The sequence below is a fragment of the Streptomyces sp. NPDC056835 genome, from assembly GCF_042789485.1.
In the GTDB taxonomy this organism is placed as follows: domain Bacteria; phylum Actinomycetota; class Actinomycetes; order Streptomycetales; family Streptomycetaceae; genus Streptomyces.
In genome coordinates this window covers 55,136-111,909 of sequence record NZ_JBHUBB010000024.1, presented here as the reverse complement: position 1 = coordinate 111,909, position 56,774 = coordinate 55,136, and the positions used below count along the sequence as shown (strand labels likewise).

The 56,774-nt window shown below is 70.1% G+C and carries 50 protein-coding genes, 1 tRNA gene, 1 pseudogene and 1 riboswitch (2 of these 53 running past the window's edge); of the genes and pseudogenes, 26 read left to right on the top strand and 26 right to left on the bottom strand.

Annotation, left to right across the window (positions count from 1 at the left end):
- The 4 genes from groL to thrC all read right to left on the bottom strand — a co-directional run.
- Positions 1-616, bottom strand: partial view of a chaperonin GroEL gene (gene groL / locus ACFRMN_RS25990; protein ID WP_383023273.1) — the 5' end (the start) only. 1,010 nt of this gene lie to the left of the window's left edge; only the first 616 of its 1,626 coding nucleotides appear in the window; it begins with the start codon at positions 614-616; the stop codon falls past the left edge of the window.
- Positions 617-1,018: 402 nt separating this feature from the next.
- The gene (locus ACFRMN_RS25985; RefSeq protein WP_005315736.1) at positions 1,019-1,222 is read right to left on the bottom strand and encodes a cold-shock protein; all 204 of its coding nucleotides are present in this window, start codon (positions 1,220-1,222) and stop codon (positions 1,019-1,021) included.
- A gap of 368 nt (positions 1,223-1,590) precedes the next feature.
- The gene (locus ACFRMN_RS25980) at positions 1,591-1,866 is read right to left on the bottom strand and encodes a ubiquitin-like small modifier protein 1 (protein ID WP_383023271.1); all 276 of its coding nucleotides are present in this window, start codon (positions 1,864-1,866) and stop codon (positions 1,591-1,593) included.
- 53 nt (positions 1,867-1,919) lie between these two features.
- Positions 1,920-3,227: a threonine synthase gene (gene thrC, locus ACFRMN_RS25975; RefSeq protein ID WP_383023270.1), complete on the bottom strand. Its 1,308-nt coding sequence runs from the start codon at positions 3,225-3,227 to the stop codon at positions 1,920-1,922.
- A 17-nt stretch (positions 3,228-3,244) separates the two neighbouring features.
- Positions 3,245-3,374: riboswitch (SAM riboswitch) on the bottom strand.
- A 178-nt stretch (positions 3,375-3,552) separates the two neighbouring features.
- Here thrC and ACFRMN_RS25970 point away from each other — a divergent pair.
- From ACFRMN_RS25970 to ACFRMN_RS25960, 3 genes are all read left to right on the top strand, one after another.
- Complete coding sequence (locus tag ACFRMN_RS25970; protein ID WP_383023268.1) at positions 3,553-4,584, top strand: glucosyl-3-phosphoglycerate synthase; 1,032 nt, start codon at positions 3,553-3,555, stop codon at positions 4,582-4,584.
- Positions 4,585-4,640: 56 nt separating this feature from the next.
- Positions 4,641-4,799: a hypothetical protein gene (locus tag ACFRMN_RS25965; RefSeq protein WP_383023266.1), complete on the top strand. Its 159-nt coding sequence runs from the start codon at positions 4,641-4,643 to the stop codon at positions 4,797-4,799.
- A 155-nt stretch (positions 4,800-4,954) separates the two neighbouring features.
- Entirely contained in the window at positions 4,955-6,394 is a 1,440-nt protein-coding gene (locus ACFRMN_RS25960; RefSeq protein WP_383023265.1) for a trehalose-6-phosphate synthase, read from the top strand.
- A gap of 62 nt (positions 6,395-6,456) precedes the next feature.
- On the opposite strand, the gene otsB is transcribed toward ACFRMN_RS25960, so the two are convergent.
- From otsB to ACFRMN_RS25945, 3 genes are all read right to left on the bottom strand, one after another.
- The gene (gene otsB, locus ACFRMN_RS25955; protein ID WP_383023263.1) at positions 6,457-7,299 is read right to left on the bottom strand and encodes a trehalose-phosphatase; all 843 of its coding nucleotides are present in this window, start codon (positions 7,297-7,299) and stop codon (positions 6,457-6,459) included.
- Between the two features lie 79 nt (positions 7,300-7,378).
- Entirely contained in the window at positions 7,379-7,684 is a 306-nt protein-coding gene (locus ACFRMN_RS25950) for a DUF3263 domain-containing protein (RefSeq protein ID WP_383023262.1), read from the bottom strand.
- A gap of 11 nt (positions 7,685-7,695) precedes the next feature.
- Entirely contained in the window at positions 7,696-8,943 is a 1,248-nt protein-coding gene (locus ACFRMN_RS25945) for an ABC transporter substrate-binding protein (protein ID WP_383023344.1), read from the bottom strand.
- Positions 8,944-9,221: 278 nt separating this feature from the next.
- On the opposite strand from ACFRMN_RS25945, the pseudogene ACFRMN_RS25940 reads away from it, so the two are divergent.
- From ACFRMN_RS25940 to ACFRMN_RS25925, 4 genes and pseudogenes are all read left to right on the top strand, one after another.
- Positions 9,222-10,136: pseudogene (locus ACFRMN_RS25940) on the top strand (ROK family protein); the annotation flags it as partial.
- Between the two features lie 209 nt (positions 10,137-10,345).
- On the top strand, positions 10,346-11,530 hold the full coding sequence (gene nagA, locus ACFRMN_RS25935) for an N-acetylglucosamine-6-phosphate deacetylase (protein WP_383023260.1): 1,185 nt from the start codon (positions 10,346-10,348) through the stop codon (positions 11,528-11,530).
- Between the two features lie 197 nt (positions 11,531-11,727).
- Positions 11,728-12,690, top strand: coding sequence for a 1-phosphofructokinase family hexose kinase (locus tag ACFRMN_RS25930; protein ID WP_383023259.1), 963 nt, complete (start codon positions 11,728-11,730; stop codon positions 12,688-12,690).
- Positions 12,691-12,827: 137 nt separating this feature from the next.
- Positions 12,828-13,697 (top strand): ketose-bisphosphate aldolase, encoded by an 870-nt coding sequence (locus ACFRMN_RS25925; protein WP_383023257.1) that lies wholly within the window; start codon positions 12,828-12,830, stop codon positions 13,695-13,697.
- Between the two features lie 3 nt (positions 13,698-13,700).
- On the opposite strand, the gene ACFRMN_RS25920 is transcribed toward ACFRMN_RS25925, so the two are convergent.
- Both ACFRMN_RS25920 and cdgB read right to left on the bottom strand, forming a co-directional pair.
- Positions 13,701-14,750, bottom strand: coding sequence for a CBM35 domain-containing protein (locus ACFRMN_RS25920; protein WP_383023256.1), 1,050 nt, complete (start codon positions 14,748-14,750; stop codon positions 13,701-13,703).
- 222 nt (positions 14,751-14,972) lie between these two features.
- Positions 14,973-16,694 carry a diguanylate cyclase CdgB gene (gene cdgB, locus ACFRMN_RS25915; protein ID WP_383023254.1) on the bottom strand — a complete coding sequence of 574 codons (1,722 nt, stop codon included), beginning with the start codon at positions 16,692-16,694 and terminating at the stop codon, positions 14,973-14,975.
- A 489-nt stretch (positions 16,695-17,183) separates the two neighbouring features.
- On the opposite strand from cdgB, the gene ACFRMN_RS25910 reads away from it, so the two are divergent.
- Positions 17,184-17,696 carry a flavin reductase family protein gene (locus ACFRMN_RS25910; RefSeq protein ID WP_383023342.1) on the top strand — a complete coding sequence of 171 codons (513 nt, stop codon included), beginning with the start codon at positions 17,184-17,186 and terminating at the stop codon, positions 17,694-17,696.
- 70 nt (positions 17,697-17,766) lie between these two features.
- Here ACFRMN_RS25910 and arfB read toward each other — a convergent pair whose 3' ends face one another.
- The gene (arfB, locus tag ACFRMN_RS25905; protein WP_383023252.1) at positions 17,767-18,198 is read right to left on the bottom strand and encodes an alternative ribosome rescue aminoacyl-tRNA hydrolase ArfB; all 432 of its coding nucleotides are present in this window, start codon (positions 18,196-18,198) and stop codon (positions 17,767-17,769) included.
- Between the two features lie 222 nt (positions 18,199-18,420).
- On the opposite strand from arfB, the gene ACFRMN_RS25900 reads away from it, so the two are divergent.
- A complete protein-coding gene (locus ACFRMN_RS25900) occupies positions 18,421-18,996 on the top strand; it encodes a TerD family protein (protein WP_249952186.1) in 576 nt (191 codons plus the stop codon).
- Positions 18,997-19,165: 169 nt separating this feature from the next.
- On the opposite strand, the gene ACFRMN_RS25895 is transcribed toward ACFRMN_RS25900, so the two are convergent.
- Positions 19,166-20,569 carry a M1 family metallopeptidase gene (locus tag ACFRMN_RS25895; protein ID WP_383023250.1) on the bottom strand — a complete coding sequence of 468 codons (1,404 nt, stop codon included), beginning with the start codon at positions 20,567-20,569 and terminating at the stop codon, positions 19,166-19,168.
- Between the two features lie 153 nt (positions 20,570-20,722).
- Between ACFRMN_RS25895 and ACFRMN_RS25890 the strand changes: the two genes are divergently transcribed.
- Positions 20,723-21,220, top strand: coding sequence for a hypothetical protein (locus ACFRMN_RS25890; protein ID WP_129767122.1), 498 nt, complete (start codon positions 20,723-20,725; stop codon positions 21,218-21,220).
- A gap of 289 nt (positions 21,221-21,509) precedes the next feature.
- Here the strand turns inward: ACFRMN_RS25890 and ACFRMN_RS25885 are convergent, their stop codons facing one another.
- Positions 21,510-22,211, bottom strand: a complete 702-nt coding sequence (locus ACFRMN_RS25885; protein WP_383023248.1) for a pentapeptide repeat-containing protein — start codon at positions 22,209-22,211, stop codon at positions 21,510-21,512.
- Between the two features lie 100 nt (positions 22,212-22,311).
- Between ACFRMN_RS25885 and ACFRMN_RS25880 the strand changes: the two genes are divergently transcribed.
- The 3 genes from ACFRMN_RS25880 to ACFRMN_RS25870 all read left to right on the top strand — a co-directional run bounded on the left by ACFRMN_RS25880 (position 22,312) and on the right by ACFRMN_RS25870 (position 26,457).
- Positions 22,312-23,493 carry an FAD-dependent oxidoreductase gene (locus tag ACFRMN_RS25880; protein WP_383023246.1) on the top strand — a complete coding sequence of 394 codons (1,182 nt, stop codon included), beginning with the start codon at positions 22,312-22,314 and terminating at the stop codon, positions 23,491-23,493.
- Between the two features lie 79 nt (positions 23,494-23,572).
- Complete coding sequence (locus tag ACFRMN_RS25875; RefSeq protein ID WP_383023245.1) at positions 23,573-24,583, top strand: zinc-binding dehydrogenase; 1,011 nt, start codon at positions 23,573-23,575, stop codon at positions 24,581-24,583.
- Between the two features lie 266 nt (positions 24,584-24,849).
- Positions 24,850-26,457: a DHA2 family efflux MFS transporter permease subunit gene (locus ACFRMN_RS25870; protein WP_383023243.1), complete on the top strand. Its 1,608-nt coding sequence runs from the start codon at positions 24,850-24,852 to the stop codon at positions 26,455-26,457.
- Positions 26,458-26,525: 68 nt separating this feature from the next.
- Here ACFRMN_RS25870 and ACFRMN_RS25865 read toward each other — a convergent pair whose 3' ends face one another.
- Complete coding sequence (locus ACFRMN_RS25865) at positions 26,526-27,005, bottom strand: GNAT family N-acetyltransferase (RefSeq protein WP_383023242.1); 480 nt, start codon at positions 27,003-27,005, stop codon at positions 26,526-26,528.
- Between the two features lie 100 nt (positions 27,006-27,105).
- Positions 27,106-28,032, bottom strand: coding sequence for an aminoglycoside phosphotransferase family protein (locus ACFRMN_RS25860; protein WP_383023240.1), 927 nt, complete (start codon positions 28,030-28,032; stop codon positions 27,106-27,108).
- Here ACFRMN_RS25860 and ACFRMN_RS25855 point away from each other — a divergent pair.
- The 7 genes from ACFRMN_RS25855 to ACFRMN_RS25825 all read left to right on the top strand — a co-directional run bounded on the left by ACFRMN_RS25855 (position 28,031) and on the right by ACFRMN_RS25825 (position 38,217).
- Complete coding sequence (locus ACFRMN_RS25855) at positions 28,031-28,708, top strand: rhomboid-like protein (protein WP_383023238.1); 678 nt, start codon at positions 28,031-28,033, stop codon at positions 28,706-28,708. The genes ACFRMN_RS25860 and ACFRMN_RS25855 overlap by 2 nt on opposite strands.
- Entirely contained in the window at positions 28,705-30,279 is a 1,575-nt protein-coding gene (locus ACFRMN_RS25850; RefSeq protein WP_383023236.1) for an NAD(P)/FAD-dependent oxidoreductase, read from the top strand. The genes ACFRMN_RS25855 and ACFRMN_RS25850 overlap by 4 nt, the downstream gene beginning before the upstream one ends.
- 263 nt (positions 30,280-30,542) lie before the next feature.
- On the top strand, positions 30,543-31,253 hold the full coding sequence (locus ACFRMN_RS25845; RefSeq protein WP_383023339.1) for an ABC transporter ATP-binding protein: 711 nt from the start codon (positions 30,543-30,545) through the stop codon (positions 31,251-31,253).
- Positions 31,254-31,259: 6 nt separating this feature from the next.
- Positions 31,260-31,718: a hypothetical protein gene (locus tag ACFRMN_RS25840; protein WP_383023235.1), complete on the top strand. Its 459-nt coding sequence runs from the start codon at positions 31,260-31,262 to the stop codon at positions 31,716-31,718.
- Positions 31,715-33,331, top strand: coding sequence for an ABC transporter permease (locus ACFRMN_RS25835; RefSeq protein WP_383023233.1), 1,617 nt, complete (start codon positions 31,715-31,717; stop codon positions 33,329-33,331). Before ACFRMN_RS25840 ends, ACFRMN_RS25835 begins: the two co-directional genes overlap by 4 nt.
- A 321-nt stretch (positions 33,332-33,652) precedes the next feature.
- Positions 33,653-33,979, top strand: a complete 327-nt coding sequence (locus tag ACFRMN_RS25830) for a CU044_2847 family protein (RefSeq protein WP_383023232.1) — start codon at positions 33,653-33,655, stop codon at positions 33,977-33,979.
- Positions 33,980-34,989: 1,010 nt separating this feature from the next.
- Positions 34,990-38,217 (top strand): WD40 repeat domain-containing protein, encoded by a 3,228-nt coding sequence (locus ACFRMN_RS25825; RefSeq protein ID WP_383023231.1) that lies wholly within the window; start codon positions 34,990-34,992, stop codon positions 38,215-38,217.
- Between the two features lie 370 nt (positions 38,218-38,587).
- Here ACFRMN_RS25825 and ACFRMN_RS25820 read toward each other — a convergent pair.
- Positions 38,588-38,661: transfer RNA gene (locus ACFRMN_RS25820), tRNA-Thr, on the bottom strand.
- Between the two features lie 204 nt (positions 38,662-38,865).
- Between ACFRMN_RS25820 and ACFRMN_RS25815 the strand changes: the two genes are divergently transcribed.
- The 3 genes from ACFRMN_RS25815 to ACFRMN_RS25805 all read left to right on the top strand — a co-directional run bounded on the left by ACFRMN_RS25815 (position 38,866) and on the right by ACFRMN_RS25805 (position 41,640).
- Positions 38,866-39,990: an ABC transporter ATP-binding protein gene (locus ACFRMN_RS25815; RefSeq protein ID WP_383023230.1), complete on the top strand. Its 1,125-nt coding sequence runs from the start codon at positions 38,866-38,868 to the stop codon at positions 39,988-39,990.
- Positions 39,991-40,375: 385 nt separating this feature from the next.
- Positions 40,376-40,798 carry a hypothetical protein gene (locus ACFRMN_RS25810; protein WP_382876658.1) on the top strand — a complete coding sequence of 141 codons (423 nt, stop codon included), beginning with the start codon at positions 40,376-40,378 and terminating at the stop codon, positions 40,796-40,798.
- Between the two features lie 38 nt (positions 40,799-40,836).
- Positions 40,837-41,640, top strand: coding sequence for an NDP-sugar synthase (locus tag ACFRMN_RS25805; RefSeq protein WP_383023228.1), 804 nt, complete (start codon positions 40,837-40,839; stop codon positions 41,638-41,640).
- 181 nt (positions 41,641-41,821) lie between these two features.
- On the opposite strand, the gene ACFRMN_RS25800 is transcribed toward ACFRMN_RS25805, so the two are convergent.
- From ACFRMN_RS25800 to ACFRMN_RS25770, 7 genes are all read right to left on the bottom strand, one after another.
- Complete coding sequence (locus ACFRMN_RS25800) at positions 41,822-43,663, bottom strand: DoxX family protein (RefSeq protein WP_383023226.1); 1,842 nt, start codon at positions 43,661-43,663, stop codon at positions 41,822-41,824.
- Between the two features lie 129 nt (positions 43,664-43,792).
- Positions 43,793-44,743: a 23S rRNA (guanosine(2251)-2'-O)-methyltransferase RlmB gene (gene rlmB, locus ACFRMN_RS25795; protein WP_383023225.1), complete on the bottom strand. Its 951-nt coding sequence runs from the start codon at positions 44,741-44,743 to the stop codon at positions 43,793-43,795.
- A 139-nt stretch (positions 44,744-44,882) separates the two neighbouring features.
- Positions 44,883-46,283, bottom strand: a complete 1,401-nt coding sequence (cysS, locus tag ACFRMN_RS25790) for a cysteine--tRNA ligase (protein WP_383023223.1) — start codon at positions 46,281-46,283, stop codon at positions 44,883-44,885.
- Between the two features lie 88 nt (positions 46,284-46,371).
- Positions 46,372-46,776 (bottom strand): PPOX class F420-dependent oxidoreductase, encoded by a 405-nt coding sequence (locus ACFRMN_RS25785; RefSeq protein WP_383023221.1) that lies wholly within the window; start codon positions 46,774-46,776, stop codon positions 46,372-46,374.
- A 163-nt stretch (positions 46,777-46,939) separates the two neighbouring features.
- Entirely contained in the window at positions 46,940-47,449 is a 510-nt protein-coding gene (ispF, locus tag ACFRMN_RS25780) for a 2-C-methyl-D-erythritol 2,4-cyclodiphosphate synthase (protein WP_383023219.1), read from the bottom strand.
- Complete coding sequence (gene ispD / locus ACFRMN_RS25775; protein ID WP_383023218.1) at positions 47,439-48,185, bottom strand: 2-C-methyl-D-erythritol 4-phosphate cytidylyltransferase; 747 nt, start codon at positions 48,183-48,185, stop codon at positions 47,439-47,441. The genes ispF and ispD overlap by 11 nt, the downstream gene beginning before the upstream one ends.
- 320 nt (positions 48,186-48,505) lie before the next feature.
- A complete protein-coding gene (locus tag ACFRMN_RS25770; protein WP_003953493.1) occupies positions 48,506-48,988 on the bottom strand; it encodes a CarD family transcriptional regulator in 483 nt (160 codons plus the stop codon).
- Positions 48,989-49,680: 692 nt separating this feature from the next.
- Here ACFRMN_RS25770 and ACFRMN_RS25765 point away from each other — a divergent pair.
- Positions 49,681-50,388, top strand: coding sequence for a DUF461 domain-containing protein (locus ACFRMN_RS25765; protein ID WP_383023216.1), 708 nt, complete (start codon positions 49,681-49,683; stop codon positions 50,386-50,388).
- A gap of 87 nt (positions 50,389-50,475) precedes the next feature.
- Here the strand turns inward: ACFRMN_RS25765 and ACFRMN_RS25760 are convergent, their stop codons facing one another.
- Both ACFRMN_RS25760 and ACFRMN_RS25755 read right to left on the bottom strand, forming a co-directional pair.
- Positions 50,476-51,156: a response regulator transcription factor gene (locus ACFRMN_RS25760; protein WP_030353388.1), complete on the bottom strand. Its 681-nt coding sequence runs from the start codon at positions 51,154-51,156 to the stop codon at positions 50,476-50,478.
- Entirely contained in the window at positions 51,153-52,415 is a 1,263-nt protein-coding gene (locus ACFRMN_RS25755; RefSeq protein ID WP_383023214.1) for a sensor histidine kinase, read from the bottom strand. The genes ACFRMN_RS25760 and ACFRMN_RS25755 overlap by 4 nt, the downstream gene beginning before the upstream one ends.
- Positions 52,416-52,621: 206 nt before the next feature.
- On the opposite strand from ACFRMN_RS25755, the gene phoU reads away from it, so the two are divergent.
- On the top strand, positions 52,622-53,302 hold the full coding sequence (gene phoU, locus ACFRMN_RS25750) for a phosphate signaling complex protein PhoU (protein WP_030353390.1): 681 nt from the start codon (positions 52,622-52,624) through the stop codon (positions 53,300-53,302).
- Between the two features lie 490 nt (positions 53,303-53,792).
- On the opposite strand, the gene ACFRMN_RS25745 is transcribed toward phoU, so the two are convergent.
- The gene (locus ACFRMN_RS25745; protein WP_383023213.1) at positions 53,793-54,554 is read right to left on the bottom strand and encodes a phosphoglyceromutase; all 762 of its coding nucleotides are present in this window, start codon (positions 54,552-54,554) and stop codon (positions 53,793-53,795) included.
- A gap of 155 nt (positions 54,555-54,709) precedes the next feature.
- On the opposite strand from ACFRMN_RS25745, the gene ACFRMN_RS25740 reads away from it, so the two are divergent.
- Entirely contained in the window at positions 54,710-55,993 is a 1,284-nt protein-coding gene (locus ACFRMN_RS25740; protein WP_383023211.1) for an MDR family MFS transporter, read from the top strand.
- Positions 55,994-56,100: 107 nt separating this feature from the next.
- Here the strand turns inward: ACFRMN_RS25740 and ACFRMN_RS25735 are convergent, their stop codons facing one another.
- Positions 56,101-56,774 carry the 3' end of a glycosyl hydrolase family 28-related protein gene (locus ACFRMN_RS25735; RefSeq protein WP_383023336.1) on the bottom strand. It continues 1,015 nt past the right edge of the window, so 674 of the gene's 1,689 nt are visible here — the last part of the coding sequence; its start codon lies off the right edge, out of view — the gene reads right to left on this strand; it ends in the stop codon at positions 56,101-56,103.

Below are 56,774 nucleotides of genomic sequence, written 5' to 3'. Positions count from 1 at the left end.
CGTCGGTGGCGAAGTACGCCGAGATGTAGCCCTTGTCGAAGCGCATGCCCTCGGTGAGCTCAAGCTCAAGGCCGAAGGTCTGCGACTCCTCGACGGTGATGACGCCTTCCTTGCCGACCTTGTCCATCGCCTCGGCGATGAGCTCGCCGATCTGGGTGTCGGCGGCGGAGATGGAGGCGGTCGAAGCGATCTGCTCCTTGGTCTCCACGTCCTTGGCCTGCTCAAGCAGGGCGCCCGAGACGGCCTCGACGGCCTTCTCGATACCGCGCTTGAGGGCCATCGGGTTGGCGCCGGCGGCCACGTTGCGCAGGCCCTCGCGGACCAGGGCCTGGGCGAGCACCGTGGCGGTGGTCGTACCGTCACCGGCGACGTCGTCCGTCTTCTTGGCGACTTCCTTGACCAGCTCGGCGCCGATCTTCTCGTACGGGTCCTCCAGCTCGATCTCCTTGGCGATGGACACACCATCGTTGGTGATCGTGGGGGCGCCCCACTTCTTCTCAAGGACGACGTTTCGGCCCTTGGGGCCAAGGGTGACCTTGACGGCGTCGGCGAGCTGGTTCATACCGCGCTCAAGACCGCGCCGTGCCTCCTCGTCGAACGCGATGATCTTGGCCATGTGAAGTGGTCCTCCCGGACGGATGGGGTCTCCCCTGCTCGACGCAGTTGAGAGCTTGGGGAAGGATTGCTCACGGACCGTGCTGGCGCCCGCGACGGACGGCCTGAGAGCCGTGCGGTTCCTTGCTCCACCGGCTCTTCGGGCCTCACCGACCCGGTCCTTAAGTTGTCACTCTCACTTGCAGAGTGCTAACGCCAATGATTAGCACTCGACCCCCGAGAGTGCAAGCTCCTCCAGTGCGCAGCGGCCCCTCCGGCCCCCCTCCGACCCCCTCCGGAACGCATGCCTCCGGAACGCCCGAAGGGTCCGCATCCCCTGTTCGGGGGTGCGGACCCTTCGGCGTGAGCGTGAGCGTGAGCGTGAGTACGTACGTCAGTGCGTCGGTGGCCGATCGCGCCGGGATCAGACGGCGAGCTTGACCATGTCCGCCTGCGGACCCTTCTGGCCCTGCGAGATCTCGAACTCCACTCGCTGACCTTCTTCAAGGGTGCGGTAACCGTCCATCTGGATCGCGCTGTAGTGGACGAATACATCCGCACCACCGTCTACCGCGATGAAGCCGTAGCCCTTCTCCGCGTTGAACCACTTGACGGTGCCCTGAGCCATGCCTAACTCCCCTATTACTGGCCCTTGCACGGGGCCACACTTCGCGTCGGAACGCGTCGACCGCGGCTGAATGTATCTGCCCAACTGCCCTCTGCAACAGGTCAATCGGACGAGAATTCTGGGCATGGCTGAACACGCATAGCGTTGAATTCCCTGCGTTCCAGGGCAAGTCGGGCCGGGCAAAGCGCACCTACGGCGCATACGGCACTCCGACTTCGACCCCATGTTGTCGCGTTCTCGCATGCGTTCGGCAGGGGCGACAGCGCGGCGTTCCCATACTGTACCGCGCTCAACCATGTAGAACGGCCCCCTCCGCTTCTCTTACGGAGGGGGCCGTACCAGTCACAGAGCGGAGGAAATCCGGGGAATCAGCCCCCGGCGACGGCGGGGATGATCGAGACGCCGGCGCCCGCCGGGGTGGCGGTCTCCAGGCCCTGCTCGAAGCGGACGTCGTCGTCGTTCACGTACACGTTCACGAAGCGGCGCAGCTTGCCCTGGTCGTCCAGGACGCGGGCGGCGATGCCCGGGTGGCTGGCCTCCAGGGACTCGATCACCTCGGAGAGGGTCGCCCCCTCGGCGGCGACCTCGGCCTTGCCGCCGGTGTATGTGCGGAGAATGGTGGGGATGCGGACGTTGACGCTCATGGTGGTGTTCTGCCTTCCGTCTTCCGAAACGTCGGAAACGTCGTGTGTGGTCGTCAGCTGCCGGCCAGGCCGGCGTCGCGGAACGCGTCCAGGCTCGGGCGGATGGTCGCCGTCGGGCCGGTCGTCGGGGCGACGGCGTCGAGCGTCTTGAGACCGTCACCGGTGTTCAGGACGACGGTGGTCAGCGCCGGGTCGAGGACACCGGCCTCGATCAGCTTCTTCGTCACGCCGACGGTCACACCCCCGGCCGTCTCCGCGAAGATGCCCTCGGTGCGCGCCAGCAGCTTGATCGCGTCGACGATCTGTTCGTCGGTGACGTCCTCGACGGCTCCGCCGGTGCGGCGGGCGATGTCCAGGACGTACGGGCCGTCGGCCGGGTTGCCGATCGCCAGGGACTTGGCGATGGTGTCCGGCTTCTGCGGCCGTACGACGTCGAGTCCGGCCTTGAAGGCGGTGGACACCGGCGAGCAGCCCTCGGCCTGGGCGCCGAAGATCTTGTAGGGCCTGTCCTCGACCAGGCCGAGCTTGATCAGCTCCTGGAGACCCTTGTCGATCTTCGTGAGCTGCGAGCCCGAGGCGATCGGGATGACGATCTGGTCGGGCAGGCGCCAGCCGAGCTGCTCGCAGATCTCGTACGCCAGCGTCTTGGAGCCCTCGCCGTAGTACGGGCGCAGGTTGACGTTGACGAAGCCCCAGCCCTCGCCCAGCGGGTCGCCGATCAGCTCGGAACAGAACCGGTTGACGTCGTCGTAGTTGCCCTCGATGCCGACGAGTTCACCGCCGTAGACCGCCGCCATGACGACCTTGCCCTGCTCCAGGTCGTGCGGGATGAACACGCAGGAGCGGAAGCCGGCGCGGGCGGCGGCGGCGCCGACGGCGCCGGCCAGGTTGCCCGTGGAGGAGCAGGAGAGCGTGGTGAATCCGAAGGCGCGGGCGGCTTCGACGGCGATGGCGACGACGCGGTCCTTGAAGGAGTGCGTGGGGTTGCCCGAGTCGTCCTTGATGTGCAGGGAGCCGGTGATGCCCAGTTCACGGGCGAGGTTGTCGGCCTTGACGAGCTTGGTGAAGCCGGGGTTGATGTTGGGCTTCGTGGCCACATCGGCGGGGACGGGCAGCAGCGGCGCGTAGCGCCAGATGTTGTCCGGGCCCTCGGCGATGCGCTTCTTCAGCTCTTCGGGGGTGCCGCTCGGCAGGTCGTACGCCACTTCGAGCGGCCCGAAACAGCTGGCACAGGCGAAAATGGGGCCGAGGTCGAAACGCTCTCCGCATTCGCGGCACGAGAGCGCGGCGGCGGGTCCGAGATCGACCGGGCTGACATCGGCGTCGGAGTCGGCGTTCTGTACGGCGGTCTGCACAGCCATGGAGGCGAGGCCCTTTCTCCTCATCTTCCTCGCGACGTACTTCGCCACGAGACGGAATTGGCACCTTCCCCACCGTGACCTCGAATGGTCGGCGGGAGGGTTGCCGGGACTTCAACGGGCCGTTCCCTCAGTCCCTCTGGATGAGCGCTATGGCGCCGGACCCGGGGTCCGACGCGTTTATTCACGTAACGACCCCCGGCATGCGGTGGTCATTCGTGTTGTTCAAGACTGTAACCGACGGAGCGCACGGTTGAGATAGTCGTCCGCACCGCGAGATGGATCACGTTCATGGCACACGTACGCACACGCACAGGGAGTACCGACCGTGCTGGAAGAGGTGGAGCACTGGCTGACCAGGCGTTCCTGGTCCGTGGCCGACCGCCCGCTCGACCGGTTGACGGTGGCGAAAGCCGCGCGCGGCTCGACGGTGAGTGTGGTCCTTCCGGCGCTGAACGAGGAGGAGACGGTCGGCGAGATCGTCTCCGTGATCCGGCGCGAACTGATGGAGCGGGTGCGGCTCGTCGATGAACTGGTGGTGGTCGATTCCGGTTCCACCGACCGTACGGCCGCGGTCGCCGCGGCGGCGGGCGCGCGCGTGGAGCACCGGGACGCGATACTGCCGCGGCTGCCGGCGCTGCCCGGGAAGGGCGAGGTGCTGTGGCGGTCGCTGCTGGTGACGAGCGGCGACATCGTCTGCTTCGTGGACGCCGACCTGAAGCGGTTTTCGGCCGATTTCGTGTCCGGGGTCGTGGGGCCGCTGCTGACCGATCAGGACGTGCAGTTCGTGAAGGCGATGTACGACCGTCCACTGCACCAGCCCGCGGCGGGACGAGCTCCCGGCAAGAACGGCCAGAACGGTCTGGGCAGCCTGGGTGGCCAGGGCGGCCTGGGCGGCCTGGGCGGCCAGAACGGTCAGGGCGGGCGCGTGACCGAGCTGGTGGCCAGGCCGCTGCTCAATCTGCACTGGCCCCGGCTGGCCGGTTTCGTCCAGCCGCTGGGCGGCGAGTACGCGGCGCGGCGCTCGCTGCTTGAGCGGCTGCCGTTCCCCGTCGGGTACGGCGTGGAGCTGGGGCTGCTCGTGGACGCGCTGCACATGGCGGGTCTCGACGCGCTGGGGCAGGTCGACGTCGGGGTACGGATCCACCGCCACCAGGACGAGCGGGCGCTGGGGCGGATGGCCGCGGCGATCTACCGTACGGCGCAGTTGCGGCTGTCCCGGGCGCACTTGGTACGGCCTGAGCTGACGCAGTTCGAGCGCGGCGAGAACGGTTTCGTACCGCGTACGCACGCGGTGGACACGGAGGAACGGCCGCCGGTCCGGGAGATCGCGGAGTACACGGCCGGACGCGCGGCGTAACCGAATGCGATCATGTGAATTATCTACATTGCCCGCTTATGGGCATGAATCATGTGGTGGCTGGAGCACTGACCGGGCCTCTGACCGCTGTGCACGCGCTTCCGGCCGCGGCGGGAAGCGCCGCGGAGCGGCTGTGGCTGCTGGGCGGGGTGGTGCTGGCGTTGAGCGGCGCCGGGGTGGTCGCGCTGGCCGCTCTGCGCGGCCGGCGGGACTGACGGCCGCACCCACCCGGCGGCTGCCGTGCCCCATCCGGTGACGGCCGTGCCCCACCCGGTGACGGGCGTACCCACCCAGTGGCGGGCGGGCACGGCCGTCGACATGGCCGCGTCCGTACGTTTGAGCGTTTCCGTGACTGGCTAGGTTTCGGCACATGGTTACCGAGCCGCCCTCCCGGGCCCAGGTCCTCGTCGCGTCCAACCGCGGCCCCGTCTCGTACTCACCGCGGGACGACGGCTCGCTGGAGGCCAGGCGTGGCGGCGGCGGGCTGGTGTCCGGCCTGTCGGCCATCGGGTCGGACGCGGACGCGGTGTGGGTGTGCGCGGCGCTGGGGGACGGCGACCGCGAGGCGGTACGGCGTACGGGCGGCCGGCTCGACCCCGCAGACACGGGCGGGCAGCGGGTGCGGATGCTGGGCATCGCACCCGACGTGTACGCGGACGCGTACAACGGCGTCGCCAACTCCGCGCTCTGGTTCGTCCACCACCTGCTCTACCAGACCCCGCTGGAGCCGTCCTTCGGCCCGGAGTTCCGCGCGCAATGGGCGTCGTACGAGACGTACAACCGCGCCTTCGCCGAGGCGCTGGCCGACGAGGCGGCCGACGGCGCGGCCGTGCTGGTGCAGGACTACCACCTGGCGCTGGTGCCCGGGATGCTGCGCGCCCTGCGCCCGGACCTGAGGATCGGGCACTTCTCGCACACCCCCTGGGCCCCGGTCGACTACTTCCGGCTGCTGCCCGACGACATCGCGCGCCAGCTGCTGCGCGGCATCCTCGGCGCGGACCGCGCGGCCTTTCTGACGCACCGGTGGGCCGACGCGTTCACGGCGTGCTGTACGGAGCTGCTTGGCGGGACGGGCGGCACGGGAAAGACACAGATCGGCGTGCACGGCCTGGGCGTGGACGGCGACTTCCTGCGCGAGCGCGCGCACCGCCCGGACGTGGCCGAGCGGATCGTGACCCTGCGCGGGCAGATCGGCCGTACGAGCACGGGCGAGGAGCGGAAGACCATCGTCCGGGTGGACCGTACGGAACTGTCGAAGAACATCGTGCGCGGCCTGCTCGCCTACCGGCTGCTGCTGACCGACCGCCCGGAATGGCGCGAACGCGTCGTCCATGTCGCCTTCGCCTACCCGTCCCGGCAGGACCTGGCGGTCTATCGCGACTACACCGCCGAGGTCCAGCGGGTGGCCGACGAGATCAACGCCGAGTTCGGCACGGAGGGCTGGGTCCCGGTCGTCCTCCATGTCCGGGACGACTTCGCCCGCTCGCTGGGCGCCTACCGGCTGGCGGACGTGGCGCTGGTCAACCCGATCCGCGACGGCATGAACCTGGTCGCGAAGGAGATCCCCCTCATCTCGGAGCGCGGCTGCGCGCTGGTGCTCTCGCGGGAGGCGGGGGCGTACGAGGAGCTGGGCGAGGACGCGCTGGTGGTGAACCCGTACGACATCAGCGCCACGGCGGCGGCTCTCCACGAGGCGCTGTCCATGCCGGCCGACGAGCGCGCGGAGCGCGCCAAGCGGCTCGCCGCGGCGGCGACGGCGCTGCCGCCGCAGCAGTGGTTCCTGGACCAGCTGACGGCGCTGCGCGCCTGACACGACGGGGATGCCGGGGGATGCCGGGGATGCCGGGCGCGTCAGGCGTCAGCCGTCAGCCGTCAGGCGACCGCTTCCGCCAGCGCCGCCAGGAAGTCCGCCAGCGCCGCCGGTCCCGGCAACGGCAGGTCGGCGCGCTCGGCCAGTTCCGGCACTTCGGTGCCGCTACAGATCAGCAGCCCCGGGTGGCCGTCCGAGCGAAGCTTCTCGACCGCCGCGTAGGCCGGGAGGTCGCCCAGGTCGTCGCCCGCGTACAGGACCGTCTCGGCGCCGACCTCGCGTACGTACTCCAGCAGCGCGACCCCCTTGTCCATGCCGGGCGGGCGCAACTCCAGGACCATACGGCCCGGTTCGACGATCAGGCCGTGGCGGGCCGCCAGCTCGGCCAGCGGGTCGCGCAGGGCGTCGAAGGCGGCCTGCGGGTCGGAGGCGCGGCGGGTGTGGACCGCGACCGCTTGGCCCTTCTCCTCGATCCAGGTGCCACGCCAGGCGCCGAACCGGTCGAGGACGCCGGGGAGTTCGGCGCGGACCGCCGCGACGCCCTCGTTCGGGGCGGGGGCACGGACGGTGCCGGAGACGGCGTCCCAGCGCTCGGCGCCATAGTGGCCGAGGACCACGAGGTGGTCCAGTCCCGGCACACCGGCGAAGCCGCCGTACCGCACCGCGACCCCGGCCGGGCGGCCGGTGACGACCGCGACCGACGCGACATGCGGCGCGAGCGCGGCCAGGGCGGGGACGGCGCGCGGGTGCGCGCGGGCCTGTTCGGGGTCGGGGACGATCTCGGCGAGAGTGCCGTCGAAGTCGAGCGCGACGACGGCCTTGCCGGGCCGCGCGAGAAGCGCGGCCAGACCATCGGCGCCGGCGGGGGTGGTCGGTCGCGGCAGGGGGTACGGGTTGCTGCCCATGCCCCGACCTTAGCGGCGCCCGCCACCGCGGGGAGCCTGTCCGGCCAATGGAGGCTCCCCGCGAGGACATCTACCGGCGCTAACGGCGGCGGCGTCTCTCGTCCCTGACCCGCCGCAGCCTGTTCACCGTCACCGGGTCGTGCTCCAGCGCCAGCGGATCGTCCAGCAGCGCGCCCAGCAGCTGGTAGTAGCGGGTCGGCGACAGGCCCAGCCCCTCCCTGATCGCCCGCTCCTTGGCCCCGGGGCCCGGCCAGCCGCGCCGCTCCATGGCGAGCACGGCACGGTCCCGCTCGGACAGCCCCTCGGGACCACGTACGTCCTCGGAATCAGCGAGGTCAGCAGGGTCAGCGAGGTCAGCGGGGTCGGTGGGGTCAGACGCGGTCATATGACCACACGCTACTCGGCGGCCTCGGCCGCCGCCGCGTCCCTGGCGATCCCGCCCAGGACGTTCGACGGGCTGGCGCCGGGCTCGACCGCCTTGCCGATGTTCTTCTTGAAGCTGTCGCTCACTCTGCCCCACGAGTTCTTGCCGTACGGAATCAGCTCGGAAGTGGGCAGCGCGTCCAGGAACTCGCGCAGATCCGCGTACTGCGGGTCCGCCGCCATCGCCTCGTTCGCGCTGTAGGTGACCGGCAGCAGGTCGTACTGCCCGGCGAAGGACATCACGTTCTTGTCGTTGTACGCGAAGTCCAGGAACTTGCCGATCTCCGTACGGTGACCGTTCTGCTTGAAGGGCATCATCCAATCGGCCACGCCCATGGACGCCTTGGCCTTGCCGTTGACGCCGGGCAGCGGCACCATCCCGACCTTGACGCCCTGCTTCGCGGCCTCCTCCATCAGGGAGGGATGTCCGTTGAGCATGCCGACCTGACCGCTGCTGAACGCCTTGAAGGCGGTGGCGCGATCCAGCTTGCCGGGCGCGACGGGCCCGGTCAGCCCCTTGCCGACAAGCTCCTTCTGGAGCCACTGGAACGTCTTGATGTTCTGCGGCGAGTCGATGTTGTACGAGCCGTCGGCGGTGTCCGTGTAGCCGCCCCCGCCGCTCAGCAGCCACATCAGGGTCTCGCCCTGCGCCTCCTCGGAGCCCAGCGGCAGCGCGAACGGTGTCGTCACGCCCGTCGCCTTGAGCGCCTCCGCGTTGGACTGGATGTCGTCCCAGTTCTTCGGGGCGTCGAGACCGGCCTGGTCGAAGAGCTTCTTGTTGTAGAAGAGCAGCCGGGTGGAGGCGACGAACGGCAGTCCGTACTGGATGCGGTTGACCTTGCCCGCGTCGGCGAGCTGGGAGAGGAAGTTCGCCTGTGTGGGGACGGAGAGCACTTCGTCGGCGGCGTAGAGCTCGCCCTGCTTCGCGTAGTTGGCGTACGAGCCGACCTGCGCGATGTCGGGGGCCTGGTCCTCCCCGACCATCGTGGCGACATCGCTGTCGACGGTCTTCCAGGGACGGATGCTGACATCGACCTTGATCCCGGGGTTCTCGGACTCGAACGCCGAGGCGAGCGCGGACCAGTACTTCTCTGAGCCGTTCTCGGAGTTGGTGCCGTAGTCCGCGGCGACGAACTTGAGGGTGACGTCCCCGGACCCTCCCGTACTGCCGCAGCCCGCCAGCGCCATTGTCATGCCCCATGCGGCTATCGCCGCGGTCATTCCCAGATAGCGCTGTCGCACAGCTGTGTTCCCGCCCTTGTTCTTCGATTGCGCGTAAGGCCCCAGTCGGTCCCCCGTGACGCACTGTTATGAAGCAAGTGATTTTCCCTCATCCGGAGGTTTCGGGTCCACCTGGGATTGGTTTCACTTAGGCAACGCCCAACCCATGGCTCGACGGGCTTCCGCGTTTGCCCAACGGGTTCCGCGTTTGTATGGAGACTCAACAATCCTGGGCAGTGGACTAGACCTTTCACGGGTCTACGCGCGAGACTGTTCCCGTGAGACACGTCATCGCCCTGGATGTGGGCGGCACCGGTATGAAAGCCGCCCTGGTGGGGGCGGACGGCGCGCTGCTGCACCAAGCGCGGCGGGCCACCGGCAGAGAGCACGGGCCCGAGGCCGTCGTGGAGACCATCCTCGGCTTCGCCGCGGACCTGCGCGCGTACGGCATCGAGCACTTCGGGGAGAGCGCGGTCGCCGCCGGGGTCGCCGTGCCCGGCATCGTCGACGCCGAGCGCGGTATCGCGCTGTACTCCGCCAACCTCGGCTGGCGCGACGTGCCGATGCGCGAGCTGCTCGGCGCCCGGCTCGGCGGCGTACCCGTCGCGCTCGGTCACGACGTACGCACCGGCGGTCTCGCCGAGGGGCGGCTCGGCGCGGGCCGGGGGGCCGACCGGTTCCTGTTCGTGCCGCTGGGCACCGGGATCGCCGGGGCCATCGGTATCGCGGGCGCCATCGAGGCCGGTGCCCATGGTTACGCGGGTGAGATCGGCCATGTCGTGGTCCGCCCCGACGGGCCCGACTGCGGCTGCGGCCAGCGCGGCTGTCTGGAGACCCTTGCCTCCGCCGCGGCCGTGACCCGCGCCTGGGCGGCGGCGAGCGGCGACCCGGAGGCGGACGCCGCCGACTGCGCGAAGGCCGTGGAGTCCGGCGACCCCGCCGCCGTACGGGTCTGGCTCGACGCGGTCGACGCGCTCGCCGCCGGGCTGGTCACCGCGCTCACCCTGCTCGACCCCCGAACGCTCATCATCGGTGGCGGTCTCGCCGAAGCCGGGGAAACCTTGTTCACACCCCTGCGGGCCAAGGTCGAGGAGCGGGTGACGTTCCAGAAACTGCCCGAGATCGTCCCGGCGGCCCTCGGCGACACCGCCGGCTGTCTGGGCGCGGGGCTGCTGGCCTGGGACCTGCTCGCCGCCGCCCAGCAGCCGTCCGCCGGAGCGGGACCCACCACAGCGCACCCCACCGAAGCGCACCCGGCCAACGCGTACCCGGCAAACACGCACCCCACCGAAGCGCACCCCGCCGAAGCGCACCCCACCGAAGCCCACGCCGCCCAGCCGCACCGCAGCGACGACACCGACCCGCCCGCCGACGAACCACTCGCCACGGAGGTATCCGCCTGATGGCCGCTAGCGCCCCACGCGCCGCGCACGCCGCACGCACCCCACGCGCCGGAAGCACCGTTCTCACCGGCGCCCGGGTGGTGCTGCCCACCGGAACCGTGGACGGCGGGCGGGTGATCATCGAGGGCGGCCGGATCGCGGGCGCCGCCCACGACGACGCCGCCTCGCTGGATCTCTCCGGCCACTGGATCGTCCCGGGCTTCGTGGACATGCACAACCACGGCGGCGGCGGCGCGTCGTTCACCTCCGGCTCGGTGGACGACGTACTCACCGGCATCCGTACGCACCGCGAGCACGGCACCACCACCCTCGTCGCCTCCACCGTCACCGGCGAGATGGACTTCCTCGCCCACCGCGCCGGCTTCCTCTCCGAGCTGGTCGAGCAGGGTGAGCTGGCCGGGATCCACTTCGAGGGCCCGTTCATCTCCCCCTGCCGCAAGGGCGCCCACAGCGAGGCGCTGCTGCGCGACCCCGACCCGGCCGAGGTGCGCAAGCTGCTCGACGCGGCGCGCGGCACGGCCAGGATGGTCACGCTCGCCACCGAGCTGCCGGGCGGCATCGAGTCCGTACGGCTGCTCGCGGAGCACGGCGTGATCGCCGCCGTCGGCCACACGGACGCGACGTACGAGCAGACCGTGGAGGCCATCGACGCGGGCGCGACCGTCGCGACACATCTCTTCAACGCGATGCCGCCGCTCGGACACCGCGCTCCTGGACCGATCGCCGCGCTGCTGGAGGACGAGCGGGTCACGGTCGAGCTGATCAACGACGGTACGCATCTGCACCCCGCGGCCCTGGAGCTGGCGTTCCACCGCGCGGGCGCGGGCCGGGTCGCCTTCGTCACGGACGCGATGGACGCGGCCGGGTTCGGCGACGGGCGCTACGAGCTCGGCCCGCTCGCCGTCGAGGTCAAGGAGGGCGTCGCGCGGCTGGTGGAGGGCGGCTCGATCGCCGGTTCCACGCTGACCCAGGACATCGCGTTCAAGCGGGCGGCGACGGTGGACCGGCTGCCGGTGGAGGACATCGTGCGGGCCATCTCCGCCAACCCGGCGCGGCTGCTCGGCGTGTACGACAAGGTCGGCTCGCTGGAACCGGGCAAGGACGCGGACCTGGTGGTCCTGGACGAGGAGTTCTCGGTCAAGGGTGTCCTGCACAAGGGCGAATGGGTGATTGAACCCAAGTAGGTTGATTTAGCCGCAAGTACGAGGAAAGCCATACGAAGGCGGTCGGCCCGGGGTCTGGGCCTACCGCCTTCTGTTTGGCATGATCGCTCCGGTAATCGGGCCGGGCGAGCAACCGGCCGAGCCGGCAATCGACCGAGCCAGTATTCGGCCGAGCCAGTAATCCGGCCGAACGAGCGCGTTTCTTGGGGGTGCGACGGATGATCGTCACGGTCACGCTCAATGCCGCGCTGGACATCACGTACCGCACCCCCGCGCTGGTCCCGCACACCACGCACCGCGTCAGCGAGGTCGCCGAACGTCCTGGCGGCAAGGGCCTGAACGTCGCGCGGGTGCTGTCGGCGCTGGGCCACGAGACGGTGGTGACGGGGTTCGCGGGCGGCCGGACGGGCGATGTACTGCGGGAACTGCTCGGCGACCGCGGCTACGGGGCCGGGGCCGGGGCCGGGGGCTCCAGGAGCCGGCCGGTGGACGCGCTCGTACCGATCTCCGGGTCCACCCGCCGTACCCTCGCCGTCGTCGACGAGACGAGCGGCGACACCACCCAGCTCAATGAGCCGGGCCCGACCATCTCCTCCGCCGAGTGGTCCGACTTCCTCGGCGCGTACGAGCGGCTGCTCACCGGCGCCGACGCCGTGGCCCTGTGCGGCAGCCTGCCGCCCGGCATCCATGTCGGCGCGTACGCCGAGCTGATCCGCCGGGCCCGCGCCGCGGGCGTCCCGGTCCTCCTCGACACCAGCGGCGAACCGCTGCGCCGCGGCGTCGCCGCCCGCCCCGATCTGGTCAAGCCGAACGCCGACGAACTCGCCCGGCTCACCGGCTCCCGCGAGCCGCTGCGCGCCGCGCGCGACGCCCGCAGGCGCGGCGCGCACGCCGTTATCGCCTCGCTCGGCCCCGACGGCATCCTCGCGGCCACCCCGGACGGAATCTGGCAGGCGACCCCGCCTGCGTCCGTGAAGGGCAACCCGACGGGCGCGGGCGACTCGGCGGTGGCCGGGCTGCTCTCGGGCCTCGTCGAGCACCTGCCCTGGCCGGCCCGGCTGGCCCGCGCGGTCGCCCTGGCCACGGCGACGGTCCTGGCCCCGGCGGCGGGCGAGTTCGACGCGGAGGCGTACGAGGAGCTGCTGCCGCGGGTGACGGTGACGGAACACCCCGGACCGTAGCGTCGGGCCGGACCGTAGCGTCGGGGCCGAGGACCGAACCGAAAGCCGGAATCCGGAATCCGGAAGCTGGGAGCCGGAATCCGGGGAGTCGGAAGCTGGAATCCGGGGAGTCGGAAGCTGGAAGGACTGAGGCACGCATGCCACTCGTCAGCACCGGTGAACTCGTCACCGCCGCAAGGAACGCGGGCCACGGGATCGCCGCCTTCAACGTCATCACCCTGGAGCACGCGGAGGCGATCGCCGGCGGCGCCGAACGGGCCGGGGCGCCCGCGATCCTCCAGATATCGGAGAACGCGGTGAAGTTCCACGGCGGCGATCCCGTCGCGGTCACCGCCGCCGCGGCGGCCGTCGCCCGCGCCTCCTCCGCGCCGCTCTCCCTCCATCTCGACCATGTCGAATCGGCCGCGCTGCTGCGGGCCGCGCCCGGGGCCGGCTTCAGCTCGGTGATGTTCGACGCGTCGAAGCTGCCGTACGCGGACAACCTCGCGGCCACCGCCGAGGCCGTGCGCTGGGGCCATGACCACGGCATCTGGGTCGAGGCGGAACTGGGCGCGGTGGGCGGCAAGGACGGCGAACCGTCCCTCGACGCACACGCCCCGGGGGTACGTACGGATCCGGCCGAGGCGATCGTCTATGTCGGCGAGACCGGTGTGGACGCGCTGGCCGTCGCGGTCGGCTCGTCCCACGCGATGACCCGCCGCACGGCCGCTCTCGACCACACCCTGATCGCCGCGCTGCGCGACGCCGTCCCCGTACCCCTGGTCCTGCACGGTTCGTCCGGCGTCCCGGACGAGGAGATCCGCCGGGCGGTCGCCTCGGGCATGGTCAAGATCAATGTGGGAACGGCCCTCAACACGGCCTTCACCGGCGCCGTACGGGACTATCTCGCGGCGCATCCGACGACGGTGGACCCCCGGAAATACCTCGTCCCGGCTCGCGAGGCGATGGCCGGGACGGTGGCGGGTTTCCTGCGGGTGGTCGGCTCCGTGGACTCCACGGGGTCGTGATCACTACCCCTTGGGGGGCGTGACCTCCAGCCAGTCGAGAATGGCGTCGCACTGATTGCCCTGCTCGCAGGAGATCTTGAGGGTGTTCTTGCCCTTCTTGAGCTCGACCGGCGCCCACGTGGTCTGCCAGTTCTTCGCCCAGTCGGGGTCGTTGGAGCTGATGAAGTTCTTCAGCCCGAGCGGGGAGTTGTTCGCCTTGCCGTTGACGGTCAGGGTGGCGTTGGCGTCCTTGGCGGGTATGGCGTAGCGCACGGACAGCGCGTAGGAGCCGGCCTCCTTGATGTCGGCGGTCCAGGTCACGGACGCCCCGACGGCGTTGAAGCCGGTCACATAGGACCCGTTGGTGCCCTGGGCGCCGTCGATGTCCGTCGCGAGGACGGCGGGCGGGCCCAGCTTGAGGGTCGCCGCGTCCTGCTTGGGGAGGCCGATCCCGTCGGGCGACGTGTCGTCGTCCTTGCCGCTCGCCTCGTCGGTGGGCTGCTGCGACTGGTCTGCCGAGGACGTCGGGCCGCCGGTCGGGGTCGGGTCGGCGTTGTTGTTCTTGTCGTCGTTGTTGGTGAGCAGCGCGGCCGTGATACCGATCACGACCACCGCGACGACGGCGATCGCGCCGATCAGCAGGCCCTTGGTGTTGGGGCCGCTGCCGCGTCCGCCGCCCCGCTGGGCCGGCACCTGGCGGGTGGTGGCACCGCCGGGGTGGGTCTCGGGGGCCGCGTAGTGCGGGTTCTGCTGCTGGCCGTACGGCGCCTGACCGTAGGGCGCCTGGCCCTGGGGCGCCTGCTGCTGGCCGTAGGGAGCCTGGCCGTACTGCGGCTGCTGGCCGTACGGCGCCTGCTGCGGCGGGACCGCCTGCTGCTGACCGTACTGGCGCTCGCCGACCGTCCTGACCTGGTTGTACGAAGTCCTGGGCACGCCGGGCTGCGCGGCCGGACCGGGGTAGCCGTAGCCGCCTTGGCGTCGCTGATTGGCGCCCGCCGCCTGTCCGTCCTCGTACAGATAGCCGAACGGATCGTCGTCCTCGGGCGTGCTCGCGCCGTTGTTCCCGGCCGTCATCCCTGGTCACTCCTTACCATCTCGCCAGCGTCGCCGACCGGCCGAGCCTACCTCGAATGGGCAAGGCCACGGACGGGCCTTGACGGGTGGCAGCCAGTCTGCGACCCGTGGGTGAACAACGGATCGCAGAGATGTCCCAGCCCTGTCCCGAACGGCTCCGGGACCCTTTCCGACACCTGTGGGACTCCCCCCGACGCGTCCGGAGGACCCGTCGGAGAGCGCCTACCCCGCACGCCGGGGAACCTTGCTGCGCGACCGCTTCTCGATATACATCCGCTGGTCAGCGGATTGCAGTACTTCCTCCACCGACATTCCGCAGCTCGCCCAGCTGATACCGAAGCTCGCCCCGACCCGGACCGCCCGGCCGTCGACCCTGATCGGCGGAATGATCGCGTTCCGCAGCCGTACGGCGAGATCGGCGGCGTCCGCAGAACCGAGTCCGTCCGCGAGAACGACGAATTCGTCACCCCCGAGGCGCGCGACGGTGTCCCCGTCCCGTACGCCGGTGGTCAGCCGGCGCGCGACCTCGATCAGCACCGCGTCGCCGGTGTTGTGGCCGAACCGGTCGTTGATGGACTTGAAGCCATCGAGGTCGCAGAAGAGAACGGCGAGGCCCTTCGTGCCGTCGTCGGCCTCGGGGTCGTCGTTGGGCGCGACCATGTGCACATGGTTGTCGAGGGACGCCCCGCCGACCGCGGGGACGGCCGAGTGCCCGCCGCCCTGGCTGCCGCCGCGCTCCTCGTACTGGTCATAGCCGTCATAGCCGTCGTACGCGTCGTATCCGGGCTCGTACAGGACGGTGCCCTCGTACCCTCCGTACGCCGCGTCCAGCGCCTCGACCGCGGTCTCCCGCATCGCGTGGGGCCGCGAACAGAGCCGGGCGCTGAGGCGGGAGCGCAGCTCGGCGCTGTTCGGCAGGCCGGTGAGCGAGTCGTGCGAGGCGCGGTGCGCGAGCTGGAGTTCGCGGCTCTTGCGCTCCTCGATGTCCTCGACGTGGGTGAGCAGGAAGCGCGGGCCGTCGGCGGTGTCGGCGACCACGGAGTTGCGCAGCGAGACCCAGACATACGTGCCGTCGCGCCGCAGCAGCCGCAGTTCGGCGCGGCCGCCCTCGGCGGAGGTGCGCAGGAGGGTCCCGATGTCCTCGGGGTGGACCAGATCGGAGAACGAGTGGCGGCGCATCACGGAGGCCGGGCGGCCCAGCAGCCGGCAGAGGGCGTCATTGGTCCGCAGCAGCCGGCCGTGCTGGTCACCGCCCATCTCGGCGATGGCCATCCCGCTGGGTGCGTACTCGAATGCCTGGCGGAAGGATTCCTCACTGGCCCGCAGCGCCTGCTGTTCCCGTTCGAGCCGGACCAGCGCGCGCTGCATATTTGCTCGGAGCCGAGCGTTACTGATCGCAATGGCGGCTTGGGACGCGTACATCTGGAGCGCTTCCTGTCCCCAGGGGCCCGGCCGGCGCCCGCCGCGCGGCCGGTCGACGGAGATGACGCCGAGCAGCTCGCTCCCGCCGCCGGAGGCGTACATCGGGGCGTAGAGCCGGTCCTGGGGGTGCCACTCGTCCTCGAAGCGGGGATCGGGGCCCTCGGTGTACCACTGCGGTACGTCGTCCTCCAGCAGCACCCAGCCCTCGGTGTGCGGTATGAAGCGCAGCTCGCCCCAGCTCTCGCCCATCAGCAGGCGCCGCTCCCAGGAGGCCCGGGAGCCGACGCGGCCGGTGATCAGGGCCTCCGCGGCGGGGCTTCCGGCGAAGGCGGCGACGACGAGGTCACCGTCGGCCTGGACGACATTGACGCAGGCCAGTTCGTACCCGAGCCCGGAGACGACACCGTCGGCCACGGTCTGCAGGGTGTCCGCAAGGCTGCGGGCGGTGTTGAGGTCGGCGACGGCCTCATGCAACTGCCGCAGGGTCGCAAGACGGACATACGGCTCCGACTCGGTCTCCATTGCTCGCTCTCCCCGAGACCTCGACAGCAACTCCAGGATTCTCATCGGCTCTCGTCCTGCACTGGCATCGCCACTGAATCACAGGGAGCTGCGCGCTCGGTACACAGGGTCAACAAATACCGCACTCTGTGAGTCAAGTCACATGGCCCGATGAAGGGATGGACGGCCTGGTGAGAGCGCTCCCGCACTTTCTTGATCGCAAATTCGGAGGGGGTGACGGACGGGCTGTGGGACGCGGGCGAGGGTGCTTCTGGCAGCGGGAAGCGCGCGGGGGGCGGGTCCGTGACCGCGCGGGGCGGGCGCCATGGCGATCCGGTCGCGAACCTGTCCCGCTCCTGTCCCGCTCCTGTCCCGCTCCTGGTCCTAGGACCGGGCTGGTCCCCTGGCCCGATGCGGGTGGGAATGGCTGCGGCTAGCGTCTCTTCCGTGCACCAGACGACCCCTGACACCCGTACCGACGCCATCGACACCATCCCCCATCCTGAAGGGGTGAGCAACGAAGAGTTCCGCGCCGCCCTCGCCCGGCTGGCCTCGGGTGTGGTGCTGGTGACAGCGCACGAACCCCCTTTGAGCGCCACCGGACCGCGCGGCGAGGACGCCGGGATGACGGCGACCGCCTTCATGTCGGTCTCGCTGGACCCCCCGCTGGTGCTGGTCAGCGTGCGCAACGGCTCCCGTATGGACGACCTGCTCACCGAACAGCCGCTGTGGGCGGCCTCCTTGCTCTCCGAGAGCCAGCGGCATGTCGCGGGCCGGTTCGCGATGAAGGGCCGGATCAGCGACCGGCTGCTGTTCGAGGACATCCCGTACCGCCGGGGAGAGGTGAGCGGCGCGCTGCTGATCGGGGGCTCGCTGGCGGGGCTGGAATGCCGTACGGAACAGCGGATCGAGGCGGGCGACCACACGCTGGTCATCGGCCGGGTGCTGACGGCGGAGCTGCCCAGCGCGGAGGGCGGCCCGCTGATGTATTTCAAGGGGCGCTACCGGCAACTGGGTTCGTAGGATCGGCGGACGGACACACCGCCACCGCCACGACTGATCCCCGTGCCGGTACCCGTACCGGGCCCGGGCTTCAGGTCCAGTCGCGGCCGGTACGGCCGCGCTTCGTCTCGGCGCGCTGCTTCTTCTCGCGCAGCCGGCGTTCGTTGATCCCGCGCGGGATCTTCGTCTTCCTGCGCGGGCGCGGCGGCGGGGCCGTCGCTTCCGCCAGCAGGGAGGCGAGCCGTACGGCCGCGGTCTCGCGGTTGCGCCACTGGGAGCGGTGCTCCGACGCGCGTACGGTGATCACGCCGTCCACCAGCCGATCCGCGAGCCGTTCCAGCGCGCGTTCTTTCCACACCGGCGGCAGCGCTTCCGTCTTCGCGAGATCGAAGCGCAGTTCCGCCTTCGAGTCACTGGTGTTGACGTGCTGTCCGCCGGGCCCGGAGGACCTTGAGAAACGCCACATCAGTTCGGCCTCCGGCAGGGAGACCGAACCGCGGATGACATGAGCGGGTCCGGACATACCCCTATGGTCCCGTGTCCGGCCGGCTTCCGTCACCCTCTTTTCCCCGGCGTTGCCCCGGGGGCTCCCCCGCCGCCCCCCGGTTTCGCCCGGGCGCGCGTCCACTCCGGGTAAAGAAAGTAAAGGGGTGCGGAACCTCCCGGACCTCTGCCTACGTTATGCCGGGTGACGGTAGCTTCGGGACCACTCGAAGCCCGCACAGACAACGAAAGGGACATCCCCATGGCTGTAAGCCTGTCCAAGGGCGGCAACGTCTCGCTCACCAAGGAGGCACCGGGCCTGACCGCCGTCACGGTCGGCCTTGGCTGGGACGTCCGTACCACCACCGGCACCGACTTCGACCTCGACGCCTCGGCGATCGCGGTGAACGGGGGCGGAAAGGTCGTCTCCGACAGCCACTTCGTCTTCTTCAACAACAAGTCGACGCCTGACCAGACGATCGTCCACACGGGTGACAACCGCACGGGCGAGGGCGAGGGCGACGACGAGGCGATCAACGTCAACCTGGCGGGTCTGCCGGCCGACGTCGACAAGATCGTCTTCCCGGTCTCGATCTACGACGCCGAGACCCGCAGCCAGAACTTCGGCCAGGTGCGGAACGCGTACATCCGCATCGTCAACCAGGCCGGTGGCACCGAGATCGCCCGCTACGACCTGAGCGAGGACGCCGCCACCGAGACCGCGATGGTCTTCGGTGAGCTGTACCGCAACGGCGCGGAGTGGAAGTTCCGCGCGGTCGGCCAGGGCTACGCCTCGGGCCTCGTGGGCATCGCCACGGACTTCGGCGTCAATCTCTGACACGAACGCCGCGCGAACAACAGCGTGCGTAATGAGTGGGCCCCGGCTCCGGCCGGGGCCCACCGGCGTGTACGGGTTGGGGCGTGGGGCGGAGGGGTAGTCGGGGTCACCCGGTGCGTTCGATGGCGGGTGGGGGCCGCCCCTGACCTCGGCTCCACCCCCGACACCACTAGTCCAGCGACGGCTTCTCCTCCCCGTACAGCCAGGTGTCCCACAACTCTCCGAGGTCGCGGCCCGACTCCCGTTCCACGTACGTCGTGAAGTCATGGGTGTCGGCGTTGCCGTGACGGAACGTCCGGGCCCAGCCGCGCACGATGCGGAAGAAGGCGGCGTCGCCCACGGTCTCCCGTACGCGCTGGAGCACCATGGCGCCGCGTCCGTACACCGGCGGGTCGGAGATGTTGACCGCGCTGGGCGGATGCGCCGGCGGGAACGTCCAGTTCGCGTCGGCGTCGTACGCGTCGAGGAAGCTCTGGCGGACCGGTACGCGCTCGGTGTGTTCCGTCCAGAGCCACTCCGTGTACTCCGCGAAACCCTCGCTGAGCCACATGTCCCGCCAGGACTTCGGGGTCACGGAGTTGCCGAACCACTGGTGGGCCATCTCGTGGACCAGCGTCGCGACGCTGGTGGGGCCGGGGAAGAAGGGCCTGTTCTGGGTCTCCAGGGCGTATCCGGAGTCGCCCGGCCGCCCGATGACGACACCCGTGGAGGAGAAGGGGTACGGCCCGAAGGTCTTCTCCTGCCACTTCACGATCCGGGGGAGTTCCTTGAGGAGCCGCGCGCCGCTTTTGGCGACGGTCGGATCGACCGCCGTGTAGCTGGGCACCATCCCCTTCGCCCCGTCGGTCGCCCGCGTCTTGTACGGCCCGATGGCGACCATGGCCACATAGCTCGCCATCGGCTCCGCCGAGTGCCAGTCGAAGGACGTGCGCCCGTCCGCCGTGCGCTCCTCGCGCAGTTCACCGTTGGAGACGGCCGTCAGCCCCTCGGGCACGGTGATCCGGATGTCGTACGACGCCTTGTCGCTCGGGTGGTGGTTGCCCGGGAACCACGCCATCGAGCCGGTCGGCTCCCCCAGCCCGACCGCGCGTTGCCCGGACCGGAGCCAGCCCTCCTCCGATGTGTCGGGGTCGGTGATGCGCCGGGGTACGCCGGAGTAGCGGACGACCGTACGGAAGGTGGCACCCCGGCGGAGGTCGTCGCCGGGGCGCAGCGTCAGTTCCGTACCGGCGTGGTGGAAGGCGGCCTTCTCGCCGTCGACGGTCACGGAGTCCACCGTCAGCCCGTCGAGATCGAGGTTGAAGGCGCTGAGGTCCTGGGTGGCGCGGGCGGTGATCTCGGCGGTGCCGTTGAGCCGGCCGGCGTCCGGCGCGTAGTCGAGGGTCAGACCGTAGTGCTGGACGTCGTAGCCGCCGTTGCCGATCCGCGGGAAGTAGGGATCGCGCAGGCTCGCGGCGCCCGGCCTGCCGTGCACGCCACTGCCCGGCCCACAGCCGCCGAGGACGAGGGAGAGGACCAGAGCGACGGGGAGTGCGGGGGCGGAGGCGAGGCGGAGTGCCGGGCGCGGGTACACCCGGTGATCGTAGGCCGGGTGGCGAGGACTCGCCGGTCGGCAGGGACTCGCCGGGTCACCAGGTCACCAGGTCACGGGGTCATCGGGTCACCGGGGCGCGGGCCGGTGACCACCCCACGGGTCCGCCGGGACGGCCGTGACACCATCGGGCCCGTGCTCGACATCGGCTACTCCCTCTCCCGGCGCTTTCCCGATCCCCCGCAGACCGACTACCGCCTCGCGGACGTCCGGGCGCTGCGGCACGACCTGTTCTGCGGGGACGTCTATCTCGCGGACACCCACGCGGACCGCGAGGTGTCCACAGCCTGGGGATGGGTGCCGGTGCTCGACTTCGCCTGGGCGCTGTGCGACATCGTGGAGCAGCTCGACCGCGATCCGCGCGGCAGCCGCGCGGCGAAGCCGCAGTACGCCGAGCTGGACTTCACCGAGTCCGCCGACCGCATGCTCTTCCAGCGGCGCTTCGGCTGGGTCGATGTGGAGGCCGACTGGATGCCCGGCGACGAGCCGCCGCTCACCTTCAGCCACCGTCTGCTGCGCCGTGAGGCGCGCGACTTCCTGCACGATCTGATCGCGGATCTCGCCGATATGCACGAGGGCCTGGCCGACAACCCGATCGTCTGGGACCTCCAGTCCCGCTTCCCCCGCAGCTGACCATCCGCAGCTGACCCCCGCAGCTGACCACCCCGGGCGGGGCCGCCTCACGGCTCCCACCTCACGGCTCCCACCTCACACCCCCCACATCGCGGCCACAGACCCCACCCATCGATTTCCGGATCGGCAGGCGTACATCCCCCCGCGCCGGGCAGACGAGGTTCTGCCGGGGCACCGCCGGGAATCGGGCGACCGTTTCCTCCCCCCACAAAAGGCCGTGCCTCTGGAGCACCACGAAGGCCCCGACCCCATCCCCCCAGGGTCGGGGCCTTCGAAGGGCAGGGCCCCATCAGTCCTCCACCCGCACCCCGATCTGCGCCGCGAACGCCGGTGCCAGATGCAGCAGTTGGGCCGAGCTGATGACCGCCCCCGCCAGCCGGTCCAGGCCCCGCGCGATATCCAGCTCGGCGACCGTCCGCAGATCGACGTCCTTCATCCGCGCACCGCTCAGATCGGCCCGCCTGAGCACGCAGTCCCGGAACTCGACCCGTACCAGCTCCGCTCCCCCGAAGTCCGGTTCGGACAGGACAACGCCCTCGAACACCACGTCCTTGAGCCGGGCCTTCCGGAGGTTGAGATAGTCGATCTTCCCGCCCCGGATCAGCACCCGCTCCAGCACGGCGCCATGCAGCTGCGTCCCGCCCAGCCGTGCGTCCACCACCTCCACATCGCGCAGCGACGCCCCGGACAGATCCGTGCCCACCCCCCGGACACCGCTCAGTACGGAATCGATGAACCGCGCCCGCCCCAGCGCCGTCTCGTCCAGCCCGCAGTCCCGCAGCGCGCAGTCGATGAACCGCGAGCCGGGCCCCTCCTGCCCCGACAGGTCGAGGTCCTTGAACTCCAGCCCGTCGTAATCGCCGTCCGGCTCAAGCCCGCCGCCGTACGGGCTCAGTGGCGGCAGCCGTACCTCTGCCCGCCGCGCCGCCGGGACCCCGCCCGCCCCGCCCGCGCCGCTCGCCCCACCGCTCTTCGTTGTCTTCCGTGCCATGCCCCCATGGTGACGTACACCACTGACAACGCACCGATGTCACAACCAGCTGTCCACTTCCCGTCATAACGGTAGAGCGAGCGAAGGAGAGAGACAGTCCATGTATCCCAGCCATCGCGTCACCGTCATCGGCGGGGGCTTCGCCGGACTCACCGCTGCCATCAGCGCCGCCGAGTCGGGCGCCGCCGTCACCCTGTACGAGGCCCATCAGACCCTCGGCGGCCGGGGCCGCACAGCTCAAGGCCCGTACGCGGTCAACGACGGGCCGCACGCCCTCTACAGCCGCGGGCCGCACTGGGCCTGGCTGCGACGGCGCGATCTCCTCGGTCCCATGGCGACCCCGCCCCTGCGCGAGAGCCACCGCTTCCGCTTCCACCGGGGCGGCGCCCTGCGCAGGACCCCGCCCCTCGGAGTATTCGCCCTCTCCCGCCGGAAGGCCGAAACCGCCCCGGTGGACATCGACTTCATGACCTGGGCCACGGAACTGGCCGGCGCCGACGTCGCGCGCGCCGCCGCGCACTACACCGCCGTCGCCCTCTTCCACCACGACCCCGGCTCGCTCTCCGCCGCGTTCGTCCAGGAGCGGCTGCGGCGCACCGCCGCCCTGCCGCCCGAGGCCCGCTACCCGATCGGCGGCTGGGGCCGGCTGACCGACCGGATGGCCGCGCACGCCCGGAGTCTGGGCGTACGTATCGAGACAGCGGTACGGATCGACCGCCTCCCCGAGCACACCCCCGTGATCGTCGCGACCTCCCTGGAAGCGGCCCGCGGCCTCCTCAAGGACGACGGTCTGCGCTGGACCGGCGGCCGTACCGCGCTGCTCGATCTCGCGCTGCGTACGCGCGGGGGCGACCCGTTCATCGTCTCGGACCTCGACGCGCCCGGCTGGCTCGAACGGTTCACCGCACAGGACCCGTCCCTCGCCCCGGCCGGTGAGCAACTGCTCCAGGGCCACTTCCCGGTCGGGCCCGACGAGTCCAGGTCCGACGGCATCGCCCGCGCCGAGAACCTGCTCGACCTGGGGTTCCCCGGCTGGCGCACGCGTACGGCCTGGCGGCGCGAGTCCGTCGCGACCGGCCGTACCGGAGCCGTCGATCCGCCCGGCACCACCTGGCGGGACCGGCCCCATATCGACCGCGGCCAGGGCGTCTTCCTCGCGGGTGACCAGGTCGCCGCGCCCGGAGTGCTCGCGGAGGTGTCGTTCAACAGCGGGATCGGCGCGGCGGCGCTGGCCGTCCAGCAGCTCTCGGCCCTCAGGAAGCGGAGCTCCGGCATCGCTTGACCTCAAGCATGCTTGAGGTCATTGGCTGTGCCCCGTACACCGGACAACTTCGTACACCGGACACTCCTGGGAGCCCGCCTTGCACGCCATCCGCCTCCACGCCTTCGGCCCCGCCGAGAACCTTCTTCACGAGCTGACCGAGGACCCCGTACCAGCCCCCGGCCAGGTCAGGATCGCCGTCGCCGCGGCCGGGGTCCATCTCCTCGACACCGCCCTGCGCGGAGGGATGCCGGGCCCGTACGGCGCCCCCGCCGAACTGCCCACCATCCCCGGCCGCGAGGTCGCCGGTACGGTCGAGTCGCTCGGCGAGGGCGTGGACGCGGGCTGGCTCGGCAAGCGTGTCGTCGCCCATCTCGGGATGGCCCCCGGCGGTTACGCGGAGCTGGCCGTCACCGACACCGCGCGGCTCCACGAGATCCCGGCCGGGCTCGACGAGGCCGAGGCCGTCGCCATGATCGGCACGGGCCGAACGACCATGGGCATCCTCCAGTTCACGGACCTCGGCCCCGACGACATCGTCCTCGTACCGGCGGCGGCGGGCGGCATCGGCACGCTCCTCGTCCAGTACGCGAAGAACGCCGGCGCCACCGTCATCGGTCTGGCGGGCGGCGCGGCCAAGGTCACGCGGGTCGCCGGGAACGGCGCCGATCTCGCCGTCGACTACACCCTCCCCGACTGGCCGGAGCAGGTCCGCGGCCAACTGCGCGACCGGTTGGGCGGCCGGCGCGCGACCGTCGTCTTCGACTCCGTCGGCGGGGCGACCGGGCGCGCCGCCGTCGACCTCCTCGGCAAGGGCGGCAAACACATCGTCTTCGGCTGGTCGGGCGAGGGGCTGCACGACGGAAAGCCGCTGACCTTCACCGACGGGGAACTGACGGAGCGCGGCATCACCTCCGAGTCCGTCCTCGGGCCGGTGATGATCGCCAAGGCGGGCGGCGACGTCCGCGCGCTCGAAGAGCGCTCACTCGCCGAGGCCGCCGCGGGCCGGCTGCGCCCCGCCGTACAGCGCTTCCCGCTGGCGAACGCGGCCTGGGCCCACCGGGCGCTGGAGACCCGCGGAACGATGGGGAAGGTCGTCCTGGAGCCGTAAACCGCCACAAGCGGGGGAAGAGACCCCGTACCGGCGCCGGGACGGGGGTCCAGCGCCGGTACGGCATCCCTCGTAGCCCCTGGCCTCATCCGAGCGGTCGCGAGAAGCGAAGCCCACCGATTCATGGTGTCCTGTGCAGAGGTTTGTCACGATTCAGGATGATCCGGCACAGATCCAGAGATCAGAGATCCAGAGATCGGGCGGGTGAGGGCGGTGAGGGCGGTGAGGGCGGTGAGGGCGGGTGACGGCGGTGAGGGACGATCTCGATGAGTGACCCGCCGGAATCCGGCGCACAGCCGCCCCCGCAGCCGCCCCCGCCGCCGCCCCCACGGCCACCCGCCCCTGAGCCCGGCCCGAACCCCGCCCCGGAGCCCGGCGCCGCGGTCGACACCCACCGCTGGTGGGCCCTGGCAGTCATCGCGACGGCCCAGCTCATGGTCGTACTCGACGCCACCATCGTGAACATCGCCCTGCCCTCCGCCCAGCGCGAACTCGGCCTCACCAACGGCAACCGGCAGTGGGTGATCACCGCCTACACCCTCGCCTTCGGCGGTCTGCTGCTGCTCGGCGGCCGGATCGCCGACCTCGTCGGCCGCAAACGCACCTTCATCGTCGGGCTCATCGGCTTCGCCGCTGCCTCCGCGATCGGCGGCGCGTCCACCGGCCCCGAGATGCTTTTCGCCGCCCGCGCGCTCCAGGGCGTCTTCGCCGCGCTCCTCGCCCCGTCCGCGCTCTCCCTGCTCACCACCACATTCACCGGTGGCACCGAGCGGGCCAAGGCGTTCGGGATCTTCAGCGCCATCGCGGGCGCGGGCTCCGCCATCGGCCTGCTCGTCGGCGGTGTCCTCACCGAATACCTCAGCTGGCGCTGGTGCCTCTACGTCAACGTCCCGATCGCCGTGATCGCCGTCGTCGGCGCGCTCACCCTCCTCAGCGACCGCGCGGGCACCCGGGGAGCGCACCTCGACATCCCCGGCGTCGTCCTCGGCTGCGGCGGGCTCGTCGCCCTGGTGTACGGACTCAGCGAGGCCGAGACGCACGGCTGGACCGCCCCGCTCGTCCTGGGCCTGCTCATCGGCGGCGTCGCGCTGCTCTGCGTCTTCGCGTGGTGGCAGACCCGCGCCCCCGGCCCGCTGCTGCCCCCGCGCATCATCCGCGACCGCGACCGCGGCGGCTCGGTGCTCACCATGTGCCTGACGACCATCGGCCTGTTCGGGGCGTTCCTGTTCATGACGTACTTCTTTCAGAACATCCTCGGCTACTCGCCGCTCAGAACCGGTCTCGCCTTCCTGCCGCTGACCACCGCGATCGTCGTCGGATCCACCCAGATCTCCGCCCGGCTCCTGCCCTACGTACCGCCGCGGCTGCTGCTCGGCCCGGGGCTGCTGCTCGCCGCGGCCGGGCTGTACTCGCTGACCTTCATCGACACCCACTCCAGCTACCCCACCCACATCCTGCCCGGCACGCTGCTGCTCGGGCTGGGCCTGGGGCTGACCTTCATGCCGGCCATCGCCACCGCCACCACGGGCGTCGCGCCGGGGGACGCCGGGGTCAGCTCCGCCACCGTCAACACCGCCCAGCAGATCGGCGGCTCCATCGGTACGGCGCTGCTCAACACGCTCGCGACGACCGCCACGGCGACATACCTGGCGGCCCATCTCGGCGCGGCGGAGCGGCGGGCGGCGCCGAGGGGTGGGCTCACACCGGCGCAGAAGGCCGACATCGTGAACACCGGAACCGTGCACGGCTTCACCGTCGCCATGGCCTGGGCGGCCGTCATTCTGGTGGCCGCCGCGGTGATCGCCGTACTGCTCGTCAACGGTGGTTCGCCGCGTAGCCGGGAGGCGGCGGCCGGGGCGGCACCGGCCGCCTGACCGCGCCCGTACTCGTACTCGTACACGTACACGTACACATACACGTACGCGTACCTGTACGTGTGGGACTACCGGGCCGATGCCCCCAGCGCGCCCAGCGCCCCGTCCGTCAGCCGGAACACCGTCCACTCGTCCTGCGGCAGCGCGCCCAGCGACCGGTAGAACGCGATCGACGGCTCGTTCCAGTCCAGGACCGACCACTCCAGCCGCTCATAGCCGCGCTCCACACAGATCCGCGCCAGTTCCGTCAGCAGCGCCTTGCCGTGCCCGCCGCCGCGCCGGCCGGGACGTACGTACAGATCCTCCAGGTAGATACCGCAGACGCCACGCCACGTCGAGAAATTGAGAAACCAGAGCGCGAACCCGACCGGCTCCCCGTCCTCCGTCTCCGCGATATGCGCGTACACGGCGGGCCGCTCCCCGAACAGCGCCTCGCGCAGCTGTTCCTCGGTCGCGCGCGCCTCGTCCAGGGCCTTCTCATACTCCGCCAGCTCACGGATCATCGCGTGGATCACCGGAACGTCAGCGGCTGTAGCGGTACGAATCATGACCGCCAGCCTGCACGCAAACCCACCTGGGGCGCCACCCCCGGCCCCCCGGACCTCACCCGTGGGCGCCACTCCCGCCGGTACCGGGTGCCCCGCCCGCCTACCGCGCCAGCAGCGACCGGGCGATCGACACCTGGTCGGGCAGCAACGCGCGCTCCCCGTCCGCCACATGCCACAGGTTGTTCTGAAGCACCCGCCCCAGCGTCCACGCCCGCGCCCTCTCCCGGTCGAGCCCCAGCACCTCCGTCATCAGATCGAAGCGCCACAACGTCTCCGCCGCGTCGAACCGGTTGTCGAGAGCCGGCATCAGCTCGAACCCCGGATCGCCCGCCAGCGGCTTCGGGTCGATCGCCAGCCACGGTTCCCGCCGGTCGCCGGGGTGCGAGGCCAGCACATTCTCGTAGTGCAGATCCCAGTGCAGCAGCCGGTCCCCGGGCTCGTCCGCCACCTCGCGCACCGCCGCCGCGCAGTCCCGCAGCAGCCTCCGCTCCCCCTCGTCCGGCAGCGATCGCGACACCACCGATACGTTGTCGAGCATGCGCGCGGCGATGTCCCCCAGCCCGCGCATCCCCGCCGAAGCGGGCACCGACGTCAGCCGCGCCAACAGCTCCGCGATGATCCGGACCGCCTCCCGCGACTCCACCCCGCCCAGATCCCTGGTGCCGAGCCGCTCCAGCAGCAGCGTCCCCGTCCCGTCGTCGTACTCCAGCAGCCGTACCGCGCCGTCGCCGCCCCACACCCGCAACGCCACCGGCTCACCGGCCGACTCCTCGTCCAAGTGCTGGAGCTTCAGCACGGCGGGCGTACCGTCCGCCCGCTCCACCGGCAGCACCAGCGCGCACATGCCGTACATCGAAGGGCCGGTACGGCGCAGCTCCCACCGCTCCAGGAAGTCCGCCGCACGGCCCGGCAGCGCCGCGATGAAGGCGCGGCCCGCCTCGCCCAGGAACTTCGACTGTGTTTCCGCCAGCTCCACCGGAATGTCAATCACGTCACCGATCCTACGGGCGTGGGTGAATCGGCCCATGCGCCGTTTCCTCCCCCAGGCCCGCCGCGCGGTCCGCGCCGGGATCGTCTGGATCACGAGCGCCCCCGGCACCTATCTCTGGCTGGCGGCCCTCTTCGTCACCACCGTCGCCCTCCACCGCATGTCACCGCAGTTCGAAGAGGACTTCCTGCGCCAGAACTCCACCAACATCCATGAGCTGTCGACCGACCCCGTCCGGGTGCTCGTCGTCAGCGCCTTCTGGATCGACGGCGGCACGTGGGCCCCGTACGCCGTGCTCTACACGGTCTTCCACGCCCCGGCGGAACACTGGCTCGGCACCACGCGCTGGCTGGCTGTCGTCGCCCTCGCGCACATCGGCGCCACGCTGATCAGCGAAGGCGTCCTGGGCTGGGCCATCCGCCACGGCCAAGCCCCGCAGTCCGCCGTGAACACGCTCGATGTCGGAGTCAGCTACGCGCTCGCCGGTGTCGTCGCCGTCCTGACGTACCGCGTCCCGAAGCCCTGGCATCTGCCCTATCTCGGCGCCGTCCTCATCTTCTTCGGCACTCCCCTGATCGCCGAGCGCAGCTTCACCGACCTCGGCCACTTCGCCGCCGTCCTCATCGGCCTCGCCTGCTACCCGCTCACCCGGGGCCGCGGACGCCGCCGAAACCTGGACAGACATACGGACAGCGGTGTACGAACACCCTCATGACCAGCGCGAACAATGGCGGCAGCGACAAGCGCGACGGCGACGTCAAGAGAACCGACGCCCAGGGCACCGGCAGCACGAGCACCGGCAGCACGAGCACCGACGCCAAGAGCAGCGGCGGCACGAGCACCGGCAGCACAAGCCACGGCGGCACAAGCCCCGGCGCCAAGACCGCCGGCGGCACGAGCAACGGCGGCATCTCCTTCTGGTACGCGAGGGACGGCATCCCCGCCCCCCGCGAACCGCTCCCCGGCGACGCCACCGCCGACGTCTGCATCATCGGCGGCGGCTACACCGGCCTGTGGACGGCGTACTACCTCAAGAAGGCCGTCCCCTTCCTCAACATCACCGTCCTGGAAGGCAAGTTCTGCGGTTACGGAGCCTCCGGACGCAATGGCGGCTGGCTCTACAACGGCGTCGCGGGCCGCGACCGCTACGCCAAACTGCACGGCCACGAGTCCGCCGTACGCCTCCAGCAGGCCATGAACGACACCGTCGCCGAGGTCATACGCATAGCCGACGAAGAGAAGATCGACGCCGACATCCACCGGGGCGGCGTCCTCGAAGTCGCCCGCACACCCGCCCAGCTCGCCCGCCTCAAGGCGTTCCACGCCGTCGAGCTCGCCTTCGGCGAGACCGACCGCACCCTCCACGGCGCCCGCGAGACCGCCGAACGCGTCCGCGTCACCGGAGCCGTCGGCTCCAGCTGGACCCCGCACGGCGCCCGGCTCCACCCCGCCAAACTGGTCAAAGGCCTCGCCGCGGCCGTCGAAGCACTCGGCGTCACCATCCACGAGTCGACACCCGTCACCGAGATCAAGCCCAAGCACGCCATCACCCCGTACGGCACCGTCCGCGCGCCCTACATCCTGCGCTGCACCGAGGGCTTCACCGCCACCCTCAAAGGCGCCCGCCGCTCCTGGCTCCCGATGAACTCCTCGATGATCGCCACCGAGCCGCTTCCCGCCGAGGTCTGGGACACCATCGGCTGGGACGGCCGCGAAACCCTCGGCGACATGGCCCACACCTACATGTACGCGCAACGCACCGCCGACAACCGCATCGCCCTCGGCGGCCGGGGCCGCCCCTACCGCTACGGCTCGAAGGCGGCCCGCCTCGGCCACCCCTCCCGCACCGAGCCCGCCACCATCGAGGCCCTGCGCGACATCCTGGTCGACTTCTTCCCCACCACCGCGGGCGTCCGCATCGACCACGCCTGGTCCGGCGTCCTCGGCGTCCCCCGCGACTGGTGCGCCACCGTCACCCTCGACCGCATCACCGGCCTGGGCTGGGCGGGCGGCTACGTGGGCTCCGGCGTAGCCACCACCAACCTCGCGGCCCGCACCCTCCGCGACCTGATCCAACAGGACTCCGGCCAGTCGGGCCCCACCGACCTGACCACCCTCCCCTGGGTCAACCACAAGGTCCGCAACTGGGAACCGGAGCCTTTCCGCTGGCTCGGCGTGCAGGGCATGTACGCGGCCTACCGCACGGCGGACCGCAAGGAGACCACGTCCCCCACCCCAGGGACCCACCCCCTGGCCCGCACGGCGAACCGGATCTCGGGCCGCTGACGGAGCCGCCGGCCGAGAGGCGCCGAGGGACATCAGGAGACACCAAGGGACACTGGTGACTCCAGGGACACTGCCGACTCCCGCGAGCGAGTCGATCCAGCAACTCCCGAACCAGAACAGGAGAGAACCACGTGTCGGCACAGGACACCGGCTTATCGCCCGGCCACGGCCACGGCAATGGACCCGGCCCCAGCCGCGGGACACCGACGAGCCCGCAGGAACAGGAACGGGAACAGGAACAGGAACGGGAAGCGGCCGTATGCCTGGACTCGGTGAGCAAGGTGTACGGAAAGGGCCCAGCGGCGGTGCACGCCTTGCGCGAGGTCTCCGTGTCCTTCGCCCGGGGCACTTTCACCGCGGTGATGGGCCCCTCCGGTTCGGGCAAAAGCACATTTCTCCACTGTGCGGCCGGACTCGACCGGCCGACCTCGGGCCAGGTGCGGCTGGCGGGAGCGGACATCAGCGGGTTGGACGAGAACGCGCTCACCGCGTTACGACGCGAGCGGATCGGGTTCGTGTTCCAGGCGTTCAACCTGCTCCCCTCACTCACCGTCGAACAGAACATCACGCTGCCGCTGCGGCTCTCCCGTCGTCGCACCGACCGCGCGTGGCTGACACAGATCCTGGAACGCACCGGACTCGAAACCCGCTCACGGCACCGGCCTTCCGAGCTGTCAGGCGGCCAACAGCAGCGAGTCGCCCTTGCCCGCGCCCTGGTCACCAGGCCGGATGTGGTCTTCGCCGATGAGCCGACCGGCGCCCTGGACAGCACGACCGGCCGCGAGATCCTGCTGCTCCTCGGCGAATCGGTGAAGGCCCTTCAGCAGACCGTCATCATGGTCACGCACGATCCGGTGGCCGCTTCCCACGCCGATCGCGTGCTCTTCCTCTCCGACGGACGGCTCGCCGGCTCGCTCCAGTCCCCCACCACGGACGAGGTGGCGGAACGCATGGCTCACCTCGGGAACAGGTGATCCGGCATGCTGCGACTGGCATGGCTCACCGTCCGTGCCCGCACAGCGGGATTCGCCGGCGCCTTCACCGCCCTGACCTTCGCCTTCGTACTCATCACGGCCTGCGGAGTGCTCCTGGAATCCGCCCTGCGCGTCGGCACTCCCACCGAGCGGTACGCGGCGACCGACATAGTGATCGCCGGACAGCAGCGCATCACGCCCGCGGACCCTCTCCTCGAAAAGCTGCGCGCACTGCCCGGTGCCGGTGAAGTGGTCCCCGAGGTCTCCTTTCCCGCGACGGTCGTGACCGGCGCGGGCGACATCGCCGGAGGCCCGGAAGGCGGCCCCTCGCTGGGCCACAGCTGGGAGAGTGCCGGGCTCGCTCCGTACACCCTCCGGGAAGGCCGTCCGCCCGCGGCCGACGACGAGGTCGTGCTCGACTCCTCACTCGCGGAACGGACCGGTGCGCGGCCGGGAGCCGGGTGACGCTGGCGACGACCGGCTCACCCAGCGGCTACACCGTGACCGGCGTGGCGACACCGCCCGTCTCTCCAGGACGCCAGGCGGCCTTGTTCTTCTCGCCGCGGCAGGCCGTCCACCTCGCCGGCGGACAGCGACCGGTGGACGCGATCGGTATACGGGCCAAGCCCGGCGCCTCCCCCACCGAACGGGCCGAACTGGCTGACCAGGCACGGGAAGTCATCGAAAAACTCCACCCCGGCTCGGCGACCTCCGACAGTTCCGACAGTTCCGACGGCTCGTATCAGGGCTCCGAACTGTACGTAACCGATGTACTGACCGGTGATCAACGAGGCGAGTCCGAGTTCGCGCTGAGCCCCGGCCCCGGTGACGCGCTCGGATCCTTCGCCGGCACCTTCGGCGTCATCGCCCTCTTCGTCGCACTGTTCGTGGTCGCCGCCACCCTGGCACTGTCCGTACAGCAGCGTACGAGGGAGATCGGACTGCTGCGCGCGATCGCCGCCACACCGCGGCAGATACGGCGGATGATCGCCTCCGAGACCCTGCTCGTCACATTGGCCGCCCTGATCGTCGGCTGCCCGGCCGGAATCGGCCTCGCCGCGCTCCTGCGCGCGGAGCTCGCCCGGCGGGGCATGATCCCGGACACCTTCCCCCTGCGTATCGGCCCCGCGGCCCTGCTGACAGTGGCGGTGCTGATCATCGTGGCCGCCCAGCTCGCCGTCCTGGTGTCCGCACGGCGGGCCTCACGTATCCACCCCACGCAGGCATTGCGCGAAGCCTCCGCCCCGTCACGTCGTACGGGTATTGCCCGGTCTCTGGCGGGGATCGCCGTCCTGGTCGTCGCGGCCGTCCCGCTGGCGTCGGTCGCCCGCAGCCGCGGCCCACAGGAAGCCGGGGGCGCGGACAGCATGGTGATGGTGCTCATGGTGGGCGTCGCCCTCCTCGGCCCCTTGCTCGCCCGCGTCGGCAGCACGATCCTCGGGGCACCGATCGCCCGCTTCTTCCCCGTCGGAGGCTTCCTCGCCACCACCGGCACCCGCGCCCAACCCCGTCGGCTGGCCGCCGCGATGACACCTCTCGTACTGGCCATCTCCTTCGCGGGCACACTGCTGACCGTCCCCGTACTCACGGCACAGGCCACGGAGACCCGGAACAGCCAACGGCTCCAAGCCGACTACGTGGTCCAGGGTGACGGAATCGGACTGCCCGCCACCTACGCGGACGAGGTACGCCGTATACCAGGAGTCGAGGCGGTCACCGGTCTCCTGCCGGTCAGCACCACACTGACGGCAGAGCGCCGGGGAAAGACCGAGACACATGGCGGCCAGGGCTACGCGGTGACCGAACAGGCCCTGCCGAAGCTGCTCGACCTGGATGTCCGGGCGGGCTCTCTCACCCGCCTACGAGGACAGACGGTCGCCCTGGGAGAACGCCGCGCCGCCTCGCTCAATGTCGGCGTGGGAGACACCATCGGCATCGACTGGGAGGACGGCACCCGGTCCAGGGTGCGCGTCATCGCCGTATACGCCCGCGACAAGGGATTCGCGGACGCCGTGCTTCCACGCCGCCGGCGGGACGCTAGTGTCCTGAAACCCTCGAACGCCTTGCCGGATATCTGAACCGAATCAGCGACTCAGGACACTAGGTCGACGAAAGCGTCCACCGACACCAGAAGCCGGGAACCGCTGGTCTACGGCTACACCACGGGCATCCGCTCCTCCCGCGCCGTATCGGATTCAGGCGGGCGATGGGAGTCAGCGCTTGAAAGGAGGTTGGGGTGGGTGTTCTGCCTTGTAACCGAGGTGCTAGGACGCGCAGTGCGCAGGAGGCCAGGGGGTTGGCCCTGCGCTGCTCCCGGCATGGGAAGGGCGACCGTATCCCGCACGGGGGCAGACCCGGGCGGTAGCATCTGCGGGTCCATGGTCCATTTGGGGGGTCACATGTCGTCGCACATCATCTCGTACGCTCTGGATGACCAGACCACGGTCGGCTTCGAGATCGAGACCGGTGACGACTTCCATCCCGTCGGCGCGGAGACCGCCATCGCCCGGGTCCGCGAGGCCGTCCAGCCCGCTGTGCAGGCCGCAAGGACCGTGCTCGATCAGGTCGCGGCGGTGAAGCCGGGCGAGATCCAGCTCAAGTTCGGCATCAAGGTCAATGGCACCGCCAACTGGCTGATTGCCAAGGCCGCGACCGAGGCCAACTTCGAAGTCACCCTCACTTGGCGGGAGAACACTGCGCCCGCTGGCCAGTCGGACGCGCAGTAGCCAGGAACGACAGGGCAGCAGCGCGGACCATGGGAAGGCCGGTCATGGACAACCAGCCGAGCAGGCCCGCGAATGACTCCTGGGTCGCCGCCGTCCATCGTGCCGAGGCTGACGAGATTTCCTTGGGGTCGGCCTTTGTTCTGGACGCCTGCAGGGTCCTCAGCTGTGCTCATGTGGTGCGTGCCGCCGCCGACGCCGGTATCGATCTCTGGGTTGCCTTTCCCAAGGCGGAGGAGTGCGACACCGTACGTATCCGGGTGCGGGAGATCGTCCTGCCACCCGTTGAACACCAGCGGACTCGGGACGTGGCGATCCTTCGACTCGCCGATCCTGTCCCGGCGACCCGCGTACCTCGACTGCGCTGCCCAGTCCCGGCCGATATGGTCGGCCGGGACTGGTGGGCTTTCGGGTTCCCTGGTGGCGAACTGCTCGGCAACTCGGCCACCGGTCAGGTTGGCGAGGCTCTCGGCTATGGCTGGGTCCGGCTCGACACCAACTCCCGGTACACCGTCAAATCGGGTTTCAGCGGCTCGGCGATGTGGTCACCTGAGTACGAGGCGATCGTCGGCATGGTCGGCCAGGCGAGCGGCGACGGCGACGCCCGTGCACTATCGCTCTGGCAGATAGACCGTATCTTCCCGGGGGAGCGCATCGCCGATCTCGCCTCGTGGACGGTCGAGGCGGCCGGCGAGTCTGCCCTCGCCTCTTGGGGATGGTCGCTACGGCACGACCCGGAGGCCGGCCGACACTGGCGACCACGCGCCCGCGGCGTCAGCATCGACACGGAGAAAGGGTTCCGCTTCCGTGGGCGGACCGCTGCCCTCAGCGCCATCGTCGACTGGATCAACAGCCCGCCAGAGCGGAAGGCGCTCGTGGTCACCGGATCGCCCGGCGTGGGCAAATCGGCTGTCTTGGGCCGGATCGTCACCACGGCGGACGGGGAGATCGCTGAGCTGCTGCCGAGCGATGACACCGCCGTACGTGCACCGGTCGGATCCGTCTCCTGTGCGGTGCACGCGAAGGGCAAGACAGCACTGGACGTCGCCATCGAGATCGCCGCAGCGGCCTCGGCTGCGCTCCCGGACGACATCGAGTACCTACCGGAGTATCTGCGCGAGGCCCTGAAGAGCCGCCTCCCGGCCGAGAACAACGGCCCGCCCGCTCCTTTCACCGTGGTCATCGACGCCCTCGACGAGGCCGCCACCGCCCAGCAGGTGCGGCTGATCATCCGGCGGATCGTCACCCCGCTGGTGGAGACTTGCACGGACCTCAACGTTCGGGTGATTGTGGGCAGCAGGCGCCGGGATGACTCCGGTGATCTGCTCCTCCCGTTCGGCCGTGCCCTCTCACTCGTGGATCTCGACCAGCCCGGCTTCTTCGAGCAGGAGGACCTGCGTTCGTACACCCTCGCCACCCTTCAGATGGTGGGAGACGAACGGCTGGGCAACCCCTACGCCGACGATGCCACCGCGGAGCCGGTCGCCAGCCGAATCGCGGCCATGGCCGACCGTAACTTCCTGGTGGCCGGGTTGGTCGCGCGGGCGCACGGACTGCACGACGGAGAGGCGGTCCGGCCCGAGGACATCGCCTTCATCCCGACTGTCGACGGCGCACTCCGCGACTACCTGGACCGGATCCAGCCCGTGCACGGCTGCTCCGCCGGCTCCGTCCTCACCGCTCTCGCCTTCGCCGAAGCCCCGGGCTTCTCGCTCGCCCTGTGGCGGATGGCGATCACCGCACTTGGCGGGCCTTCCATTCCGGACGCCACCCTCGCCGCGTTCGCCCGCTCCTCGGCGGCGAACTTCCTCGTTGAGACGGGTGGCCGAGAACGGTATGACACCGTCTACCGGCTCTTCCACCAGGCGCTCAATGACACCCTGATCAGCGCCCGAGCCGAACTGTATACGCGCCGGGAGGATGAACGGTCGCTGGCCCGCGCCATGATCGCCGAAGGCGAGCGGACCGGCTGGACAGACTCTGATCGGTATCTCAAACGCTCGCTGCCCGGTCACGCCGAGACCGGGGAGGTGCTGGACGAGCTACTGACCAAGGAGGCGTATCTGCTCCATGCCGATCTGCGTCGACTGCTACCGGTGGCCGACCGCGCCGTCTCCGACCTGGCCCGGACCAGAACCAAATTCATTCGGCGCACTCCTCAGGCGTTCAATGCCGACCCCTCCCGACGCATTGCCCTGTTCAGCGTGACGGAGGCCCAGCAGCGTCTCGGCCGGGTCTACCGCGAGATGTCGTTGCCCGCGCCCTACCGCGCCCGCTGGTCCACAGTGGTGCCTGGCCAGGAGGAAGCCGTTCTGGACGGCCATACCCGCTGGTCATACGTCTTGCGCACGTTTACCGCTGGGGGCCGGGAGCTGCTGGCCAGTGCAGGAGGTGACCGTACCGTACGGGTCTGGGACCCGGTGCTGGGGGAAGTACTGCAGGTCATGGAGGGACACACAGACGAGGTCCGGTCCATCGTCTCTGTGCGGCTCGGAGCGGTGGACGCCCTCGCGTCGGCCGGACGGGACGAGGCGATTCGCTTCTGGGATCCTGCCATCGGTGAGGCTTTGCACACCATCGGCGGAGACGCGGGTGGGTACTCGGCACTCTGCACCCTCACACACGATGGCCGGACTCTGCTGGCAGCGGCGAGGGCGGCGGATGCCACCATCCGGTTGCTCGATCCCGGCACCGGTGAACAGGTGGCCGAACTCAGCGGCCATGACGAGTGGATCACCGATCTCTGCGAGGTCGTTGTGGACGGCAGTGCACTGCTCGCCTCGTGTGGCGAAGACGGAACTGTACGCCTGTGGGATCCCGCCACGGGATCCAGCCGATGGACCGTGACTCACGAAGACTCGTGGGAATGGAATGTGTGGACTCGGGCCCTTTGTGTGATCCGGGTTCGTGAGCGCACTCTGCTTGTCGGCGCCGGGTACGACTCCGTGATCCGGCTCTGGAACCTGAGCGACGGCAGCGAGGCTGGAGTGCTGAAAGGTCACTATGACTCCGTCCTCGCTGTATGCGCCACGACACTCGGCGATAAATCGGTTCTGGTGAGCGCGAGTGAGGACGAGACGCTGCGGCTCTGGGACCCGCATACCGGGCACCAGCTCGCGACCTGGCCGGGACACATCAACGCGATCTACTCGGTCTGCGCCATTCAAACAGGTTCCCGAGTCCGGCTGGCCAGCAGCGGCGACGACCGTTCTATCCGCATCTGGGATCCGGCGACCGGGGAACAAAACAAATTCTCGGAGGACAGTGAGGCAGATCGCTTCGATGTGGCTTGCGTGGTCCGTGCCGAGCCCGGACTGCTCATGGCGACGGCGCGAGTCGGTGACGAGTCCATCGCCTTCAGAGACCCGGTCTCCTGGCGACCTGTACGCAGACTGCGCACAGGCATGGTCAACGCGATGTGTGCGGTTCCGGTCGACGGGTGTCCCCGCCTCGCCACTGCCGGCATGGGTATTGAGATCTGGGATCCGCAAAGTGGTGGCCGGGTCCGGGTTTTCGAGCACCCGGCCAACCGGTACACGGCGATCAATTCGATCTGCGCCGTCAAGGTCGGTGACTCCCCCGTGTTGGTGGGGTCGCTGGGGAGTTCCCTGCACTTTTGGGATGTGTCACGAGAGCGGACTGTCCACGGATTTGACGTGGGTGCGAAGGGGGCGCGGGAAATCTGTCCTGTACCGGTACGCGGGAGGCTCGCCATCTCCGGCCTCACCTTCGACGGGCGCGTCAGGATCTGGGATCCCGGTTCAGGCACCTGCCTGTCCCAATTGAGCATTGGCCGAGGGACGCTCACCGCACAGTGCGCCGTCCGGGTCGACGGTCAAGTGTTGCTCGCCACCGGCAATGAGTTCGGCGTCATCCATCTTTGGGATGTGACGGCTCAGGAGCCGGTCGCCTCTCTCGAAGGGCACTCGGCCAGGGTGAACCAGCTGTGGGTCTCGGTCGTCGATGGACGTACCGTGCTGGTGAGCACCGGTGACGACCGGTCGCTGCGGGTGTGGGACCCAGCGGGGCCGCGGCCATTGGTGGACATTCCCGTCCACCACACGATTGTCTGGGCAGCGCAGGCGGGCCCCGACATCACGGTCAGCTTGAACGCGGGGATGCTCGGAATCCGGCTTGATCTCTCCGTGGCGGGTCTCGGCCGGGCCGGCCAGTCTCGGCCTGGGATTTCAGGGCAGCGTGCCGCCGGTCACGAGTTGTCGATCCAAGGACTCTCCGGATAGAGCCTCTTCACTACGGCCCCCTCCGCACGGCCACGCTCGGCCCCACTCGTTAGACCCACTCGTCGAGATCGTCGCCCGCATTGTGGAAGGGCCCGCCGCAAGGCAATCACGCGGGACATCTACCAGAGCGCCCTCCCCCACGTCGGCAAGAGCTCCGCCGAGGCCACCGCCAAGCTGGTCCCGCTCCAGCGCAAGTCCGAGGCGAAGAAGAACAAGGCGCGGAAGAAGCCCAAGAAGTGGGGCACCGAGCCGCTCCGCTCACGCATCGCTCACGCAAGCCATCCCACCGCACCCCAGCCGTGTGTGACGCGTCACGCCCCGAGCAACACAAAAGGCCAGGTCACGGGCTATGTGACCTGGCCTTCACCGGAGCCCCCTGTCGGATTCGAACCGACGACCTACGCATTACAAGTGCGTTGCTCTGGCCAACTGAGCTAAGGAGGCGTGCCCGAGCAGTGTACCGGGCTTCGATCACCGCTCCGCCGGAAATTTCGTTCGCGCAGGACTACTGACAGATCAGCAAGGGACAGGTACCGTCACCTCAAGTTCACCCAGGTGGACTAGACCCATCCTCCGCCTTCCGGCGGAGGACCCATTCCTTTACTCGGATCGTCCGGCACGTTCCTGCCGGTGAGGGGACACATCGCCATGGCAACTGTCTCGTTCGACAAGGCAACCCGCGTCTACCCGGGTTCCACCAAGCCCGCTGTCGACCAGCTGGAGATCGAGATCGAGGATGGCGAGTTCCTCGTCCTCGTCGGTCCGTCCGGCTGCGGCAAGTCGACCTCCCTGCGCATGCTCGCGGGTCTTGAGGACGTCAACGGCGGCGCCATCCGTATCGGTGACCGCGATGTCACGCATCTGCCGCCGAAGGACCGGGACATCGCCATGGTGTTCCAGAACTACGCGCTGTACCCGCACATGTCCGTCGCCGACAACATGGGCTTCGCGCTCAAGATCGCCGGTGTGAACAAGGCGGAGATCCGCAAGAAGGTCGAGGAGGCCGCGAAGATCCTCGACCTCAGCGAGTACCTCGACCGCAAGCCGAAGGCGCTCTCGGGTGGTCAGCGCCAGCGTGTCGCGATGGGGCGCGCCATCGTGCGTGAGCCGCAGGTGTTCCTCATGGACGAGCCGCTGTCGAACCTCGACGCCAAGCTCCGTGTCTCCACCCGTACGCAGATCGCGTCGCTCCAGCGCCGCCTCGGCATCACGACGGTGTACGTGACCCACGACCAGGTCGAGGCCATGACCATGGGCGACCGGGTGGCGGTTCTCAAGGACGGTCTGCTTCAGCAGGTCGACTCGCCGCGCAACATGTACGACCGCCCCAACAACCTCTTCGTGGCCGGCTTCATCGGTTCCCCGGCCATGAACCTGGTCGAGGTGCCGATCACCGACGGTGGTGTGAAGTTCGGCAACAGCGTCGTGCCGGTCTCCCGTGACGCGCTCGCCGCCGCCGCGGACAAGGGTGACGAGACCGTCACGGTCGGTGTCCGCCCCGAGCACTTCGACCTCGCGGAGGAGAGCGGCGCCGGTGGCGCGCTGTCCAAGGACGCTCCGGCGGGTCTGGCCGTGACCGTCAATGTCGTCGAGGAGCTGGGCGCCGACGGTTACGTCTACGGCACCGCCGACCTGGGCAGCGAGAAGAAGGACCTCGTGGTCCGCGTCAACGGCCGCGCCGTACCGGAGAAGGGCGCCAAGCTGCATGTCGTCCCGCGCGCCGGTGAGACGCACGTCTTCTCGACCTCGACCGGTGAGCGTCTGACCGACTAGGTCCTGCCCGGTCGATCTTCGTGGATCAGGCCGCGGCGTCTGGTGCCGTGCATCGCAAGGCGGAGGATCGCCCGTGTACTGGACGTACTCGGGCGACTCCGACAACGCGGCGAGGTGCGGCGCCAGACGCCGCGGGCCCGCGAAGATCGGCCGGACAGGGCCTGGGTCCTGTCCGGGGCCGCGCCCGCAAGACCTCCGGTTCGAGTTTGTCCGTACGGCCCCGCACTCCGGTGCGGGGCCGTACGCGCGTGTCGACAAATACCCCGACAGACAGGTCATTTCGGACAGGGCGCGTCAACACCCGATTCGAAAAGTCCGGTCGAACCATCCCTCACACGAGTGACTAAATGTCGCCAAATCATTACTGACCGCTACGCTCGCCTGCGTGACCCACACAGCCCGCCGTATCGGCCGAACTCTCGCTCTCGTACTGCCCGTCGTCCTGGTGCTCTCCGGGACCCTCGCGGTCGCCCGTGTTCCGTGGGCGGCCAGCAACTCCGAGTCGCAGGTCCTGACCGCCTCTTCGGACACCGCCTCGGTCCGGGCCAAGTCCCGTACGCCCCAGGACATTCTGCGCGACCAGCTCCTCGTGGAGCTTCAGGAGAAGGATCCGGGCATCGCCCTGACGCACCTTCAGCGACAGGTCGAGGAGCGCCCGTCGCTCGCCAAGCACTGCATGTCGATCGCGCGGGCCCTCGGCCGCGCCGCTGTGGCCTCCTACGGCCCGACGCGCGCGCAGTCCTTCTCGCGTCCCGTGTGCGACACATCGTTCGCGTACGGCGTCTCCCAGCAGACCGCGGGGAGCTGACCGCCGGCTCCCTGTCCGGCCCGCCTATCGTTCACGGCATGCATACGTATCCGACGCAGGCCGTGATTCTCGCGGGCGGCCAGGGGTCGCGGCTGCGCCCGTACACCGATGACCGGCCCAAGCCGATGGTCGAGATCCCCGGAACGGGGACCCCGATCATCGGCCATCAGCTTTCCTGGCTCGCCGCCGAGGGCGTGACCGATGTCGTCATCTCGTGCGGCCATCTCGCCGAAGTCCTCCAGGAGTGGCTGGACTCGGCGGATCTTCCGCTGCGTGTCACCACCGTGGTGGAGCCCGAGCCGCTGGGGCGCGGCGGCGGCCTCAAGTACGCCGCCGCGCGTCTGCCCGCCCCCGATCAGCCCTGGTACGCCACCAATGGCGACATCTGGACACGTTTCTCGCTGCGCGAGATGGCCGCGTTCCACACCGAGCGCGACGCGACCGCGACGCTCGCCCTCGCCCGGCCGCGGATCCCGTGGGGGGCCGTCGAGACGGACGAGTTCGGTCATGTCCTCGACTTCATCGAGTCGCCGCCGTCGCCGTATCTGATCAACGCGGGGGTGTACGTGTTCTCGGCGGGCTTCGCGGAGTTGCTGCCCGACCGGGGCGATCACGAGCGGACCACCTTCCCCCGGCTGGCGCGGCAGCGTCGGCTGGCGGGCTATCCGCTGCCGAACGGGGCGTACTGGCGGGCCATCGACACCGCGAAGGACCTCACGGAGGCGGCCAAGGAGCTCGCGTCCGGCGGCCCCGGGCGCCCCGTGAGCCCCGTGAGCCCTGTCCCGGGCGTCGAGCACCTTCCCGGGCATCCCGGCGGCTCCGGGAGCCCCGTAGGGCGCTGACGGCCCTCCTGAGCGACCGCTGAGGGGCGGCCACCCCAACTCGGGTGGCCGCCCCTCAGTCCCTCGGTTCCGCTCTCAGTCGTCTCCGTACGGTCGGTCGTACGGTCGGTCGTACGGTCGGTCGTACGGTCGGTCGTACGGTCGGTCATATGGTCGGTCATATGGTCGTACGGCTACGGTGTCAGCCGAGCAGGCCGCCGATCGGATTGCGGTTGTCGCCGCCCGAGGACGAGCCACCGGTGCCGGATCCCCCGTCCCCGCCGCTGCCGCTGCCACTGCCGCTGCCTCCGCCGCTTCCGTCGCCGCCCGTGCCGCCGGTGGAGGACGGTCCCTGGCTGCTGGACGGCGGCGGGGCCTGCTCCGCCGTCCTCGGGGCCTGCTGGACCGTGCCCTGCGTCTGGCTGGGAGGCTGCTGCGTCCGTCCCGTACTCGTCGCGGCGCCGCCGCTCTCGCGGACCTGTCCGTCGCTGCCGGGCGCGGTCTGCGGGGCGGTGGGGCTGCCCGAACGGCTCGCGGACGGCTCGGACGACTTACCGCCCTTGGCGCCCCCGCTGTCGGGCGTGCCGGACGCGCTGCTCGTACCTCCGCCGCGCTTCTGCGGCAGCGGGACACCCGGCAGCTGGTTGACCGGGTCCACATTGGGTCCCGGCACGGTCACCATCTCGGCGGAACGTACGGCTCCGCCCAGGACCGAGCCGACCAGCAGCGTGAGACCGATGACGACGGTCGCCACGACCGCGCCCCGGCGCAGCACCCGGCGCCGCAGGTCCCAGATCTCCGAGCGCGGCCCGAGCCTGCGCCATGCCTCGCCCGCGAGCCGCCCGTCCATGGAGTAGACGGGGGCGCCCGCGATGATCAGCGGGGACCAGGCGGCGAGGTAGATGATGTCGGGCGCGTCGTACGCCGGGACGGTCCGCCAGCTGACGGTGAGCAGCAGCGCCGCCGAGAGCAGCGCCCCGACGCAGGCGGCGACCCGCTGCCAGAGGCCGAGGACCGTCAGTACGCCGACCACGATCTGGAGGAAGGCGACACTGAGGCCCGCGCCGACGGGGTGGGAGAGCGCGAAGTCCCGCAGCGGTTCGGCGAGGGCCCAGGGCCGCAGGGAGTTGAGCCACTTCACCATCGAGCCGCGCTCGCCGCCGTCGAAGTAGACGGGGTCGCAGAGCTTGCCCATGCCTGCGTAGATCGAGATGAAGCCGAGGAAGACGCGGAGCGGGAGCAGCACCACACCGAGGTTCATCCGACGGCCGGGGTAGTACGCGTGCCGTACGCCCGCGTCGGTGGCGCGCGTGCTCTCCGCGCCGTGCCGAAGGGAGCGGTCCCGCTCGTCGGGGTCGGACCCGAGCTCGTACGGTTCCTCGTCCGGCGCCCCGTATCCGGAGTCGTAGCCGGAGTCATGACGGGTGTCGTAGCGGGAGTCGTAGCGGGTGTCGTGGCGGGAGTCGTGGCGCGAATCGGAGTCGTAGGCCGTGTCGTACGCGCCGACCGCCTGCCGCATGGGCGGCAGCAGTGGTGTGGCGGTGGTGCGGGGGGCACCGGACGGAGCCGGTACGCCGACACGGGAGCCGCCGACGACCGGCGTCGGTACCGTCGTCTCGCCTTCGGCGTCGATGCGCGGGATGACCTGGGTGGCGCCGGTGTCGTACCCCCTTCCGGGTACTTCTGGCAGGCCGGGCGTGTCGCTGTACGCACCGCGCGCCGGCCGGGCGGAGGAGTTCCGTACGGCCTGGAGGAGTCCGCTGGCTCCGGGGTCCCCCGGTTCGGACTTTCCGCTCCAGACGACGGGCGCTCTGCGGCGCGCTGCTCCCCCACCGCCCCCGCCGCCCCCGCCGCTCATGGCGGGGATACGCGCGGTGTCCGCGGCCGCGGCGCGCGCGGCGCCGGGGCGCTGGGGCGTTGCGAGCTTCACCCGGAAGCTGGCGTGGTTCACGATGACCTGCGCGGGGTCGCAGTCCACTTTGAGCATGCTCAGCGGGGGCTGATCGTCGAACCCGGGCCGGGGCGTTCTGGTGTCCACACTCATCTAACCGAGTGACTTGTGTTTAGGACACTGCCTTGACGCGCGGGAAATGTCCGAGACCCGTCAAGATCACTACGGAGGCCCGTTCAGGCTCCCTCGGGAGCCCTCGGGCGGCTCTCGGAACGGGAAACCTCAGGACCGGCGGCGCGACGCCTCGTACAGCACCACTCCCGCTGCGACCCCGGCGTTCAGCGACTCGGCGCCGCCCGGCATCGGGATCCGGAGCCGGAAGTCGCAGGTCTCGCCGACGAGCCGGGACAGTCCCTTGCCCTCGCTGCCGACGACGATCACGACGGGACCGCCGAGGGCTTCGAGGTCACCGACCTCGGCCTCGCCGTCCGCCGCGAGGCCGACGACGGTCAGGCCCGCCTTCTTGTACGCCTCCAGCGTGCGGGTCAGGTTGGTGCAGCGGGCGACCGGCGTGCGGGCCGCCGTACCGGCCGACGACTTCCAGGCACCGGCCGTCATTCCGGCGGCGCGCCGCTCCGGTACGACGACGCCGTGCCCGCCGAAGGCGGAGACGGACCGGACGACCGCGCCGAGGTTGCGCGGGTCGGTGACCCCGTCGAGCGCGACGATCAGCGGGTCCTCGCCGTCGTCGAAGGCCGCCGCCGCGAGGTCGTCGGGGTGGGCGTACTCGTACGGCGGGACCTGGAGGACGAGGCCCTGGTGGTTCAGGCCGTTCGTCATCCGGTCCAGCTCGGGCTTGGGGGCCTCCATCAGGTGGATGCCGCCGCGGTCGGCCGCGAGCTGGAGCGCCTCGCGGACGCGCTCGTCGTTGTCGATGAACTGCTGTACGTAGAGCATCGAGGCGGGCACGCCGTCGCGCAGCGCCTCGAAGACGGGGTTGCGGCCGACGACCATCTCGCTGGTGCCCTTGCCGCCGCGACGGGCGACCTGGCGGCGGGCGGTCTGCTTGGCCTTGGCGTTGGCGGCGCGGTTCTGGACATGGCCCTTGCGCGCGGACGCGGGGGGAGTCGGGCCCTTGCCCTCAAGCCCGCGGCGTCGCTTGCCACCGCTGCCGACCTGCGCGCCCTTCTTGTTGGACGTGCGGCGGTTCCTGCGCTGGCTGTTCCCGGCCATGACCTACCTGTTTCGTTGCTTCAGAGGTGCTTCAGAGGTGATTCGGACGTGCTTCGGACGTGCGTGCGCGACGTCAAGTTTTACGCGTCAGCGTACGCAACTGTGCCGCCCGGAGGACCGGGCGGCACATATGCCCAGGTCAGCGCGGTCCGAGCGTCCAGCGTGGCCCCGAAGGGCCGTCCTCGATGACGAGTCCGGTCTGCTGGAGCTGGTCCCGGATGGCGTCGGCGGAGGCCCAGTCCTTGCGGCCGCGCGCCGCCTCGCGCTGTTCCAGTACGAGCCGTACGAGCGTGTCCACGACACCGTGCAGATCCTCGCCACGGTCCGTCTCGCCGGCCCAGTGCGGGTCGAGCGGGTCGAGACCGAGGACGCCGAGCATGGCGCGTACCTCGGCGAGCCGGGCGACGGCCGCTTCCTTGTCGTCGGCGGCCAGCGCGGAGTTGCCCTGCCTGACGGTGGTGTGGACGATCGCCAGCGCCTGCGGGACACCGAGGTCGTCGTCCATGGCCTCGGCGAAGGCGGGCGGCACCTCGCCGGCCGGCTCCACCACTCCCCCGGCCTTCTCCACGACCCTCTGGACGAAGCCCTCGATGCGCGCGAAGGCGGACTCGGCCTCGCGCAGGGCCTCCTCGCTGTACTCGATCATCGAGCGGTAGTGCGGGGTGCCGAGGTAGTAGCGCAGCACGATCGGACGCCAGTGCTTGACCATCTCGGAGACCAGCACCGAGTTGCCGAGCGACTTGGACATCTTCTCGCCGCTCATGGTGACCCAGGCGTTGTGCACCCAGTACTTGGCGAACTCGTCGCCGTACGCCTTGGCCTGCGCGATCTCGTTCTCGTGGTGCGGGAAGATCAGGTCGATGCCGCCGCCGTGGATGTCGAAGACGGAGCCCAGGTACTTGTGGGCCATCGCCGAGCACTCCAGGTGCCAGCCGGGCCTGCCTCGTCCCCAGGGGGTCTCCCAGGACGGCTCGCCGGGCTTGGCGGCCTTCCACATGGCGAAATCCCGCTGGTCGCGCTTGCCGGTCTCACCCTCCCCGGAGGGCTGGCGCAGATCGTCCAGGTCCTGGTTGGACAGCTCCAGATAGCCGGGGAAGGAGCGGACGTCGAAGTAGACGTTGCCGTCGGCCTCGTACGCGTGACCGCGTTCGATCAGGCCGCGCATCATCTCGATCATCTCGGTGATGTGGCCGGTGGCGCGCGGTTCGTAGGTGGGGGGCAGGCAGCCGAGGACGTCGTAGCCCGCGTTGAAGGCGCGCTCGTTCTCGTAGCCGATCGCCCACCACGGCCGGCCCTGGGCCGCCGACTTGGTGATGATCTTGTCGTCGATGTCCGTGACGTTGCGGATGAACGTCACGTCGTAACCGCGGTACTCGAACCAGCGGCGCATGATGTCGAAGTTCAGTCCCGACCTGATGTGCCCGATGTGCGGGGCGGCCTGCACGGTGGCGCCACACAGGTAGATCGAGACACAGCCCGGCGTGAGCGGGGTGAAGTCACGGATCTGCCGGGCACCGGTGTCGTACAGCCGAATAGTCACGCGACAAGGGTAGTGCGCCTGGGGTAGTGCCCCGCGACCCTTTGGGCCACGGGGACACCGAAGCGTGACAATTATGACCTCGGCCGGGTCAGATACGGCCGACGACCTTACGCGGGGTGATACGGACGACGACGCGCTCGGCGTCGTCGGCCGAGGCCGGGTTGAACTCGGCGTACGGCTTGCCGGTGTACTTGAGCGACAGCTCGTTGATCAGCTCCTGGCCGCCCTCGGTGGTGAGGTTCGCGGTGCCACGGATCTCCGCGTACGTGTACGGGGCGTCGGTGGGCTGCGCGACCACCGTCACCCGGGGGTCGCGGCGCAGGTTGAGCTCCTTGCGGCGGCCGACGGTCGTCGAGATGAGCACATCGTTCCCGTCGCGCTTCACCCAGACCGGCGACACCTGGGGGCTGCCGTCGGGCTGGATGGTGGCGATGTTGACGAAGACCGGCGCGTCGAGGAGCTGCTTGAGACCTTCGGAGAGTTCGGCTGACATGACTGCCTCCTGATGTCTGGCACACGGGGGTGAACCGGAGGGGCGGACGCCGGTTCACGTACGCGTCGATGCTCCCTCAACCCACGCCCGCCGACCGGTATTTCAGGCCGATCGGTCGGCGGGCGTCTTGACGGACGTCTTGACGGGCGTCTGTCGCGGCCGGTCAGCCGTTCCGTACCACCAGCGCCGTGGCGATCGCGGCCAGCCCCTCGCCCCGGCCCGTGAAGCCGAGTCCGTCGGAGGTGGCGGCGGAGATCGCGACGGGTGCGCCGACCGCCGCGGAGAGGACCTTCTGGGCCTCTTCCCTCCGCTTGCCGATCTTCGGCCGTACGCCCACGACCTGTACGGCGACATTGCCGATCGTGAAGCCCCCGGCCCGGACGATCCTGGCCGCCTCCGTGAGGAGGGTGATCCCGGACGCGCCGGACCACTCGGGGCGGCCGGTGCCGAAGTGGGCCCCCAGATCGCCGAGGCCCGCGGCGGAGAACAGCGCGTTGCAGGCCGCGTGCGCGACGACGTCCGCGTCGGAGTGGCCGGCGAGTCCGGGGCCCTCGCCCTCCCAGAGCAGGCCCGCGCACCACAGCTCGCGGCCCTCCTCGAAGGCGTGGATGTCGGTGCCGATACCGACCCGCGGCAGCGCCGCGGTCACCGGCGGCCGGCTGTCAGAAGCCATCGTTGGCCCTCCTCCGGGCGAGTACCGCCTCGGCCAGCACCAGATCCAGCGGCCGGGTCACCTTGAACGCCTCCTCGTGTCCCGGTACGACCACCACGGGCGCGCCGAGCCGCTCGACCATACCGGCGCAGTCCGTCGCGCCCTCGCCGACCGCCGTCTCGCTCCGGTGGGCGCGCTGAAGTGTCCCGCGGTCGAAGCCCTGCGGGGTCTGTACGGCGCGCAGCAGCGCGCGCTCGGGGGTGGCGACGACCGGCTCGGGCTCGCCCTTCCCCCGGGGCTCGACCTGTTTGACGGTGTCCGCGAGCGGCAGCGCGGGCACGACGGCCGGCGCTCCGTCGCGTACGGCCTCGACCACGGCGTCCACGGTGTCGACGGGCACGAGCGGGCGCGCCGCGTCATGGACCAGGACCGCGGTGATGCCGTCGGGCAGGGCCTCGATACCGAGCCGTACCGATTCCTGGCGGGTCTCGCCGCCGGGTACGACGAGATAGTCCGTGCGCTCGGGCAGCGCGTGTTCGTCGAGGAGGTTCTTCACCTCGGAGGCGCCCTCGGGCGGCGCGACCACGACGACGAGCGAGACGGCACGGGACGCGGCCATCGCGCGGACGGCGTGGATCAGCATCGGTGTGCCGCCCAGGGTGCGGAGCGCCTTGGGGGCGCCGGGACCGAGCCGTACGCCCCGGCCTGCGGCGGGGATCACCGCGGCGGTGCGGTGGGGCCTGGCTTCCTCTGACATCGGTTGCACTCCGGCAGGTTTGTTTCCTCGGCCGACATGGGTATGGCCACAGCGTGCCGGGCGCGACGCCTTGACCGGACCCTTCCGTGACACCGGGTCGAGACGTACCGCGCCGGCCGCGAGGGCGGACAGGACGCGACACGACACATGCGTGTCGCGAGTATCACGACAAGTGAATGTGTACGGGGGATGTATACGGAATGTCGGACGGGATGCGGGTATACGGGCATGCCGCAGCGCCCGGCGACGCAGCCTTTTCCTCATAGCTGGTCAGCGGGCACCACGGCATTCAGTGCTAGTGCTTCACTGCGTCAAGATATTCAGGACGCGAGGACCTCGTCGAGCAGAGCCTCGGCCTTGTCTTCATTCGTGTTCTCCGCGAGAGCCAGCTCGCTGACAAGAATCTGCCGCGCCTTGGCGAGCATGCGCTTCTCACCTGCGGAGAGTCCGCGCTCACGTTCCCGGCGCCACAGGTCGCGCACGACTTCGGCGACCTTGATGACATCGCCGGAGGCGAGCTTTTCGAGATTTGCCTTGTAGCGACGGGACCAGTTCGTCGGTTCCTCTGCGTACGGTGCCCTGAGCACCTCGAAGACCCGGTCCAGCCCGTCCTGACCGACCACATCGCGCACGCCGACGAACTCCGCATTGTCCGCCGGTACACGCACCGTCAAGTCGCCTTGGGCGACCTTGAGCACCAAGTAGGTCTTGTCCACGCCTTTGATCTGGCGAGTTTCGATGGCCTCGATCAGCGCGGCCCCGTGATGGGGATAGACCACGGTGTCGCCAACCTTGAACGTCATGTGACAGGTACCCCTTCCGTGGCTATCCAGGGTAACACGAGAATGGCATCTTCTGAATGGCGTTTTCGCAGGTCAGGGCGCATCTCGGGGCTTGACAACAGCGCCAGGAACGTGCTGCGAGCGGGTTCCGGAAGGGGGTATTCGCAGGTCGGAGCGGCTGCGCGGGCACCCGGAAACGCGCGCGTCACCCACCGCGGAACACCTCCCGAAGTGGCCGAACGTCCCGATTTGCCGGATTCTAGGGGTCGGACTTCCTGTACTCCGTTCGGATGTCGGTCACCCGTACGAGGGGAAGTGCGACGGAAGTACAACGGCAGTACAGCGGAAGTACGAGGGATTCTGAATTTGATCACCATGGCCCCACCGCACGGTATTCGTAAGGAATGTGTGGCGGCCGGAGAAATTGATCACCGGCATTATGTGAACGGCGTGCGAAACACCGCGATCGCGTGCCTGATCGGGGGTGTGATCAGGGGCGTGATCAGAAGCCTGATCAGGGTGTGATCGGCGCGGGGCGATCCGGGGCGTCCGGCACGGTCAGGCCGGTCGGAACCGGTCGGAGGCGGGTCGGGTGCGGGGCCGCGACAACGGCTCGGTAACCTGAGGGCCGCTGACGCTCCTTTAGCCCGATCTCAGGTTGGTCAGCTCGTCCTCAGCCCCTCCGTCCGTACGTCCTAGGAGTTGCCGCCGCCGTGAGCCGCAGCCTTCGACGCGGCGCCCTCGCCGCTACCGCCCTCGTGTTCTCGCTCGCCACGCTCTCCGCGTGCGGTGCCGGCAACAACGCGCAGACCCTCGGCGTCAGGCCGGACAACGCCGCCACCACTGTCGACGCCATCAGCATCCAGAACGCGACGGTGGTCACCCAGCCCGAGGCCGACGCGACGGGCCCGGCGGTCGTCACCGGCACGGTCTTCAACCACGGCCGGAGCGCGCAGACGCTCGACTCGGTCAAGCTGCCCGGCACCAACGCGACGGTGAAGCTCTCCCCGGCCAAGGGTTCGGGCCCGATCACCGTGCCGGGCCTGGGTTCCGTCCAGCTCGGTGGCGCGGGCAACGCCTCCGCCGTGATCGAGAACGGCAACGAGGCCGCGAAGAACGGCGACGCGCAGCAGGTCGTCTTCACGTTCAGCAAGACCGGCGACGTGGGGCTGCGCGCCTTCGTCTGGCCGGCGAACAGCTTCTACAAGGACGTGGGCCCGAGCACGCTGCCGACCCCGTCCGGGACGCCGTCGGGATCCGCGTCGGGGACGCCCGCCGCGGGCGCCGAGGGTGAGAGCGGCCGGCCCGGTGGCGGTGGCCTGTCGGAGGCGCCGTCGGGCGAGGCGTCGGACACCGCGTCGGACACGCCGGGCGACACACCGTCCGACTCCGCGTCCGCCTCGCACGAGACCACGGGCTGAGGCATGGGCATGGCTGTGGCGCCCCGCCCGGGATCCGGACGGGGCGCCACAGCCACACGTCACATGTCACACGGCCATCGGGCCGGTTTACGGCTCGAACTTGTAGCCCAGGCCACGGACCGTCACCAGATACCGCGGGGCACCGGGGTCGGGCTCGATCTTGGCGCGGAGCCGCTTGACGTGGACGTCCAGGGTCTTGGTGTCGCCGACGTAGTCCGCGCCCCACACCCGGTCGATCAGCTGCATACGGGTCAGCACCCGGCCCGCGTTGCGGAGCAGCATCTCCAGCAGGTCGAACTCCTTCAGCGGCAGGTCGACCTTGCCGCCGGAGACCGTCACGACATGGCGGTCCACGTCCATCCTGACCGGACCCGCCTCCAGGGCGGCCGGGGTCACCTCTTCCGGCTCACCGCGACGGCGCAGGACCGCGCGGATACGGGCGACCAGCTCCCGCGAGGAGAAGGGCTTGGTGACATAGTCGTCAGCCCCTATCTCCAGGCCGACGACCTTGTCGATTTCACTGTCCTTGGCGGTCACCATGATCACCGGGACATTGGACTTGCCGCGCAGCTGGCGGCAGACCTCGGTACCCGGCAGGCCGGGCAGCATGAGGTCGAGCAGGACGAGGTCGGCGCCGTTGCGTTCGAACTCGTCGAGCCCCGCGGGCCCGGTGGTCGCGATGGCGACCTCGAAGCCTTCCTTGCGGAGCATGTAGGAAAGGGCGTCGCTGAAGGATTCCTCATCCTCGACGACGAGCACTCGGGTCACGGAAGGACCTCCGGGGCAGGAATCACGGTCGGGGGATCCAGCTCGATGCTGGGGTCTGTGTCGTAGCGCCGGTCGACGTCGTCCGGGCCGGTGGGTGTTCGGTCCCGTCCGGCGCCCGCCTCGGGCAGCCTCAGGGTGAAGGTGGAGCCCTGGCCTTCGGAGCTCCATACGGTGACCTCCCCGCCGTGCGAGGCGGCCACGTGCTTGACGATGGCGAGGCCGAGCCCCGTACCGCCGGTGGCTCGGGAGCGGGCCGGGTCCACGCGGTAGAAGCGTTCGAAGATCCGCTCGCGGTCCTTCTCGGAGATGCCTATGCCCTGATCGGTCACGGCTATCTCGATCAGGTCCCCGCCGGCGGCGGAGACGCGGTGCGCGGCGATACCGACGCGCGTGCGGGCCGGGGAGTAGTTGACGGCGTTCTCGACGAGATTGCCGAGAGCGGCGGCGAGCTGGCCGCGGTTGCCCCATACATGCAGATCGGCCGTTCCGCCCGAGGCCATGGTGATCTGCTTGGTGGACGCGGGCTGCCGGGACCTGTCGATGGCCTCGGCGACCAGTTCGTCCACCCGTACGGACTCCGAGTCCTCCAGCGGGTCGTCGTTCTGCACCCGCGAGAGGTCGATGAGTTCCTGTACGAGATTGGTGAGCCGGGTCGCCTCTATCTGCATGCGGCCGGCGAAGCGGGTGACCGCTTCGGGGTCGTCCGAGGCGTCCATCACGGCCTCGGAGAGCAGGGAGAGCGCGCCGGTGGGGGTCTTGAGCTCATGGCTGACATTCGCCACGAAGTCGCGCCGTACCGCTTCGATGCGGCGGGCTTCTGTGAGGTCCTCGACCAGAAGCAGGACGAGGCGGGAGCCGAGCGGAGCGACCCGGGCGGAGACCGCCAGGGCCTCCCCCCGGCCCGTACCGCGCCGGGGGAGATCCAGCTCCACCTGTCTTATCTCGCCGTCGCGCCGGGTGTCGCGTGCCATGTGCAGCATCGGTTCGACAGCGAGTTTGCCGCCCCTGACCAGGCCCAGCGCATACGCCGCGGAGCTGGCCTTGACCACGGAGTCGCTCTCGTCGAGAACGACCGCGGAGGAACGGAGCACGGACAGTACGGTGTCGACGCCCGGGGGCAGTACGGCATCCGTGTGCAGGGAGGTACGTGTGGGTCTTGCCTGGTCGCGTTCGCTCCAGCGAAACGCCAGCATGGCGATCACGCCGGTGCACACCCCGGCGATCGCTGCCAATGCGGCGACCGCCGCGTTCACGTCCATGTATCCCAGGTTATGCGCGGTCACGGACACTCTCCCAGCCATCGGAGTGTCTCCTGCGACACTCGTCGCCCAGAGTTCACCGAGGAGAAAGTGCCGGTTCATTTGGGAGGGAGGAGCCCGACGCGTAGTGGACAGAACGTGGGAGCGTGGGGGCACAGCCCCCGGCCTCCGGCCCCGGGCAGGAACGTGAAGAGAGGGACAACCCCATGCGGGACGCGTACCACGAGGAACTGGACTCGATAGGCGAGGATCTGGTCGAAATGGCCCGGCTGGTCGGTTCCGCCATCGGGCGGGCCACCACGGCCATGCTGGACGCGGATCTCAAGCTCGCCGAGAGCGTGATCGCCGCCGATCAGCGGGTCGACGACCTGCAGCACGACCTGGAGGCCAGGGCTATCGCGCTGCTGGCACGGCAGCAGCCCGTCGCGACCGATCTGCGGATCGTGGTCACCTCGCTGCGGATGAGCGCCGACCTGGAGCGCTCCGGCGACCTGGCGCAGCATGTCGCCAAGCTGGCCAGGCTCCGCTTCCCGGTCTCGCCCGTGCCGCACGATCTGCACGCGACGATCCTGGAGATGGGTCAGCTGGCGCAGCGCCTGATGGCGAAGGCCGCCGAGGTGATCATCACCAAGGACGTCGAGCTGGCGCTCCAGCTGGAGCAGGACGACGACGAGATGGACCTGCTGCACCGCACGCTCTTCCAGCACCTGATGGACGACCGCTGGAAGCACGGCATCGAGACGGCGGTGGACGTGACGCTGCTGGGCCGCTACTACGAGCGGTTCGCGGACCACGCGGTGGCGGTCGCCAAGCGGGTCGTCTTCCTGGTGACGGGCGAGCACGCGGATGAGATCCAGCCGGTGGACACCCCGGTCGAAGGGGCGTAAGGCCCCGCCCGGCGGATCTTCGCGGGCAGGAGGGGGGCGGGAAATCGGCGCCGGAAGCACTGAGCGGCGCGCGGGACTGAGGAACGGCGCGAAGGAGCGCATGGCGGTGCCTGCGCGCATGCGCCGTTGATGCGCCCGCCCCCCTGGGCATGCAATGGGCTCAGGCGCCATCCAGGCACGCCTTCGAGGAGGATCCCATGGCCGATTCCCCTACCCACGTCCCCCAGCAGGAAGCCCCCGCGGCCCCTGCCTCAGTGATCCGTCTGCCCGTCCTCGGCGCATGCGGCTGCGGCTCGGGCTGCGGCTGCGGCTGCCAGTCGGGCGGCTCCTGCCAGTGCGGCGGCGGCTGCGGTTAGGCCCTGTCTGACGGCGGCCGCGGTTAACCGAGGAGCCCCGACCGGCAGCGCGTCGCATCGCACTGCCGGACGGGGCTCTTTCGCGCGGTATTCGCGGGTGCGCGGGGCGGGCGGGGTGCGCGGGGCGGGGCGGGCTACTTCTTCTTGCCCTGGTTCTTCACGGCCTCGATCGCGGCGGCCGCCGCGTCCGCGTCCAGGTACGTGCCGCCCGGCGTGACCGGGTGGAAGTCGGCGTCCAGTTCGTAGACGAGCGGGATACCGGTCGGGATGTTCAGGCCCGCGATGTCGGCGTCCGAGACCCCGTCCAGGTGCTTGACCAGGGCGCGCAGGCTGTTGCCGTGGGCGGCGATCAGGACCGTACGGCCGGTCATCAGGTCCGGGACGATCGCGTCGTACCAGTACGGCAGCATCCGCTCGACGACGTCCTTCAGGCACTCGGTGCGCGGACGCAGCTCGCTCGGGATCGTGGCGTAGCGCGGGTCGTCGCTCTGCGAGAACTCCGTGCCGTCCTCCAGGGCCGGCGGCGGGGTGTCGTACGAGCGGCGCCACAGCATGAACTGCTCCTCGCCGAACTCGGCGAGCGTCTGGGCCTTGTCCTTGCCCTGGAGCGCGCCGTAGTGGCGCTCGTTCAGCCGCCAGGAGCGCTGGACGGGGATCCAGTGGCGGTCCGCGGCCTCCAGCGCGAGCTGCGCGGTGCGGATGGCGCGCTTCTGGAGGGAGGTGTGCAGTACGTCGGGCAGCAGGCCGGCGTCCTTGAGCAGCTCACCGCCGCGGACCGCTTCCTTCTCGCCCTTGTCGGTGAGGTTGACGTCCACCCAGCCGGTGAACAGGTTCTTGGCGTTCCACTCGCTCTCGCCGTGGCGGAGGAGGATCAGCTTGTACGGTGCGTCGGCCATGAGCCAAAGCCTAGTGGACCCTCCGAACGGGTTTCGATTGACGTCTGCCATCAATTGACTGGCGGTTCTGGAGCCGCGGTACGTAAGTTGCCCATGGCCGTTCGGCCACTTACCAGGCCGTCCGGCCGCCACCGCTGTTTCCGGGGGGATTCCGCATGTCCGTCGCCACCTCGGCCGCCGCGTCGGCCGCCGGTCTGAGACGCGCTGTGAGGGAGACCGTCTCGGGGCTGCCCCGGGAGTTCTGGTGGCTGTGGACCAGCACGCTGGTGAACCGGCTGGGCGCTTTCGTCGCCACCTTCATGGCGCTCTATCTCACCCTGGACCAGGGCTATTCCGCCTCGTACGCGGGTGTGGTGGCCTCGCTGCACGGGCTCGGCGGGGTCATCTCGTCGCTGGTCGCGGGGGTGATGACCGACCGGCTCGGCCGGCGGCCCACGCTGCTGATCGCGCAGTCGTCCACGGCCGCGTCCGTCGCGCTGCTCGGCTTCATGCGGGAGCCGGTCGCGATCGCCGCCGTGGCGTTCCTGGTCGGCATGGCCTCCAGCGCGTCGCGCCCCGCCGTGCAGGCGATGATGGCGGACATCGTGAAGCCCGAGGACCGGGTGCGGGCGTTCTCGCTGAACTACTGGGCGATCAACCTGGGCTTCGCGATCTCGTCGGCGGGCGCGGGGTTCATCGCGCAATACAGCTATCTCGCCGGATTCCTGGGCGAGGCCGCGATGACGCTCGCCTGCGCCGTACTGATCTTCCTGAAACTGCCTGAGTCCCGGCCGGAACGGGGGCCGGCCGGGGCTCCGGCGCGCGTCACCGCCGGGAAGAGCGACGGCGCGGAAGCGGCGCCCGAGGCGAAGACCGGGATGAAGACCGGGATGGGGACGGTCCTGCGGGACGGCCGCTTCATGAGCGTCGTGACGCTGTCCTTCGTCGTGTCGCTGATCTTCCAGCAGGCTTACGTCGGGCTGCCGGTGGCGATGGGAGCGGACGGGTTCACCAGCGCCGACTACGGCTTCGCCATCGCGGTCAACGGCGTCCTGATCGTGGTCATGCAGATCCCGGTCACCCGCTTCATCCAGCACCGCGACCCGCGCCGGCTGCTGATCGTCTCGTCGCTGCTCGCGGGGTACGGCTTCGGCCTGACGGCGTTCGCCGGGTCGATCGCGGTCTACGCGCTGACGGTCTGCGTGTGGACCCTGTCCGAGATAGTCAACGCCCCCACCCAGACGGGACTGGTGGTACGGCTCTCGCCGGTCCACGGGCGGGGGCGCTATCAGGGCATGTACACCATGTCCTGGTCGGTGGCGGCCCTGGTGGCCCCGCTGATGTCGGGTGTTGTGATCGACCGCTTCGGCGCCGCGTGGCTCTGGGGCGCGTGCGCGGTCCTGGGGACGCTGGCGGGGGCGGGGTACTGGCTGCTGATGCGGGGCTTGTCCCGGCCCTGAGCGACGGTGTTTCGCCCGTCGTCCTGAGCGACGGTGCTCCGCCCGTCACACCGTCGCCGTATCAGGACCTTCTCCGGCCGCGCGAGAGCCGAACGGGGAGGACGGCGTCAGCGCAGCTCGCGCTGTGCCTCGTAGAGATTGCGCGGCCGGACGTCCCCGGGAGCGCCGTACGCCTCCAGTCGCGTGTGCAACTCGCCCTGGAAGTCCGGCACATCGATCTGGTCGAACTCCCGCACCTCACTGATCCCCGCCGTAACGCTGTACGGAGCGATCTCGTCGATCTTGATCAGCCCCGCGCGCTCATTGGTGACGGTGACGTTCCAGTGCGCGAACCGCGCCCCGTACAGCGGCCCCGCGATCGCGTCGCCGCCGTGCCGGCCGTCGTTGCTGACCGTGATCTCGGTCCGTACGTTGGCGAAGGGCATCCCCCGGTGCGTGTCGAACGTGCCCATCTCCATCCGCCCGCGCGACCAGACGTTGTAGCTGGACAGCCCCTCGACATTGATGCCGTGCAGTTGCGTGCCCGCCGGCGTCGGGACCGTACGCCGCTCGATCACGAAGTCCTCGATCAGATTGTCGTGCGAGCCCTCGCGGCAGTAGTACGGGTGGTGCGAGCCCCGGCCCGCGACCCGGGTACGGCGCAGGGTGCAGGCGGAGGCGCCGATCAGGCCGAAGCCGTTGTCGACATGGCGTACGACGACATCCTCGGCCCAGCAGTCGTACGCGCACTGGAACGCGACCCCGTTGTAGCCCTTGTCGAGGAGGTGCGGGGACTGGGGTG

Bases quoted from the DNA above. Each gene is read 5' to 3' on its own strand.
- ACFRMN_RS25985 (WP_005315736.1), bottom strand. From the start codon at position 1,222: ATGGCTCAGGGCACCGTCAAGTGGTTCAACGCGGAGAAGGGCTACGGC.
- ACFRMN_RS25980 (WP_383023271.1), bottom strand. From the start codon at position 1,866: ATGAGCGTCAACGTCCGCATCCCCACCATTCTCCGCACATACACCGGC.
- thrC (WP_383023270.1), bottom strand. From the start codon at position 3,227: ATGGCTGTGCAGACCGCCGTACAGAACGCCGACTCCGACGCCGATGTC.
- ACFRMN_RS25960 (WP_383023265.1), top strand. From the start codon at position 4,955: ATGGTTACCGAGCCGCCCTCCCGGGCCCAGGTCCTCGTCGCGTCCAAC.
- otsB (WP_383023263.1), bottom strand. From the start codon at position 7,299: ATGGGCAGCAACCCGTACCCCCTGCCGCGACCGACCACCCCCGCCGGC.
- ACFRMN_RS25950 (WP_383023262.1), bottom strand. From the start codon at position 7,684: ATGACCGCGTCTGACCCCACCGACCCCGCTGACCTCGCTGACCCTGCT.
- ACFRMN_RS25945 (WP_383023344.1), bottom strand. From the start codon at position 8,943: ATGACCGCGGCGATAGCCGCATGGGGCATGACAATGGCGCTGGCGGGC.
- nagA (WP_383023260.1), top strand. From the start codon at position 10,346: ATGGCCGCTAGCGCCCCACGCGCCGCGCACGCCGCACGCACCCCACGC.
- ACFRMN_RS25930 (WP_383023259.1), top strand. From the start codon at position 11,728: ATGATCGTCACGGTCACGCTCAATGCCGCGCTGGACATCACGTACCGC.
- ACFRMN_RS25925 (WP_383023257.1), top strand. From the start codon at position 12,828: ATGCCACTCGTCAGCACCGGTGAACTCGTCACCGCCGCAAGGAACGCG.
- ACFRMN_RS25920 (WP_383023256.1), bottom strand. From the start codon at position 14,750: ATGACGGCCGGGAACAACGGCGCGAGCACGCCCGAGGACGACGATCCG.
- cdgB (WP_383023254.1), bottom strand. From the start codon at position 16,694: ATGGAGACCGAGTCGGAGCCGTATGTCCGTCTTGCGACCCTGCGGCAG.
- arfB (WP_383023252.1), bottom strand. From the start codon at position 18,198: ATGTCCGGACCCGCTCATGTCATCCGCGGTTCGGTCTCCCTGCCGGAG.
- ACFRMN_RS25900 (WP_249952186.1), top strand. From the start codon at position 18,421: ATGGCTGTAAGCCTGTCCAAGGGCGGCAACGTCTCGCTCACCAAGGAG.
- ACFRMN_RS25885 (WP_383023248.1), bottom strand. From the start codon at position 22,211: ATGGCACGGAAGACAACGAAGAGCGGTGGGGCGAGCGGCGCGGGCGGG.
- ACFRMN_RS25880 (WP_383023246.1), top strand. From the start codon at position 22,312: ATGTATCCCAGCCATCGCGTCACCGTCATCGGCGGGGGCTTCGCCGGA.
- ACFRMN_RS25870 (WP_383023243.1), top strand. From the start codon at position 24,850: ATGAGTGACCCGCCGGAATCCGGCGCACAGCCGCCCCCGCAGCCGCCC.
- ACFRMN_RS25865 (WP_383023242.1), bottom strand. From the start codon at position 27,005: ATGATTCGTACCGCTACAGCCGCTGACGTTCCGGTGATCCACGCGATG.
- ACFRMN_RS25855 (WP_383023238.1), top strand. From the start codon at position 28,031: ATGCGCCGTTTCCTCCCCCAGGCCCGCCGCGCGGTCCGCGCCGGGATC.
- ACFRMN_RS25860 (WP_383023240.1), bottom strand. From the start codon at position 28,032: ATGGGCCGATTCACCCACGCCCGTAGGATCGGTGACGTGATTGACATT.
- ACFRMN_RS25850 (WP_383023236.1), top strand. From the start codon at position 28,705: ATGACCAGCGCGAACAATGGCGGCAGCGACAAGCGCGACGGCGACGTC.
- ACFRMN_RS25840 (WP_383023235.1), top strand. From the start codon at position 31,260: ATGCTGCGACTGGCATGGCTCACCGTCCGTGCCCGCACAGCGGGATTC.
- ACFRMN_RS25830 (WP_383023232.1), top strand. From the start codon at position 33,653: ATGTCGTCGCACATCATCTCGTACGCTCTGGATGACCAGACCACGGTC.
- ACFRMN_RS25815 (WP_383023230.1), top strand. From the start codon at position 38,866: ATGGCAACTGTCTCGTTCGACAAGGCAACCCGCGTCTACCCGGGTTCC.
- ACFRMN_RS25805 (WP_383023228.1), top strand. From the start codon at position 40,837: ATGCATACGTATCCGACGCAGGCCGTGATTCTCGCGGGCGGCCAGGGG.
- ACFRMN_RS25800 (WP_383023226.1), bottom strand. From the start codon at position 43,663: ATGAGTGTGGACACCAGAACGCCCCGGCCCGGGTTCGACGATCAGCCC.
- rlmB (WP_383023225.1), bottom strand. From the start codon at position 44,743: ATGGCCGGGAACAGCCAGCGCAGGAACCGCCGCACGTCCAACAAGAAG.
- ACFRMN_RS25785 (WP_383023221.1), bottom strand. From the start codon at position 46,776: ATGTCAGCCGAACTCTCCGAAGGTCTCAAGCAGCTCCTCGACGCGCCG.
- ispF (WP_383023219.1), bottom strand. From the start codon at position 47,449: ATGGCTTCTGACAGCCGGCCGCCGGTGACCGCGGCGCTGCCGCGGGTC.
- ispD (WP_383023218.1), bottom strand. From the start codon at position 48,185: ATGTCAGAGGAAGCCAGGCCCCACCGCACCGCCGCGGTGATCCCCGCC.
- ACFRMN_RS25770 (WP_003953493.1), bottom strand. From the start codon at position 48,988: ATGACGTTCAAGGTTGGCGACACCGTGGTCTATCCCCATCACGGGGCC.
- ACFRMN_RS25755 (WP_383023214.1), bottom strand. From the start codon at position 52,415: ATGGACGTGAACGCGGCGGTCGCCGCATTGGCAGCGATCGCCGGGGTG.
- phoU (WP_030353390.1), top strand. From the start codon at position 52,622: ATGCGGGACGCGTACCACGAGGAACTGGACTCGATAGGCGAGGATCTG.
- ACFRMN_RS25745 (WP_383023213.1), bottom strand. From the start codon at position 54,554: ATGGCCGACGCACCGTACAAGCTGATCCTCCTCCGCCACGGCGAGAGC.
- ACFRMN_RS25740 (WP_383023211.1), top strand. From the start codon at position 54,710: ATGTCCGTCGCCACCTCGGCCGCCGCGTCGGCCGCCGGTCTGAGACGC.